Raw genomic sequence first — 57,671 nt, 5'->3', positions numbered from 1 at the left:
CGACCCGGCCGACGCCCGCGGAGTGGTTCGAGGCGCTGGAGACGACCCGCGGCTCCGTGGTGTCCTGCGCCGCCCGTACCCACCACGCCTACGCCGCCGGCCTGAACTCCTGCCCCTGGTGCGAACGCCTCGCACGACAGGAACCCGACCTCTTCGCGTCGGCCACCCTGCCCGCGCCGCGCCCATCCACCACCGCGCCCCCGGTACGCCCCGCGCGCGCCACCGCCACCACCCGCTCCGCGCCCCCTCCCCCGGCCCCCCGTTCCGCCCCGACCCGCGTCACCGTGATCGTCTCCCTGATCGCCCTCCTCGTACTGATCGCCGTACTCCTGCGCGTCACCTGAGAAGCAGGTCCGGGGTCACCAGGGGATGACGCCGTCGTCCTCGAAGAACGAACCGGTCGGGCCGCCGTCGGGCAGCGTGGCGAGCCGGATCGCCGTGGCCGCGCCCTGCTCGGGAGTGCGGGGTCCGTAGAAGCCGTTGAAGTCGGTCGCGACCAGGCCCGGGCAGGCGGCGTTGATCAGGATGTCCGTACCGGCGAACTGCCGGGCGTACTGCACGGTGACGGCGTTGAGGAACGACTTCGACGGCGAGTAGGCCGCCATGACGGGGCCGATCTCGATGCCCGGGTCCGCCTGCCGGGTCAGGGAGGCGACGCTGCTGGAGACGTTGACGATGCGTGGCGACGTCGAGCGCCGCAGCAGCGGCAGCATCGCGTTGGTCACCCGGATGACACCGATGACGTTGGTCTCCACGACCGTGCGGACCAGGTCGAGGTCGAGGGTGGTCGGGTCCTGCAACCACCCCGGGCCCGTCTCTCCTGAGATACCGGCGTTGTTGACCAGGACGTCCAGCCGCCCGGCCTGCCGTTCGACCAGTTCCGCGGCGTCGGCGACGCTCCGGTCGCCGGTCACGTCCAGCGGCACCCCGAACGCGTCCACCCCGGCGGCGCACAGCTTCTCGACAGCGGTCCCGCGCCGGGCCGCGTCGCGGGCTCCGACGCCCACGCGGTACCCGAGGGCGCCGAGACCGGCCGCGATCTCGTACCCGATTCCCTTGTTCGCACCGGTCACCAGTGCGGTCTTCGTTTCGCTCATGCCGTTGATGTTCACTCACGGACGAGCGGCGCATCCAACACCGATACGGTGTCCTGTCATACCCGGTGGGTATCACCGAGCTACGCTGTGGCCGTGGACACCTTGGAGACCCGCGAGTTGAGGTATTTCCTGGCCGTCGCCGAGGAACTGCACTTCGGCCGCGCCGCCGAGCGCCTCGGCATGGCCCAGCCACCGCTGTCCCGGGCGATCCAGCAGCTCGAACGGCGCCTCGGCGTCTCCCTGCTGGAACGCAACCGCCGCGGTGTCTCCCTGACCGGCGCCGGAGAGGTACTGCTGCACGAGGGCCGCGCGGCCCTCGACGCGACCACCGCCGCCGCCCGCCGCACCCGCCGCGCCGGTGGCGCCGACGGTCCGGGCGGCCCCCGCAACCGCCTGGTGCTGGCGGTGAAGGCCGCCGCGTCCCACGAGCTGCTGCAGAAGCTCCTCGACGCCTACGCGGCCGAGCCCGACGCCGCCGAGATCGAGGTACTGCCGTGCGGCTTCTGTGAGCAGGAGGAGCTGCTGCGCGACGGCCGCGCCGATGTGGCGCTCATGCACAAGCCGTTCAACTCCCTCGCCGGGTTCGACAGCGAGGAACTGCTGACCGAGGGGCAGATCGCCATCCTGCCCGCCGGGCACCCCCTCGCCGCGCGCAGGACTCTGTCCCTGGCCGAGGTCAGCGACATCCCCGATCTGCCGCTCGCCCGCTGGCCCCGCAACGGCACGTACCCACCCGGCCCGGGCCCCGAGATCCGCGACCAGACACAGCTGGCCCAGCTGGTCGCCCTCGGACGTACGGTGACCGTCTTCCCGGAGTCGGCCCGCGCCTGGCTGTGGGCCGAGCACACCGCCGTCCCCCTGACCGACGCACCCCCCGTCGTCACCCACATCGCCTGGCCGGCGCACAGCCGCTCCCTCGCCCTCGCCGGGCTGATCCGCACGGCCACACGGCTCTGACCCGCTCCTGGTGAAAACCGGTTGCGGTGGGGGCGGGCGTCACCGGACTCTGACGCCATGCCGTATCTCATACGTTCCGTCGCCCTCGCCGACGCGCCCGCGGTCACCGAGTTGATGAACGAGGTCGACCTGATCGAGATCGGCCGCCCCGAGACCGACCTGCACATCGTCGAGGCGGATCTGAAGCACCCCGAGGCCGACCTGGAGCGCAACTCCTGGCTCGCCTTCGACGGCGGCCGGCTGGTCGCGTACGGGCTGCTGTGGGACGAGTCGGAGGGCGAGCGCATCGACATCGACCAGTACGTCCTGCCGGACCACCAGGAGGCGGCCCGGCTGCTCCTCACCTCGATGGAGGCCAGGGCGCTGGAGAAGGCCCGGGAGAACGGCGCCGAGCGTGCCGTGGTGCATCTCCATCTGAACGTACGGCCCACCCTGGACACCGAACTGCTGCGCGCCCGGGACTGGAACGTCGTACGCCGCTACCACGTGCTGCGCAGGCCCCTGGACGCGGCGCAGGACGTGGCGCCCGAGCCGCCGGCCGGTGTACGGCTGCGGCCCTGCGCCACCGAGGCGGACCGGGTGCGCGTCCACGAGCTGTACCAGGACACGTTCGCCGAGCACTTCGACCACCAGCCGCGGGCGTACCGGCAGTGGCTGAACGACATCGACGCCGAGGGCGTCGACTGGTCGCTGGTGTGGATCGCCGACGTCGAGGGGTTCGGCGACGCCGGGTTCCTGCTCGCCCGGGACGACCGCGAGGCGATGGGCTGGATCCGCAGCCTCGGGGTCCGGCGCGAGGCCCGGGGCCGCGGGGTGGCCGGCCTCATGCTGCGGCACGCCTTCGCGGCGTTCGCCGCGCGGGGCCGGGACAGCGTGGGGCTCGGCGTGGACACCTCCAACGCCACCGGGGCGCCCGCGCTGTACGCCCGCCACGGGATGACCGTCCACTACGCGGTGGACACCTGGGAAGCGGTCCTGCGCCAGGCCTATCCGGACGCCGTCAGCCAGGGCATCGGGTCGGTGTAGTAGCCGTCGTAGATCACCTCGAAGTGCAGATGGGGGCCGGTGGACAGGCCGGTGGAGCCGACCCTGCCGACGGACGTGCCGGTCCGCACGCTCTGGCCCACGGTGACGTCGATGCGGGAGAGGTGGCTGTACGTCGTCTCCAGCCGTTTGCCGCCGATGGTGCCGTGGTCGATCACGACCCGGTTGCCGTAGGCACTGGTGAGGGCCGCGAAGACCACCGTGCCGTCGCGTGCGGCGGAGACCTGGGCGCCCTGGGGCGCGCCGAAGTCCACGCCGGTGTGGAGCTTGGTCACACCGGTCAGCGGGTGCTTGCGGGAGCCGTAGGGGGAGGTGACCGTGAGGGTGGTGGTGGGCGCGGTCAGGATCGCGTTCGCCTGCGCGGTGCCGCCGCCGGGGTCCTCCTTGTCGAAGTCCGCGTACGTCGCGAACCTGGCCTTCACCTCGCCGAGGTAGGTCTGCGCCCCGGCGGGGACCTTGCCCGCCTTCGCCACGGCGTCGGTGCCGACCGCGTAGGCGGCGAGGGTGAGATCGACGAGGTCCCCGTTGACGGTTCCGTCGGTCCTGAGGTCGGTGACCTTTCGGGCGAGTGAGCAGTCCTGACGGCCGAGCGCCATGATGGCGTCGGCCTGGTCGCGCGGCGAGGAGCGCCCGTTGCCGTCGTCGTCCTTGCCCCAGGTCCGCCACCCGGCGTCGGTGAAGGCGGCGATGCCCTGCTCGCCGGAGGGGCCGCCGCTGTCGTTGTCCCAGCCGGTGAGCTGGTCGATCTGGGCGGCGAGCACGGACGGGGTCACGACGGTGCAGGCCTCGGCGGACTTGCGCAGCCAGGGGCCGTAGGTCGCGTTGACGCCGCCCGCGGTGTCCTGCTGGGTGCTCCCGCCCGGGGTCAGGTCCTCGGGGAGTCCGCCGGTCAGGGCGAGGACTCCGGTCACCGCGGCGAGGGTGAGCAGTCCGGGCAGGACGAGGAGGGTGAAAGGGCCGGGGCCGCGTCTGCGCGGGGTCGAGGGTTCCGGCGGAGAAGCGGGGGCCTGCTGCGGAGGTGTCTCGACGGTCTGCTCGTCGCTCACGCGGCGCGGTCCTGACGGTACGTCAACGGCCGCTGCGGAAAAGTGCAGTTGTTCACGAGCGGACGTTAGCGGGCGGCCCGCCGCGCGTCACCGGACGCGAGGGCAGACCTGCTGTCCGCACGGGCAACTCCCGCCCGGCGACTGTCGGTGGGAGTTGGTAGAAAGTACGGCGCACGGGCCGGGACACGGGAGTTCCGGCCATCGTCCCCTCTCGGAGGTTCCTGCCCATGGCGCTGGACCACATCTCGGAACTGCACGGCCTGCCGGTGTACGAATTCCCGCGCCCCGGCGCCGACGCGGCGCCGTTGCCGGCGGCGGAGACGGTCGCCTGGAAACTCTCCCGGGACGAACTCGTCGACGGCGAGGAACCCTTCACCGCGTGCTGGCACCGTTTCCTGGACACCGTCGACCCCGCGCGCGTGCGCGCTCTGGTCCTGGGGGACGGCGCCTACGGCAACGAGAACTCCGCGGGGCCCGACGATCCGGTCCAGCTGCTCGCGGAGGCCGCCGACCGGCTCACCGGGCTCGAGGCCCTCTACCTCGCCGACCTCAACTTCGAGGAGTCCGAGCTCTCCTGGATCATCCAGGACGATGTCTCCCCGGCCCTCGCCGCCTACCCGCGGCTGCTGGAGCTCGGCGTCCGTGGTTCCGGCGGCGGCTTCAGCGGCCAGCCGGGGCTGCAGTTCACGCCGCTGCGCCACGAGCACCTGCGGACGCTCCGCTTCGAGAACGGCGGGCTGCCCGCCGAGGTGGTCCACGGCCTCGCCGCCTCGGACCTGCCCGCCCTGGAGCACCTGGACCTGTGGCTGGGCGTGGAGTGGTACGGCCGCACCACGACCGTCGAGCACCTCGCGCCGATCCTGGACGGCTCCCGGCTGCCCGCGCTGCGCCGGCTGGGCCTGCAGAACGCGGACATCCAGGACGAGGTGGCCGCCGCCGTCGCCTCCGCTCCGGTGGTGGCCCGGCTCACCGCCCTGCACCTCGGCCACGGCACCCTGTCGGACACCGGCGCCGAGGCCCTCCTGAGCGGCCAGCCCCTGGTGCACCTCCAGGAACTGGACCTGCATCACCACTATCTGTCGGACGCGATGATGGAGCGCGTACGGCAGACCCTGGAACCCCACGGCGTCAAGGTCGACCTCTCCGAGCAGGAGAGCGCGGACGACCCCGAGGAGCGGTACGTGTCCGCCGACGAGTGACCGCCGGCGGACGTGCGGCTCGGGGACTCATCCCACCTCGACCAGCAGGTCGCCGCCCTCCACCTGCTGGATCCGGTTGATGGCCAGCCTGCTGACCCGGCCGGCCTTCGGCGCGGTGATCGTCGCCTCCATCTTCATCGCCTCGATGGTGGCCACGGTGGCACCGGCCGCGACCTCGTCGCCCTCGGCGACCGCCAGGGTCACCACGCCCGCGAAGGGGGCGGCGACATGGCCGGGGTTGGCGCGGTCGGCCTTCTCGGTCACCGGGATGTCGGAGGCGGCGGCCTTGTCGCGGACCTGGATGGGCCGGAGCTGGCCGTTGAGCGTGGACATCACCGTGCGCAGACCGCGTTCGTCGGCCTCACCGACGGCCTGGAGCTCGATGAGCAGCCGGACGCCGGGTTCGAGGTCGACGGAGTACTCCTTGCCCGGGCGCAGGCCGTAGAAGAAGTCCTTGCTGTCCAGGACGCTGGTGTCGCCGTAGGCCTGGCGGTGGGTGTCGAAGTCGCGGGTCGGGCCGGGGAAGAGGAGACGGTTGAGGGTGGTGCGGCGGGACTTCTCCAGGCCCTCGCGGTCCTCGGTGCTGAGGTCCTTGACCGGCTTGGCCTCGGCGCGGCCTTCGAGCGCCCTGCTGCGGAAGGGCTCGGGCCAGCCGCCGGGCGGGGTGCCGAGTTCACCGCGGAGGAAGCCGATGACCGAGTCGGGGATGTCGTAGCGGTTGGGGGCCGCCTCGAAGTCCTGCGGGGACACTCCGGCGCCGACCAGGTGCAGGGCGAGGTCGCCGACCACCTTGGAGGACGGGGTGACCTTGACCAGGTGGCCGAGCATGCGGTCGGCGGCGGCGTACATCGCCTCGATGTCCTCGAAGCGGTCGCCGAGGCCGAGCGCGACGGCCTGGGTGCGCAGGTTGGAGAGCTGGCCGCCGGGGATCTCGTGGTGGTAGACGCGTCCGGTCGGGGAGGCGAGGCCCGCCTCGAAGGGGGCGTAGATCCGCCGGACGCTCTCCCAGTACGGCTCCAGGTCGCCGACGGCCTGGAGGTCGAGTCCGGTGGGGCGCTCGGAGTGGTCGGTGGCGGCGACGATCGCCGACAGCGACGGCTGGGACGTCGTACCGGCCATGGAGGCCACGGCGCCGTCCACGGCGTCCGCGCCGGCCTGGATCGCGGCGAGGTAGGTGGCGAGCTGGCCGCCCGCCGTGTCGTGGGTGTGCAGATGGACCGGCAGGTCGAACTCGCGGCGCAGCGCGGAGACCAGCTTGGCGGCCGCGGGGGCGCGCAGCAGGCCCGCCATGTCCTTCACCGCCAGGACGTGGGCGCCGGCCTCGACGATCTGCTCGGCGAGGCGCAGATAGTAGTCGAGGGTGTAGAGGCGCTCGTTCGGGTCGGACAGGTCGGAGGTGTAGCAGAGGGCGACCTCGGCGACCGCCGTGCCGGTCTCGCGTACGGCGTCGATGGCGGGGCGCATCTGGCCGACGTCGTTGAGGGCGTCGAAGATGCGGAAGATGTCGATGCCGGTGGCTGCGGCCTCCTGCACGAAGGCGTCGGTCACCTCGGTCGGGTACGGGGTGTAGCCGACGGTGTTGCGGCCGCGCAGCAGCATCTGGAGGCAGATGTTGGGGACGGCCTCGCGCAGGGCGGCAAGGCGTTCCCAGGGGTCCTCGGCGAGGAAGCGCAGGGCGACGTCGTAGGTCGCGCCGCCCCAGCACTCCAGGGAGAGCAGGTTCGGCAGGGTGCGGGCGACCAGGGGGGCGGAGGCGAGGAGGTCCTTGGTGCGCACACGGGTGGCGAGCAGGGACTGGTGGGCGTCGCGGAAGGTGGTGTCGGTGACGCCGATGGTCGGGGACTCGCGCAGCCAGTGGGCGAAGCCCTCGGGGCCGAGGTGGACCAGGCGCTGCCGGGAGCCGGCGGGCGGCTCGCCTGCCGGGGTCGCGGGCAGCTTGGTGGTCGGCTCGATCAGGTCGGGCCGCTCGCCGTGCGGCTTGTTGACGGTGACGTCGGCGAGATAGGTGAGCAGCTTGGTGCCGCGGTCGGCGGAGGAGCGGGCGGTCAGCAGGTGCGGGCGCTGCTCGATGAAGGAGGTGGTGATGCGGCCGGCCTGGAAGTCCGCGTCGTCCAGGACGGCCTGGAGGAAGGGGATGTTCGTGGCGACGCCGCGGATGCGGAACTCGGCGACGGCACGCCGGGCGCGGCCGATGGCGGAGGGGAAGTCCCGGCCCCGGCAGGTGAGTTTGACCAGCATCGAGTCGAAGTGCGCGCTGATCTCCGTGCCGGCGTGGGTGGTTCCGCCGTCCAGACGGATGCCGGAGCCGCCCGGGGAGCGGTAGGCGCTGATGCGGCCGGTGTCGGGGCGGAAGCCGTTGGCGGGGTCCTCGGTGGTGATCCGGCACTGGAGGGCGGCGCCGCGCAGGGTGACCGTGTCCTGGGACAGGCCGAGGTCGTCGAGGGTCTCGCCGGAGGCGATGCGCAGCTGGGCCTGGACGAGGTCGACGTCGGTGACCTCCTCGGTGACCGTGTGCTCGACCTGGATGCGCGGGTTCATCTCGATGAAGACGTGGTTGCCGGCGGGGTCGAGGAGGAACTCGACGGTGCCCGCGTTGCGGTAGCCGATCTCGCGGGCGAAGCGGACGGCGTCGGCGCAGATCCGGTCGCGCAGCTCGGGGGCGAGGTTGGGCGCGGGGGCCAGCTCGATGACCTTCTGGTGGCGGCGCTGGAGCGAGCAGTCGCGTTCGAAGAGGTGGATGACGTTGCCGGCGCCGTCGGCGAGGATCTGCACCTCGATGTGGCGGGGGTCGACGACGGCCTTCTCCAGGAAGACGGTGGGGTCGCCGAAGGCGGAAGCGGCCTCGCGGGAGGCCGCCTCGATGGACTCGCGCAGGACGGCCGGGTCCGCGACCCGGCGCATACCGCGTCCGCCGCCGCCCGCGACCGCCTTCACGAACACCGGGAAGCCGATCTCCTCGGCGGCCCGGACGAGTTCGTCGATGTCGTTGGAGGGCGCGGAGGAGCCGAGCACGGGGACGCCCGCCGCGCGGGCCGCGGCCACCGCGCTCGCCTTGTTGCCGGTGAGTTCGAGGGTGCGGGCGTCGGGCCCGACGAAGGTGATGCCCGCCTCCTCGCAGGCGCGCGCGAGTTCGGGGTTCTCGGAGAGGAAGCCGTAGCCCGGGTAGACCGCGTCGGCGCCCGCCCGGCGCGCGGCGCCGACGATCTCCTCGACGGAGAGGTAGGCGCGCACGGGGTGTCCCGGTTCGCCGATCTCGTACGCCTCGTCGGCTTTCAGCCGGTGCAGCGAGTTGCGGTCCTCGTGCGGGAAGACGGCGACCGTGCGTGCGCCCAGCTCATAGCCGGCGCGAAACGCACGGATCGCGATCTCACCACGGTTGGCGACGAGTACCTTGCGGAACATCCTGGACCCCTTCGGCCTGCCGGTGTCGGGACCCATGGTGGCGGTGAGTGACCCTCCATGACCATGTGAGCCGGGCCACTCACCGCATGTCTCGCCCGAACGGATGGCGCGGCGGGTCGTCTCAGGTCGCCGTGGCCGCCGCGGCGGCCCGGCCCGCCTGACGTCCGGAGAACAGACAGCCGCCGAGGAAGGTGCCCTCCAGGGAGCGGTAGCCGTGGATTCCGCCGCCGCCGAAGCCGGCGACCTCTCCGGCCGCGTACAGGCCGGGCACCGGGTTCCCGGCGGCGTTCAGGACCCTGCCGGAGAGGTCGGTCTGGAGGCCGCCGAGGGTCTTGCGGGTGAGGACGTTGAGGCGTACGGCGATCAGCGGCCCGGCGCTGGAGTCGAGGATCCGGTGGATGGACGCCGTACGGCTGAGGCTGTCGCCGGTGTAGTTGAGGGCGTTGCGGATGCCCATGACCTGGACGTCCTTGGTGTACGAGTTGGTGATCTCCCGGTCGCGGGCCTCGATCTGGCGCTTGAGGTCGGCGAGGACGATCAGGTTGTCGCCGGTGAGCTTGTTCATGCCGGTGACGAGGTCGGTGAGCGTGGTGGCGACGACGAAGTCCTCGCCCTTGTTCTTGAACTTCTCGATCGGCTCCGGGGTCTGCCAGATACGGGACAGCAGCTGCCAGATGTTCTTGTTGGTGAGGTCGGGGTTCTGTTCGGAGCCGGAGAGCGCGAACTCCTTGGCGATGATCTTCTGGGTGGTGACGAACCAGGAGTAGTCGTAGCCGGACGCGGTGATCGTGCGGAGGGTGTGCAGGGTGTCGTAGCCCGGGATGTCGGGCGTGTCGAACCGCTTGCCGGTGGCGTCGAACCACATGGAGGACGGGCCGGGGAGGATGCGGATGCCGTGGCCCGGCCAGATCGGGTCGTAGTTGCGCAGGCCCTCGGTGTAGTGCCACATACGGTCCGGGTTGACGATCCGGCCGCCCGCCTTCTCGGTGATGGCGAGCATCCGGCCGTCCACGTGCGCGGGGACGCCGGTGACCATGAACTTCGGCGGCGTGCCCATGCGTGCGGGCCAGTTCTGGCGGACGAGGTCGTGGTTGGCGCCGATGCCGCCGGAGGTGACGACGACGACCGGGGCGCGCAGTTCGAAGTCGCCGACGACGGTGCGGGAGCTGGGCTTGCCGCGGGCGACACTGCTGGGCTCCAGGACCGCGCCGCGGACGCCGGTGACGACTCCGCCGGTGGTGACGAGTTCGTCCACGCGGTGGCGGAACTTGAAGACGACCTTGCCGGCGTCGACGCCGGCGCGCACCTTCTTCTCGAACGGCTCGACCACGGCCGGTCCGGTGCCCCAGGTGACGTGGAAGCGGGGCACGGAGTTGCCGTGCCCGGTGGCGAGGCCGCCGCCGCGCTCCGCCCAGCCGACGATCGGGAACCACTGCACACCGAGCCCGGCCAGCCAGGACCGCTTCTCGCCGGACGCGAACTCGACGTACGACTTGGCCCACTGGTAGGCCCAGTAGTCCTGGCCCTTGGGGTCGTCGACGCCCCGGTCGAAGCCGGCCGTGCCCTGCCAGTCCTGCCAGGCCAGGTCGTAGGTGTCCTGGACGCCCATCAGGCGCTGTTCGTCGGAGTTGACGAAGAACAGCCCGCCGAAGGACCAGAAGGCCTGGCCGCCGAGGCTCGCCTCGGGCTCCTGGTCGAGCAGCAGCACCTTGCGGCCGGCGGCGACGAGTTCGGAGGCCGCGACGAGTCCGGCGAGTCCGTGGCCGACGACGATCGCGTCGGCGTCCTGCGACTCGGCGCCGAAGGCCGGGAAGGCGTGGGCGGCGAGCGTCGCGCCCGCGACGACCCCGCCGGCCACGGTCAGGGCGCGTCGGCGGGTGATTTCGGCGGCGGCTGCGGGGTTGTCCATGAGCGGCCCTCCCGGGGGCTTTACTGATGGGCGAGGCTGGGCAGTTGTTACCGATGGGTGCTACTGGGCGGTGTTACCAAGGGGTGTTCCTGCGGCAGCTGCACTGTTACCGTCGGTAGCCCACAGGAAACCAGGTCGTCACAGCGCTGCGATAGTGCGCGGGTGCCAACGCGACCACCGCTTGCTTGTGGCCCGGAGACAGCGTCCGGGCGAGGAGGGGACCATGACCGTCGTGCGCGGCCAGGGGCGAATCACCGGACAGATCACGGTGGTCCTGCACGACATGGCGGACGATCCCGAGGTGCTCGTCGAACTCGTCCGCGCGGCGCGCAGCCAGTCCCCCGAACTGTCGTCGCTCGCCGAGGAGGCGACCCGTTCGCATGTCACGGCGATGATCCGGGCGGCCGGCCCCTGGTTCGCCGCGCTGGAGCGGTCCGGGGCGGTCGAGGAGCAGGACTTCACCGCGGCCCTGCTGCTCGGCGCCGACCGCGCGGTGCAGGGGGTCGCGATGACGGCCGTGCTGCGCGGGGTGCAGGCGGCGCTGGCCCGGGCGGCGGAGCTGGCGGTGGACCGCTGCCGTTCGGCGGGCGTGCCGGACCGCGTGCTGCTGTCGGTGGTGCTGCGGCTGCAGGAGTACGGCAACGCGGTCGAGCGGCATGTGGTGCACGGCTACCGGGCCGCCGAGCACGAGGCGCCGCGCGCCCTGGGCGCGGTACGCACCCGGCTGCTGCGCCGGATCCTGCTCGGCGAAGTCACCCCGCGTCCCGAGGAGTTGGCGCAGGCGGGAATCCGGGCGGACCCCGACGGCCGGTACCACTGTCTCGCCGCCTTCCCCGCCCGCCGCCGTTCGCTGCGCTCGGCACACGTCGTCACGGGCACGCTCGACGGCCGTCTGGCGGGCCTCGGCCCCCGGCCGCCCGGCGCCGACGAGGTTCCCCCGGACGCCCTCGTCGTGGTCGCGCCGCCTGCCGCCCTGTCCGAACTGCCCGCGCTGTACCGGCTGTGCGTGCGCGCGGTGGATCTCGGCCTGGAGCAGGGACTGCACGGCCGGTACGACGTCACGGACTTCGCCGCCCTGGTCGCGCTGGCCGAACAGCCGCTGTTGGGCGCGCTGTTGCGCGACCGGCTGCTCGGCGGGCTCGATCCGGCGAACGACTTCCACCGTCAACTCGCCCTGACCGCACTGGCGTTCCTCGACAGCGGCCGACGTCTGGACCAGACGGCCGCGGCCCTGTTCACGCATCCCAACACGGTCCGCTACCGGCTGGGCCGGCTGCGGCAGATCACCGCCACGCCCCTCGCCGACGGCGACGCCGATCCGCTGGACGCACTGCACTGGTGGTGGGCGCTGACGTCCTGGCTGTCAACTCGGGGCTGAGCAGGGGACCTTAGCTTTGGACAGGTTCCGTTCGGCCAGTCGGACATTGTTCGAGAAGTCTTGACGCGAGCATGTACAGCGTTTGACACTCTCGCAACATCACGTCACACGGCTGAAACGGCGGTCCCCTATGACGCATAGAAAACGCTTCCGCGTCCGCGCAGGACAACTGGCCGCGCTGACCGCCGTGTCACTGCTGGCGGGTCTGCTCGGCGCTGCCGCCCCCGCCCGGGCCGCGGACCTCACCGACGGCCTCGCCCTCTGGTACAAGCTCGACGGCGCCACCGGCACGACGGTGCCCGACGCCTCCGGTCACGGCCTGGACGGCACGGTCAACGGCACCGCCGACTGGCCGGGGTCCGGCCAGGGGCTCGCCTTCAACGGCTCCGACACCTACGTCAAGGTGCCGAACGACGTCATGAAGGGCATGACGTCGATCAGCGTCGCGATGGACGTGAAGATCGACGCCGCGCAGACCACGCCGTACTTCCTCTACGGCTTCGGCAACTCCAGCGGCAGCAACGGCGACGGCTACCTCTTCACCACCGGCAACTCCCTCCGCACCTCGATCGCGACCGGCAACTGGTCGACGGAGCAGACCACCAAGCCCGCCGACTCCCACAATCTGACCCGCTCGGTGTGGAAGAACGTCACCTACACCCAGACGGGCAGCACCGGCGTCCTGTACGAGGACGGCGTCGAGGTCGCCCGCAACACCTCCGTCACCATCACCCCCGGCGCAATCGGCTCCGGCACGACGACGGCCAACTACCTCGGGAAGTCGGTGTACTCGGGCGACAAGCTCTTCAAGGGCGGCATGCGCGACTTCCGGGTGTACGACCGCGCCCTGGAGCCTTCCGAGGTCGAGCAGCTGGCGCTCCCCGTGGCGACGCAGGGCGTGGAGGACGACAGGGCCGCGCTCGACCTGGGCGACACGAGCGCCGTCACGGACGACCTGGACCTGCCGAAGACCGGCCCGGCGGGCGGCTCCACCCTCACCTGGGCCAGCGACAACGCGGACGTGGTGTCCGACTCCGGCAAGGTGACCCGCCCGGCCGCCGGTGAGCCGGACGGCCACGCCACGCTCACCGCGACCCTGAGGAAGGGCACGGTCACCGCCACCCGCGCCTTCGACGTCACGGTCCTCGCGTCCTTCGACGACAAGACCGCGACCGAGCGGGCCGCCGCGGCGCTGACCGTCCACAACATCGACGACGCCCGCGGCAACCTCACCCTCCCGGCGACCGGCGCGTACGGCACCGAGGTCACGTGGTCGACCGCCCGCGAGGACGTCGTCTCCGCCGACGGTGTGGTCCACCGGCCCGCGCACGGCGCCGGGGACGCGAAGGCCGAGCTGACCGCGACCGTCACCAAGGGCGACGCGCAGGCGACCCGTGTGTTCACCGCGAAGGTCCCCGAACTCCCGGTGAAGGAAGCCCTCAAGGGCTATATGTTCAGCTACTTCACCGGCGAGGGCACGGCGAACGGCGAGCAGCTCTACGCCGCGCTCAGCAAGGGGAACGACCCGCTGAACTGGCGGGAGCTGAACGGCGGCGAGCCCGTCCTGACCTCCACGCTCGGCGAGCAGGGCCTGCGCGACCCGTTCATCATCCGCTCCCCCGAGGGCGACAAGTTCTACCAGATAGCCACCGACCTGAGGATCTACGGCAACGGCGACTGGGACGCCGCCCAGCGCACCGGCAGCAAGTCCGTCATGGTCTGGGAGTCTACCGACCTCGTCCACTGGACGGACCAGCGCCTGGTGAAGGTCTCCCCGGACAGCGCGGGCAACACCTGGGCCCCTGAGGCGTACTACGACTCCACGCTCGGCGAGTACGTCGTCTTCTGGGCGTCGAAGCTGTACGACAACGAGGCGCACTCGGGCGACACCTACAACCGGATGATGTACGCCACGACCCGTGACTTCTACACGTTCAGCGAGCCCAAGGTCTGGGTCGACCGCGGCTACTCGGTCATCGACTCCACGGTGATCCAGCACGACGGCGAGTACTACCGCCTCTCCAAGGACGAGCGGAACAACTCCTCCTCCACGCCCAACAGCAAGTTCATCTTCGAGGAGAAGAGCGACTCGCTGCGCGACCTCTCCTGGGACGCGGTCGCCGAGGGCATCGGCAAGGGCGCGATGAGCGCGGCCGAGGGCCCGCTGGTGTTCAAGTCCAACACCGAGGAGAAGTGGTACGCGTTCCTCGACGAGTTCGGCGGGCGCGGCTACCTCCCGTTCGAGACCACCGACCTCGCCTCGGGCAACTGGACCCCGGTCGCCGACTACGACCTGCCGTCGCGGCCCCGCCACGGCACGGTCCTGCCGGTCACCCAGGCCGAGTACGACCGTCTGCTGCGCGCCTACCAGCCGGACCAGCTCGTCGAGAGCGTCGAGGACGTGCCGGTGAAGACCCGGATCGGGGAGGCCCCGGTGCTGCCGGCGACCGTGATCGCGACGTACGCCGACGGCGTCACGCGTCCGGTGGCCGTGAACTGGGACGCGGTCCCCGAGTCGGCGTACGCGCAGGCCGGCACGTTCACCGTGACGGGCGGTCTGCCGGACGGCGCCGCGCTGCCGGTGCGGGCCGAGGTGACGGTCTCCGCCGAGGGCCCGGACGTCCCGGCCGACCTGCTGCTGCACTACGGCTTCGACGAGACGTCCGGCTCCATCGCCCGTGACTCCAGCGGACACGGCTACCACGGCACCTACGTCCGTACGCCCGCCTTCGGCACCGGCGTGCACGGCGGCTCGTTCAGCATGTCCGGCGCGAGCGACTCGCCGTACGTGAAGATCCCGAACGGCGTGCTGAAGAACGCCGGCTCCGTCACCGTCTCGACGTACGCGAAGTGGAAGGGCGGCGCCAACTGGCAGTGGCTGTTCGGTCTCGGCCCGGACAGCGACAAGTACCTGTTCGCCAGCCCCTCCAACGGCTCCTCCAAGCTCTACTCGGCCATCACCAAGGCGAGTTGGTCGGCGGAGTCCAAGCTGACGGCGGGCTCGCAGCTCACGCCGGGCGAGTGGCGCAACGTCACGGTCACCCTGGACGGCTCCACCGGCACGATGGTGCTGTACGTGGACGGCGTCGAGGCGGCCCGGGCCACCGGCGTCACCATCAAGCCGTCCGAGCTGTACGACGCCGGCAAGGACTACAGCGGCTACATCGGCCGCTCCCTGTACTCCGCCGACCCGTACTTCGCCGGCGAGGTCGACGACTTCCGTGTCTACGGGCAGGCCTTGTCGGCGGCGGAGGTGATGGAGCTCAGCGGCAACACGGCGGGCATCGCCCGGGCCACCGACCCCTCGCTGAAGGTCGACGCGCTCATCGACAACGCGGGCAGCCGCATCACGCTCCCCGCGAAGGAGGGCACCGATCTCACCAGGCTGGCACCGGAGTTCACAATCGCCCACGGTGCGGCGATCAGCCCCGCCTCGGGCAGCGTCCAGGACTTCAGCAAGCCGGTGACGTACGAGGTGACCGGCTCCGACGGTAAGAAGCGCACCTGGACCGTCGCCGCGCTGATCATGAAGAGCCCGGTGCTGCCGGGGCTGAACGCCGACCCGAACATCGTGCGGTTCGGCGACACCTTCTACATGTACCCGACCACCGACGGCTTCGAGGGCTGGAGCGGCACGCAGTTCAAGGCGTACTCCTCCACCGACCTCGTGCACTGGACGGACCACGGCGTCATCCTCGACCTGGGCCCGGACGTGAGCTGGGCGGACAGCAGGGCCTGGGATCCGACCATCGCCGAGAAGGACGGCAAGTACTACTTCTACTTCTGCGCCGACGCGAACATCGGGGTCGCGGTCGCCGACTCGCCGACCGGCCCGTTCAAGGACGCGCTCGGTCAACCCCTGCTGAAGGCGGGGCAGTTGAGCGGCCAGATGATCGACCCGGCCGTGTTCACCGACGACGACGGCCAGTCGTACCTCTACTGGGGCAACGGCCACGCCTACGTCGTCCCCCTCGACGACGACATGGTCTCCTTCGACGCCTCGAAGATCACCGACATCACCCCGAGCGGCTACAACGAGGGCACGTTCGTGGTGAAGCGCCAGGGCACCTACTACTTCATGTGGTCGGAGAACGACACCCGCGACGAGAACTACCGGGTCGCCTACGCCACCGGCCCCTCCCCCACCGGCCCCTGGACCAAGCGCGGTGTGATCCTGGAGAAGGACGCCTCGCTGGGCATCCTCGGCACCGGCCACCACTCGGTGGTGCAGGTGCCGGGCACCGACGACTGGTACATCGCCTACCACCGCTTCGCGATCCCCGGCGGTGACGGCACCCACCGCGAAACCACCGTCGACAGGCTGGAGTTCGACGCGGACGGTCTCATCAAGAAGGTCGTGCCGACGCTCACCGGCATCGACCCGGTGACCATCGTCCACGCCGGTCCGGACGCGAAGGGCACCGAGGGCGACGCCATCGCCCTGAACGGCACGCTGTCCGGTGCGGGCAGCCCGAAGTGGACAGCGGAGAAGGGCGCGCCGTGCACGGTCGCCGACCCCTCGGCGGCCCGTACCACCGTCACCTGCGCGGACAACGGCACCTTCACCCTCACCCTGACCGGCGGACGCAGCACCGACACGGCGGTCGTCACGGTGACCAACGCGGTGCCGGTCATCACGTCCGTCTCCGGCCCGTCGTCCCCGGTCCCGGCCGGACACCGTACGACGGTCACGGCCGCGTTCACCGACCCCGGCGCCGGTGACACCCACACCTGCGCGGTCGACTGGAAGGACGGCGGCAAGCCGGCCGCCGCCGCGGTCACCGCGACCGGCTGCCGCGCCGAGCACACCTACCGCTCGGCGGGCATCCACCAGCCGGTGATCACCGTGTCCGACGACGACGGCGGCACGGACAGCCGTACGCTCCCCGAGCTGATCGTGTACGACCGCTCGGCGGGCCCGGTACTGGGCGCGGGCGCCGTCGGCACCAAGGGGGTCTTCTCGATCGCGGCCGGCCATCTGCCGTGGGCCACCGCCCCGGCGGGCCTGGTCACCTTCGACGCCGCCCGTCTCCAGTTCCGCTCCACCGGCCTGGACTGGCTCGTCGTCAGCGGCTCCCGGGCGGTCCTCCAGGGCTCCGGCACCGTGGGCGGCAAGGGCGGTTACGCCTTCCGCGTCACCGCGACGGACGGCCCTGACACCTTCGCCATCAAGGTGTGGAAGAAGTCCGACGGGCAGGTCGTGTACGACAGCGGGGCGGGGGTGAAGGTCACCGGCGCCGTGCAGGTGGGCGTACACCGCCGATAGGACCAGCGGGTTATGGTCATGGGCCCCCTGCGTCGGCAGGGGGCCCATTCGCTGTACCGGGGGGACACGACAGCATGCCCGCACCCGAGCAGATCTGGGAAGAAGCCGATCTGCCCACCCGACGCCTGGCAGGGCTGGCCCTCAACCCGTCCACTCCGCAGGACGTCCTGCTACGGCTCCTGGCCGACGCGCCGCTCGCGGCACGCATGGTGCTGTGCCGGGACCGAGACCTTCCCGTGGCGGTCGTCGACGCCGCGATCGACCACCCGGACACCCGGACACGCAGCTTCCTGGCGCGCAACCCCCACGTCGATCCGGCCCAGCGGGCGCGGCTGGTGGACGATCCGGAGTGGCTCGTGCGCGCCCATCTCGCCGACGGCCCCAGAATGCCCCACTACGGCCGTCCCAGGCCGCTGCCCGACGAGACCGTGATACGCATGCTCACCACGTACAGCAACGACGAACTGGCCGGCACTGTTTACCAGCAGTTCTCCAGGGAGTTGTGGGAGACCCTGCCCACCCATCCGGTCCCCAAGGTCCGTGCCTGGGGTGGCCCAAGCGATGAGCGGTACGAGGATCCGGACTGGGTGGCGAGCCAGTTGCCCGACCGGTCCTGTCACGGCCGCACCGACATCCTCATGAACCGGCCTCTCAACAGGGCCGTCGTGGACGGCGTCCTCACCGCTCCGGTGGGTCCTGATGAGCGGCTGATGATCGCGGGCAACCCTTCGCTGCCTCCGGACATGGTGGTTCTCCTGGCCGCCGATCCGGACCCGGAGGTGCGGGAGCGGATCGCGCACCGCGCGGATCTGGCCCCCGACCAGCGCCGGGCACTCGCCGTGGACCATGAGCCGAGGGTGCGGCTGGCCGTGTCGCTGCACCCCGCGTGGAGCGAGGAGGAGCGGGCCGGGATCGACTACGAGGTCCCGATGGACCGCACTTTCGGTTTCCACCTCGAGTCCCTGCGGCCCCGCGATCCCGGGGCCGTCCGGCAGGACGCGCTCTCCGGCCACCCGTTGCTCCGCCGGAGGGCGGCGGAGGAGCCCACGCTGCCGCCGGACCTGCTGGCCCGGCTGACCGGCGACGACGACCTCGGCGTACGTGTGCTGCTGGCCCAGAACCACCCCGATGCCGCGCCGGCGCTGCTGCTGCGCAGCTTCCTGGAGTACACCGGCCGTGAGCGCGACCACCTCCTCACCCGTCCGAACTTCCCGACCGACGGGCTGGCCGGGTACGCCGACGACGAGGATCCCGCCGTCCGCGCCCTGGCCGTCCGTGACCCCGGGACCCCGCCCGAGACCGTGGAGCGGCTCACCCGGGACCCGGACCCCGCCGTACGGGCCGCGTCCGCCCGGCATCCGAACCTTCCCCCCGCCCGGCTGGCGCGGCTCCTCGACGACGAGGAACTGGCCCATCACGCCGCCGCCAACCCGGCGTTGGGGCTGGACACCCTGCGCGGGCTGGTGGCGGCGCTGCCGGTCAGCCGACGGCCAGCAGGGCCTCCAGCGCCACGGCGGTCCCCGGGTGCTCGGTGAGGAGAGCCACGCCGGACACCGGCTCCGTGGTCGCCCAGGTGCCGTCGCAGCCCAGCAGGTCCGCCAGCGCGTCGCAGGTGGTGGGGTGGGCGGCGAGGAGTGCCACGCCGCCGTCGGTGTGCGCGGTCGGCGGCGCCGGGGGCGTCTGCTGCGGGAGCCGCCACGGCGGGACCCAGCTGTCGAGTGCCGTGAGGCGGGCCGGGAAGAGGCGGCCGGCCTCACGGACGATCAGCGGGGCCAGTTCGGCGCCGCCGGCGCGCAGGGTGCCGATGAGGGTGGGCAGCCAGGGCAGCAGGAGCGGGTCGGGAAGCCGGGCGAAGGCGTTCGACACCGCCTCGACGACGAAGTCGGCGAGGGCCGGCACCGGTTCCAGGGCGTGCAGGAAGCCGCTGAGGTAGCGGGGGTAGGCGGGCAGGGCCAGGGGGTTGCCGAGCAGGTCGTCACAGCGTTCGCGCAGGGTGCTCCGGGTGAGGGTGCCGAGGTGGGTCTGCGCCGCCCAGAGCAGGGCCGTGCGGGCGGGGTCGGCCGGGTGGCACTGGGCGAGGGCGAGTTCGAGCTGGGCGCGGTCGCAGCCAAGGGAGAGGGCCAGCCCCTCCATGCCGAACAGGAAGCCCAGCATGGCCGCGACCTGGCGGACGGTCGCGTCGTCGTCGGTGAACGCGGTCGGCAGCCGGGTGCAGTAGTGGGCGTAGCCGGTCTTGACGAAGGACTCGATCCAGCCGGGCAGGGCGGGTTCGGCGGTGCGGTAGTGAGCCAGCAGGCGGCGGACGCGGCGCAGTACCTCCGGCGCGCCGTCGACGCTGCGTTCGGTGGCCAGGACCTCGAGGGCGCGGGTGCCGAGTTCGTCGGCGAGGCGGCTGCTGCGCAGGTACAGGATCGCGTCCTCGACGGCTTCGAGGACGCCGGCCGCGGTGGCCTGCGGGTCGTACGCGGCGCGCCGTAGCCGCTGTTCCAGGACCTGCTCGATGCTGACGCCCTCGTAGCCGAGTTCGATGAGCGATCGCTGGTGGGTGCCCAGGGCGAGGTCCCAGGACTCCTGGATGGCGCGTTCGCCGAGGCTGCGGTCGCCCATGACGGGGCGGGCGGCGCCGTGCGGCAGCAGTCGGCGCAGCATCCACAGGACGTCGGAGCAGCGCTCCAGTTCGGGCTGGGCCGCGATGTCGAGCAGGGCCCGCTGGACGCCGCGCTGCTGGAGCCGGAGGTTCAGCGGGGCGAGCCGGTCGTGGACGTCGCGGGCGAGGGGCGGCAGCGCGTCGTAGCCGACCTGGCCGACGCGGTCGCCGCCCATCATGATCTCGACCAGTCTGCCCACGTCCCGCCGGCCGGGCACGGTGTCCTTCTCGATGCAGGTGACGGCCGCGTCCTGGAAGTCGTACGGCGTCGGCTTGGCGCGGTCGCGCATCCCCGCCAGCAGGATGGAGGTCTCGAAGACGGCGATGGCGTCGGCGGTGGAGGCGAGGTAGCCGCTGCGGCGGGCCGCGCGCACGATGTCGACCGACCAGCCGAGCAGTTCGGCCTCGTCGAGGGGGTCGAGGGCGGGTGGCCGCCGGAGGAAGCCGGTGAGCCGGTCGGCAGGCACCGCGGTGGGGGCGGGGACCGGGGCGGGGAGTGCCTTCTTCTTCGGCTTCGTGCCTGCCTGGCCTTCGAGGCGGTACGGACGTACGCCGGTCCTTCTGACGTTCTTGGCCCACTCCGTCGCGGCGATGGACACCGATCCCGGGGCCAGGCCGAACTGGGCCTCGATCGCCCCGTGGCTGGACGGGATGAGGCCGTGCCGCCACTTGGTGCCGCTGGGCGGGCCGATGGTGAAGGAGTCGCTGCCGTGCACGCCGAACTCGGCGACCCGGCTGGCCGCGTGGAACGCGCCGCAGACATAGAGGCAGTCGGCGGGGTCGGTGCCGGTGGCGGCGAGGTGTTCGCGCATCCGGGTCCACATGTACCGTTCGCGGTCCTCGTCGACCCGGACCTTGTGGGGGTCGCCGGGCGCGAGCCGCCGGAAGAGGCTGCCGATGAGCAGCATCACCTGGCGGTAGGTGTCGTGGTCGCCGTCGCCGAGGGGCACTTCGACGTACTGGTGCCACCACTCCGACCAGTGGCGGACCCGGCCGTGGCGCAGCAGGTGTTCCTCCAGTTCGGCGAAGCGGGGGCGCAGGTCGCCGATGTCGACGCCGACGGCGTCGCCGTGCAGGGCGGTGTCCTCGTCGGCCGGCGGCTCCCCCGGTGTGCCGGAGTCGCGGGGTGTCTCCCACTGGAAGACATGGTCGGAGGACCGGTCGACGAGGACGAGTTCGACGCCGGGGGTGTCCAGGGCGTAGGCGATGGCCTGGTACTCGGCGGAGGCCTCCGTGACGGGGGCGACGACGGACAGCGGGGACCAGTCGGCGGGAAAGCCCTCGACCTCGCTGGCGAACGACTGGACGGCCACCGGGAGGCGGCAGTTGCGCAGCTCGGTGAGGAGCGGGGCCATGTCCTCGCACAGCTCCAGGTAGACCGCCTTCGGCTGCTTCTCGCGCAGCCGGCGGGCCATGGCGATGGCCGAGGCCGGTGAGTGGTGGCAGACGGGGAAGATCTCCAGCGGTTCGGACACCGCGCGTTCGACGTCGTCGACGATGCCCCGCAGGAGGCCTTCGAGGGCGCCGGGTCCGTCGGCGAACGCCGTGGCCGCCTCGTGGAGTTGACCGCGCAGGGCGTCGAAGGTGCCGCCGCTGCTCATGACAGGGTCGCGATCGCGTCGCGTCCGCCTTCGAGGAACTCCGGCCAGGAGCCCCCTTCTTCCTTGCCGCGCGGTTCGACGACGCCGTGCAGGTACTTGTTGAGGATGGCGAGGTCCTCGGGGTCGCGGCGGGCCAGGGAGCCGACGAGGGAGGAGGCGAGGGTGCGGGCGGTCAGGGCGCGCTCCCCGAAGAAGTTGCTGTGCAGGATGGCGTCCTCCAGGACGCCGATCTGCTCGGCCGTGGAGAGCGCGGACTCCAGCTTCTCGTCGTCACCGCCGGCGGTCGCCGCCGCGGCCCGCAGGTCGGCGAAGCTCTGCAGCAGTACGTCCAGCAGGGTGGGCGGGACGTCCAGTTCGATGCGGTGGCGGCGCAGCAGTTCCTCGGTGCGGAAGCGGACGATCTCCGCCTCGCTCTTCTTGTTCGTGACGACGGGGATGCGGACGAAGTTGAAGCGGCGCTTGAGTGCGGAGGACAGGTCGTTGACGCCCCGGTCGCGGCTGTTGGCGGTGGCGATGACCGAGAAGCCGGGCTTGGCGAACACGATGTTGTCGCCACCTGCGCCGTCGAGCTCGGGCACCGAGATGTACTTCTCGGAGAGGATGGAGATCAGGGCGTCCTGGACATCGCTGGTGGAGCGGGTCAGTTCCTCGAAACGGCCGATGGTGCCGGTCTCCATCGCGGTCATGATCGGTGAGGGGATCATCGACTCCCTGGACTGGCCCTTGGCGATCACCATGGACACGTTCCACGAGTACTTGATGTGGTCCTCGGTGGTGCCGGCGGTGCCCTGGACGACCTGGGTGGAGTTGCGGCAGATCGCCGCGGAGAGCAGTTCGGCGAGCCAGCTCTTTCCGGTGCCGGGGTCGCCGATGAGCAGCAGGCCGCGGTCGGAGGCGAGGGTGACGATGGCCCGCTCGACGATACTGCGGTCGCCGAACCACTTCTGGGCGATGTCGCGGTCGAGGCCGTCGGAGCGCTCGGAACCGAGGACGAACAGCCGGAGCATCTTCGGCGACAGCCGCCAGGAGAACGGCTTGGGGTTGTCGTCGGCCGACTCCAGCCAGTCGAGTTCCTCGGCGTACTTGATCTCGGCGGGGGCGCGCAACAGGTCGGACATATGAGGGCCTTTCTGCGGGTCAGGAGGGTGTGTCAGGGCGCTTCAGGTGAGGAACGACTTGAGTTCGTGGACGAGCTTGTCGATGTGACCGGTGATCACCGGGGTGCCCAGGGCCTTGAAACGCTCCCGGAACCAGGGGTTGACCTCCTGCCGCCCGGAGCTGGTCACGGAGCCGACCGGGATGAACTTCACGCCGGAGCGGTGCACCGCCTCGATCCCCTCGAACAGCGGCTGGGAGCGGCTGAACTCGTAGAAGTCCGAGATCCACACCATCACGGTGTTGCGGGGCTCGGTGATCTTCGGGCGGGCCATGGCCATCGCGACGGGACCGTCGTTGCCGCCGCCGAGCTGGGTGCGCAGCAGTACCTCGAAGGGTTCGTGGACCCAGGGCGTGAGGTCGATGGCCCGGGTGTCGTACGCGATGAGGTGGACGTCGACCTTGGGGAGTCCGGCGAAGATCGAGGCCAGGATGGTGCAGTTGACCATGGAGTCGACCATCGAGCCGGACTGGTCCACGACGACGACGAGGCGCTGCGGTGTCGTCCGCCGGGCGGTGTGCCGGTAGTAGAGGCGGTCGACGTAGAGGCGTTCCTCTTCGGGGCTGTAGTTGGTGAGGTTCTTCCAGATGGTGCGGTCGAGGTCGAGGTTGCGGAAGACCCGCTTGGGCGGGATCGAGCGGTCGATCGCGCCGACGGTGGCCTTCTCGACCTGGGTGCGCAGCACGTCGGCGACCTCGTCGACGAAGCGGCGGATCAGCGACTTCGCGTTGGCCAGGGCCACGCCGGAGAGGTTGTTCTTGTCGCGGAGCAGCTGCTCGATGAGCGACATGCTCGGGGTGAGTCGCGCGGCGAGCTTCGGGTCGGCGAGGACCTCGCGCAGATGCATCCGGCGGACGAGGTCGGCCTCCAGCTCGCCGAGTTCCGCGCCGATGCCGGGGCTCCGGCCGCCGCGCAGCTCCCCGGGCGCGTGCCCGAGGGCGCGCTCCAGCCAGCCCGCGTCGGACTGCCAGCGGGCCAGCTGCCCGGCGCTGACGGCTCCGCCGCCCGTGGCGTGGACGTTGAGCAGCACCTTGGAGACGAGCGCGGCCCGTCGCACCTCGGCGGCGCCGTCCCGTTCCTCGTCGGCCCCGGGCACCATCAGGCCGTCCAGTTCCGCCGCCAGTTCCGGATGGCGCTGCACGAGGGAGTCGACGGAGGCCCCCGGGTCCAGGAGCGCGGGCGGCAGGCCGATGTCCTCGACGACGGCGAGGCTCGCCGACTCCAGCGCGGCCTGCTCCTCGGGGTCGAAGAGACGGGCCAGGAGCCGCCAGTAGAGGACCTGCCGGCGGTTGTCGTCCGGGTGGGCTTCCACCTGACGGTCGGTCACTTGATGGTCGTTCACCTGGTGGTCGGTCATTTGCGCAGCAGCCTTCCCGCTCGTTCCCGCAGGACGGTCACGGCGTCGGTGGCGGCCTTCTCCGCCTTGACGCCGTTCTTGTCGGTGGTGCCGCCGGCCCACGCGCCCGCGTGCAGGGCGACGGTCCTCTTGCGGACGGTGGTCTCGACGGCGAGCGGCTGGAGCCGGAACTCCCCGGCGTCCCAGCGGAGCAGGCCGACACACGCGCCGGAGGCGGCGACGGCCTCGGGGGTGAGGGGGCTCGCGACCGGGATGCGGTCGGTGTCCACCGGGAGGGCGCGCCCGGCGAGGAGAAGGGTGAGGGTGTCGCCGTCCTTACGGGTCTCGTAGCCCTCCAGGAACACCGGTTCGGCGAGGCGCGCCGGGTGGCGGTCCAGGGGTGCGGTGGGCGCCGCGGTGGCGGTGGGCAGGGCGACGCGGGCGGTGGCGAAGGGGTCCGCGGGTTCGCCGGTGCGGGCCCGCTCGTCGTCCCAGATCAGGTCGCCCGCGTCGGTGAGGGGCATGGCGTCGAGTTCCATGGCGCGGCCTTCGCCGAGGGCCGCGAGGAGCGACAGGCGGGGGCGCAACAGCTGCCAGACGCCGGCCGCGACGACGGTGTCCGGCTTGGGCACGGAGACGCTCGCGCGGACCAGCCGGGACGGGGTGCCGTCGGCGGGTTCGAACACCGCGTGGACCTGGGCCTGGGCGGCGGTGGCGTGTTCGTGGAGGTCGGCGCCGAGCGGCAGCAGGCGGCCGGTGGCGGTGCCCGTGACCGCGCCTGCGGTGGCGCCGGGTTCGGTCAGCAGCAGGGCGCGGGACCACAGGTCGCCCCAGCGGCGCGCCGGGATCCGCTCCAGGGCGGAGCCGGGGCAGGACGCGGCGAGTTCGGCGGCGAGGCCGTCGAGCAGGGTGGCCTGGCGGCGCAGTTCGGGCTGGGGCAGCATCGCGGAGACGATCGGCGCGGCCCCGCCGACGAGGTCGTGGTCGATGCCCTGCCAGCCGGCGCGGGCGAGGTCGGCGAGCCAGGTGCGGGCCGCCGCGAGCAGGTTGACGGGCGGACGGTCGCCGGCGGCCGGGGGCGGCGGTTCGGCGCGGGTGCGGCCGGTCACCTCGTCGGCACGCGCGGCGAGCGCGTCGTGCGCGGCGCCGAGGAGCGCGGTGCGGGCGGCGGCGAGGGCGACGAAGTGGTCCTCGGCCGCGGTTCCGGCCGCGGCCTTCTCGGCGGCCTCGGCGACCCGGGCGGCGAGCGGGCTGCGGGCCACGGCGCGGGCGAGCTCGGTGAGGTCGGCGGCCCGGTCGGGGCGGGGGCGCAGCAGACCGGTGACGAGGGTCCGGTCCAGGGCGTCGGCGGCGGCGAGGGCCTCGTCGAGCCCGGCGACGGGGGCGATGAACAGGTCGCCGGGCGTGCACGGAGGCGGTTCCGTGGCATCCGCCGCCCGGGTCGGCGGGAACCAGTGCAGCTCCGGCAACGGATCGGTGACCGGCGTCAGTTCGAGATAGGCGAGGTGGCGCAGGAAGCGGCTGAACACGGGCGCGGCGAGCGTCTTGCCGTCGGCCTGCGGCGGGCGCGCGCCGGTCATCGCGGCGGTGAGGGCGGGGGCGTCCGTCTCCCCGCCCGGGGGCTCGGCGCGCAGATAGCGGGCGACGCGGTCGGCGCCGTACTGCAGGACGGCCTCGGTGACCAGGGCGCGGATGTGGTTGCAGAACCCGCCGCGCGCGCCGCCGCAGGGGCGGTTGTTGTTGGTGCTGCACGCGAAGGCGTACGTCCCGGCCGCGACCGACGAGACATACACCCGCTCGATGTCCGAGCCGCTGGAGACCACGCCCTGCAGACGTCCGTCGGCCAGTTCGACGAAGGGGACCTTGGCGAGTTTGCGGGGCCGGGCGGGCGCCACCACCCGCGCCGTACTCGCCTGTTCCCAGGCTGGGTTCTCCCGTTGCGACAACGCGCCATCTCCTTTGCGGCATACGGCTGCACACGCCGAATCGGCGCAGCTCAGGTGGGTTGTCACAGCCGATCGGCGCGACAAGGACAAACTTAGCGGCGACCACTGACAACGCCCCGGTCTCCTAGAATTCGAGTGATCGACCCCGGGGGCACGGACAGGGGCACCGACAGGGCACGGCAGGCGGAAAGGGCGGAGTTGAGCGCGGAGCGGGCGACGTTCGGAGCGCTGCTGCGGGAGTTACGGCTCGCCGCCTCGCAGACCATCGAGGGCCTGGCGGAGGCGTCGGGCGTGAGTGTGCGGGGCATCGGGGACCTGGAGCGGGGGCGGCGGGCCGCTCCGCAGCGGCGTACGGTCGCGGCGCTCGCCGACGGCCTGGGGCTGGACGAGGCCCTGCGGGAGCGGCTGCTGGCGGCGGCCCGGACGGGGCGCACCGCGGGCTACAGCCCGGTGGGCGTACGGGCGTTCCCGCGGGGCGTCGACGACTTCGTGGGCCGAGAGCCGGAGTTGACCCGCCTCTCGACACTGGCCGAACAGAGCCACGGAGACATCCCGCAGGGGCGGACAGACGCGCAGGTCCTCGCCGAGGAGGGCCACGGGGACGCCCCGGCCCTCGGCAGGCAGCCGCACCGGGGTGCCGTCCAGCCGGTGGTGGTGGCGGTGTCCGGGCCGCCGGGGGCGGGCAAGACCACGCTCGCTCTGCACGCCGCGCGGGATCTCTCCGAGCGGTTTCCCGACGGCCAGTTGGTTGTCGACCTGTGCGGCACGGACGACACGCCGCCCGGACCGGCCGAACTCGTCCTCGGCGTCCTCAAGGCGCTCCAGGTGGCCGACCGCGACCTCGTCAGGGCGGGGCCGCAGGGGCATGTGGCGCTGTACCGGCGGCTGCTCGCCGAGCGGCGCTGTCTGCTGGTGCTGGACAACGCGCGCGACGAGGCCCAGGTGCGCCCGCTGCTCCCGGCCGCGGGCAGGAGCATGGTGGTGGTGACGAGCCGGCGCATGCTGACCGGTCTCGACAGCGTGCACCGGCTGCCGCTCGGGGAGCTGAGCCCGGCCGACGCCGCCGCGTTCCTCACCGCTCTCGTCGGGCCGGAGCGTGCCGCGGCGGACCCCGCTGCCGTCGCCGAGGTCGCCGAACGCTGCGGACATCTGCCGCTGGCGCTGCGGGTGGCGGGCAACTGGCTGGCCACCCGCACCGGTTGGACCGTACGCCGGCTGGCCGACCGGCTCGCGGCCGAGGACCGGCGACTGGACGCGCTGGCCGCCGGGGACGTACGCGTCGCCGCCGCCTTCGACCTGTCGTACCGTCAGCTCACCCCCGCCGCGGCACGGTTGTTCCGGCGGCTCGCCCTGGTCCCGGGCCCGGACACGGGGGCCGCCGGGGCCGCCCGGCTGACCGGGCAGCCGCTGTTCGACGCCGAGGACGCGCTGGAGGAGCTGGTCGAGACCGGGCTGCTGGGAACGGACGGGGACCGCTACCGGCTGCACGACCTGTTGCGGCTGTACGCCCGTACCCGGCTGACGGCCGAGGAGGCCGAGGAAGCGCGCGAGTCGCTGTACGCGTGGCTGCTGGAGACCACGGTCCTGGCCGGCCGCTGGTTCGAGCCGGACCACGGCGCGCCGCCGCCCGGCCGGGTGCGGACGGTCGATCTGTCGACGGCGGACCGGGCACGCGTGTGGCTGCGGGCCGAGGGGGCCAACTGGCTGGCCGCCCTGCGCGCGGCGGCGGTCGCCGGGGAGCACACGACCGTGGTGGAGGTCGCGGAGGCGCTGCACTGGTTCTCCGACCAGTGGATCTTCTGGGGGCACTGGCCCGAGGTCTTCGGCACCGCGGCCCGCAGCGCGCGGGAACTGGGCGATCCGGTGCTGGAGGCGACGCATCTCAACTACCACGCGTGGGCGCTGCTCACGTGCGAGGACCGCCCCGAGGACAGCCTCGCGCGCTCCGCCGAGGCCCTGGCCATCGCACGCGGCGCCGGCGACCTCCGTCAGGAGGCCTGGTCGCACATCTATCGCGCGATGGCCCTGCGCCGGCTGGGCGACTACGCGCCGGCGGCCGAGCACATGCGCCGCGCGGCCCCGTTGTTCGAGGCGGTCGGCGACCTGCCCGGCACCCTGCAGGCCCTGCACGGACGCGGCGTGGTCCTGCTGGACGCGGGCAACGCGGAGCGGGCCCTCGTCGTCTACCGCGACACGCTGGCGTTCCTGGAGCGGTGCGGCGACCGGATGGAGCCGCACATCGCCCGCTTCTCGCGGGGTGGCCTGTTCTCGGACATGGGCAGGTGCCACGCCCTGCTGGAGCGGTGGCCGGAGGCGGTGGACCACCTGGGCACCTCGGTGGCGATCTACCGGGAGAGCGGCAACACGGCCATGGAGAGCCGTCAGCTCGTCGGCCTGGGCAACGCCCTGCTGTCCGCCGGCAGGCCGGCCGAGGCCCGGGAGGTCTTCGCCCGCTGTGTCTCGCTCGGGCCGGCCGCCGACCCGCAGCGGGTCGCCGAGGCACGCGACGCCCTCGCCCGCCTCGACGCGCGCTGACCCTCCGTCCGTACGCCTCGCGCCCCACAGCACGAGGACGGGCTCCGGGGGCGCGTCGGCGGCGGGCGAGGTTCCCCTCGCCGCGCCTCCCATCCTGGTCCTCCTGGCTCTGCCGCGTCTTGTCCCGCAGTGCACAGGGCTACTCCCTCAGCGCACGGCGGACGACCGGCCGTGCCGCCGCGCTCCGGGTCTTCTGCGGTCTCTGCGGTTTCTGCGGTCTCTGCGGTTTCTGCCTGCTTCCTGCCTGGAGGCCGGGCCGGTCCGCTGCTTGGCTGAAGGCGGTGGGGAGACCGGACCGCCGCCGTTCCGTGCTCTCCGCCGGTGGCGTACAGGTGGAGAGGAGAACCAGGTGAGCCTGGTGTTGACGACGGCTTCGGTTCCCGAGGGGGAGAAACTCTCGTACTGGCGCGACGCGCTGGGCCGGGCGCTGGTGCCGATGGCCGTCACGGCCCGCGCGGACGCCCCGTTCCGCGGCCGGGTGGCCACCGGACGGCTGGGCGGGCTGCGCGTCTCCACCGTCGAGGCCGACGCCCAGCGCGCCAGCCGTACCGCCGCGCACATCGCACACGCGCGTGCCGACTACGTGGCGGTCGGTGTCCAGACGTCGGGCACGGCGACCCTGGTCCAGGACGGCCGGCGCGCCCTCGTCGAGGAGGGCGACCTCGTCGTCTACGACACGACACGGCCGTACTCCCTGGACTACCCGGGGCGCTTCAGCACCCGGGTGGTGCACATGCCCCGCCGGGCCGTCGGACTGCCGGAGGAGGAGCTGCGGCGGGTCGCCGGCACCACGATTCCGGGCAGGGACGGGTTCGGGGCGCTGCTGGTGTCGTTCCTGACAACGTTGCCCGTGTCGGTGCCGCCGGGTTCGCCCGTCGTCGCGACACGGCTGGCCGCGAGTGTCGTGGACCTGTTCGCGACGCTGGTGCACGAGCGCGGCGCGCCCGCGGCGGCGCCGGAGCCGAGTCCGCAGCACCACCTCGTCCAGCGCGTCCGGGGGCACATCGACGAACACCTCACGGACCCCGCGCTGTCCCCGCAGAGCGTCGCGGCGGCCCACCACATCTCGGTGCGCTATCTGCACCGTCTGTTCGAGGAGGAAGGGGTCACCGTGGGCCGGCTGATCCAGCGGCGCCGGCTGGAGGAGTGCGCCCGCGAGCTGGGCCGCCAGAACGCGCCGGTTCCCACGGTGTCCGCGGTGGCGCAGCGCTGGGGCTTCACCAACCCGGCCCACTTCAGCCGGGTCTTCCGCGCCGCCTACGGCCTCTCCCCGCGCGAGTGGCGCGGCAGCCGGGACGCCCTGCTACTGGCGGGCTGAGCCGGTCACCGCGCCGAGCGGCCCCGGGACCGGGTGTACAGCACGGCCAGTCCCGCCACCGCGGCGCCGGCCGCGAGGACGCCGCCCCGGCTGCGCCAGGACAGGATCGCGCCGGTCGAGCGGGCGGACAGGACGGAGCCGCTGCTGAGCCAGGAGCCCGCGGAGACGAAGGACGCGGCGGAGCCGACGGAACCCGCGGAGAGGAAACTGCCGACGGAGGCGACGGACAGGGCGCTGCCCACGGAGCCGATGGAGAGGAACGAGTCGACCGAGCCGATCGACAGCGCCGAGTTCTTCGACCACAGCGACCGCCAGGAGGCGTCGGCGGCATCGGCGGCGTCCTTGCGCGTTGTCATGCCACCGAGGATACGGCCGGGCACGTCGGGACGGCGTGTTCGGCCGACGGGCCGGATCGTCGAGGAGCACGAGAAGGTGGACGGTATTCCGTTCGGACGACCCGTTGTGCGTCCTTGTGCACGCCGCGCGAGATGCTCGCCGGTCCCGTAGGGTCGCGGTGCGGCTACGGCAGGACCGGCGGTTACGCGGGCGCGGGCGGCTCAATCAACCAGGGAGTGCCTATGTCAGGAGAATTCGAAGCGACGGTCGAGGTCGACCGGCCCGTCGAGGAGGTGTTCGCCTACCTCGCCGACGGACGCAACGATCCGCAGTTCAGCCCCCGGGTGCTCAGGATCGAGCGGATCCCGGACGGCCCGACAACGGTGGGTACCGTCTTCCGGAGCACGGTCAAGGACGCCGGGATGAAGACCGCCAGGGAGTTCCGCATCACCTCTCTCGAAGCCCCGGTGAAGCTCCGGTGGGCCGAGGTGTCGAAGAACACCGTGACGGCACGCGAAGGCGGCTACGACCTGCAATCACTGCCCGACGGCAGGACCCGGGTCCGGATCTTCAACATTCTTGAAGGCCACGGACTGGGCAAGCTCCTCGTCGGTCTGGCGCTCGCCGCCGCCCGCAAGGACGCCGACGGCTTCGGCCGCCGGATCAAGACGGCGGCCGAGGCGGCGATCGTTCCGCGCTGACGCCTCTTGCGCGGACCGGCCGGCGCCGGGCTCACCCCACGTCCCACAGGAACCGGTGGGTGTGGATGCCGAAGTAGGGGAAGGACTGGACCCCGCGCACGCCCTCGACGGGCCGCACGGTGTCGTTGACGAAGTCCAGGAGGTCCTTGGGGGTGGGGCTGACCACCTCGGCGAAGAGGTCGAAGCCGCCGGAGGTGAGCACGGAGTACACCACCTCGGGGTGAGTGGCCAGCGCGTCGGCGACGGGGCGCGGGTCGCCGTCGACGGTGATGCCGAGGAGGGCCATGGCCTGGCCCCCCATCGCCATCGGGTCGGTGACGCCGACGACCTGGACGGCCCGGGCGTCCAGCAGCCGTTGCAGCCGCTGGCGGGCGGCCGAGGCGGACAGGCCGACCCGGGGACCGAGGTCGGCGTACGCGATGCGGCCGTCGGTCTGCAGTTCGCGCAGGATGGCCCGGTCGATGTCGTCCACGCGTGCGTTCCTCACTCTCTTCCTTGAAACTCTCTTCCTTGGAACGGACGGCTCAGGCGGTCAGTTCGGCGAGCGCGGCGGCGAACAGTTCGGTGTGGGTGTCGACGTCGTCCTCGGTGGTGTCGGGACACATCAGGGCCATGTTGTGGAACGGGGTGAGCAGGATGCCCCGGTTGGCGAGGTAGAGGTGGAGGAAGTCCTCCAGCTCGGTGTCGCCGGCGGCCGCCGCCTCGGTGCCGGTGCGGGGTGCGGGGTCGGTGAAGCGGTACTCGGTGCGGGCACCGAGGCGGCTGACCGACCAGGGCAGGGCATGCGCCTCGACGCCGGCCCGGACGCCCGCCTCGAACCGCTCGGACAGCCGGTGCATCCGGGCGAACGCGTCGTCGGTCAGGACGTGTTCGAGGGTGGCCCTGGTCGCGGCGACGGAGAGCGCGTTGCCCGCGAGGGTGCCGCCGACTCCGCCCATGTCGACGAGGTCCAGGTCGGCGCGGCCCAGCAGCCGGTCGGCGAGGTCGGCGGAGAGGCCGTAGGCGCCGGCCGGGATGCCGCCGCCGATGGCCTTGCCGATGGTCAGCACGTCCGGCTCCAGGCCCCAGGCGGCGGTGCAGCCGCCCGGCCCGGCGGAGAAGGTGTGCGTCTCGTCGTTGATCAGCAGCGTGCCGTGGCGACGGGTCAGCTCGCGCACACCCGCCAGATAGCCGGGTTCGGGCAGGACGATGCCGATGTTGGTGAGGGCGGGTTCCATCAGGACGGCGGCCACGTCGCCGTGGGCGAGTTCGCGCTCCAGATGGCCGAGGTCGTTGAACTCGGCTACCCGGCTGGTGAGGGTGACGTCGCAGGGGGCGCCGACGTTTCCGGGGCGGTCGGCGCCGTGGCCGTCGGGGCCGGTGACGATCAGGGACTCGTCGACGCTGCCGTGGTAGCAGTAGCTGTTGACCAGGATCTTCGGGCGGGCGGTGACGGCCCGGGCGAGCCGGATCGCCCAGCGGTTGGCATCGGTCGCGGTGAGCGAGAAGCTCCAGCGGGGCAGGCCGAAGCGGCGGGTGAGCTCGGCGCCGACCCATTCGGCGTCCTCGGTGGGCAGCATCGCGGTGGCGCCGCCGAGCACGGTGAACCGGTGCCGCACGGCGTCGGTGACGGCGGCCGGCGAGTGTCCCGCCATGGCGCCGGTGTCGCCGAGGCAGAAGTCGACGTACTCGTGCCCGTCGAGGTCGCGGACCCGGGCACCGCGCGCGGACTCCAGATACCGGGGGAAGGCGCCGGCCGTCTTGTTCATCCAGGTCATCGGCACCCGGCCGAAGAGGTGCCCGGCGCGCGCGTACGCCTCCCGGGAGCGGGGGTTGCGGCGCTCGGCGTCCGCGCGCTCGCGGGCCAGCAAGTGACGCAGTCGGGCACGGTCCATGGCACACCTCGGTCCGCAGGGCGAGTGAACAACGTGTAGTTTCGCTCATTGAAGCGGAGATCTCATGGCTTCACGCTCGTATCGGTCGCCAGGACGCTCGATTCGAGCGCATGATCCATTGAGACGAAGGTCACGAAAACGTATCGGACATTTAACGCTTCAATCTTCACGCCGACCACACATGTTGGCTAAGTTGACGCCCAGAAACATTGGGGCGCCACGGACACTGGGGTCGCCCGGGAAGGAGTACGTCTTCCATGGCGACGGAGGTCGGGGAGCCGAGCCGGGCCGAGATCCAGCAGCGGGTCAACTCGCTGTACGACCGGGCCGAGAGCGACACCGGTAACTACAACGCCACGCGCGCCATGTCGAACGCGAACCGCAGGTCCGGTGTCTCCCTCGCGCGGGGACGCGGGGAGGGCGGGCCGTCGGTGGAGTCCGTTGCCCGCAGATGGTTCGAGGGTGCGCGCAACAGCATCGGCCCCACGGTGCCCGCGGTGTTGCCGGCCGACCGGATGCCCGCGCCTCAGACTCCCCGACCCGTGCGCATCCCCAAGGAGTTGGAGCGCCTGGTCGAGGGCGGCGGAGGTCCGCCCGCGCTGGAGTCCGGGCGCCGGCTCGAGCTGGAGGCCCCCGCGCGGCGCACGCCGGAGCTGCCCGGGCGGGCCGTCGCGGCACTGCCCGCGGCGCCCGAGCGGATGCCCGCGGCTCTGGAGCCGCCCCGTGCGGAGCCGTTGGCCCTGCCGGCCGCGCCCGCCGCCCCCGGGGGGTCGGCCGCCGCCGCTCCGGCGAACCGCCAGGCCTCCCTCAAGAACAACAAGGAGAAGGCCGGGCGCAAGCTGGCGACCGCCCGCGACCTGCTGGCCCGCGCCCTGTCCCAGCCGACGCCGGCACCGGCTCCACAGCCGTCCCAGCTGACGACGTCGATGCCGGTGGTACAGACGGCGCCGCAGCAGATGATGGCGCAGGCCGGGCACGTTCAGCCCCAAGCACCGCAGCAGATGATGGCGCAGCCCGCGCACGTTCAGCCCCAGGCGCCCCAGCAGATGATGGCGCAGCCCGCACCCACTCAGGCCATGCCGGCTCAGCCCATGGCGGCGCCGGTCACCGCGCCCATGCGTGCCGTTCCGTCGCAGCCCGGGGACACCGCCGAGCAGCAGGCGTACCGCGCCGAGGCGGCTGCCGCGTGGGCGGGCCAGGCGACGGCCGCCGTCCCGACGGTCGCCCCGCCGGCCCCCGCCAACGACAACCCGCCGATGCCCGAGGCCAAGATCATGACCCCGGGCGCCGGCTCCGCGTCCGGGGCCGGGGCCGCCTTCCCGACCTCCGAATTCGGCGTGGCGCAGCCCGCGTTCCGCTTCCCGATGCCGGGCGAGGCCGAGAACACCCCGCCGTCGGGCACTCCCATGCTCCAGAACGGCCCCGGGACGGGTTCGTTCGCCTTCCCGATGCCCGATGCCGCGCCGGCCCCCCAGGCGGGCCCCGGCACCGGTTCGTTCGCCTTCCCCATGCCGGACGCCGCCGTAGCGGCGCCCCAAGCGGGCCCCGGCACAGGCTCGTTCACGTACCCCGTGCCCGACGCGGGTCCGCCCACACCCGCGGCCGGGATCCCGGCGCCCCGGCAGCCCGGTCCCGCGTCAGGCTCCTTCGCGCTGCCCATGCCGGAAGCCGCGCCCTGGCCCACGCCCCAAGCCGCGCCCTGGCCCACGCCCCAAGCCGGGCCCGACACGGGCATGTTCACCTACCCCGTGCCCGACGCGGGTCCGGCCACGCCCCCGGCCGGGATCCCGGTCGCCCAGGCCGGTCCGGTGACGGGCTCCTACGCCTTCCCGATGCCCGACGCCGGGTACGGCGGCGCGACCGCCGTGGCCGCCCCCATGGCCCCCGCGGCCCCCATGGCGCAGGTACCGCAGCCCGCCCCGGCCCCCGCGCCGGTGTTCGCCCAGGCCATCCCGGCCCCGGCGCCGGTACCCGCCGTGGAAACCGTCCCCGTCCCCGCCCCCGTCGGTGTCACCACCACGGCGACCGGCACGGCCTACCTCGGGAAGGCCGACAAGGCCCTCGCCTTCGCGCGGGCGCAGGTCGGACGGCCCTGTCTGCCGGGGGCCACGGGCCCGGAGTCGTACGACTGCTCCAGCCTCACGCAGGCCGCCTGGCGGGCCGCCGGGGTCACCCTGCCGCGGTCCGCGATCGACCAGGCGAAGGCGTTCACCCGGGTCGGGCTCAATGAGCTCCGCGCCGGTGACCTCGTCTTCTTCCACGACGACCTCAGCCATGTGGGCCTGTGCACGGACGGCGGCAACATGATCCACGCCCCCGGTCCGGGCGCCTACATCCGCGAGGAGTCGGTCCTCGCCGTCGGAGAGGGCACGGTGCGGGGCGCGGTGCGCCCCGCCTGACACTCACCCCGCCGCACGCTGCCGTTGTGTTCTGCGCACGTTGTTGTACGTGCGCAGAAGGTGCTTGGAGACCGCGCACGGTGACTGGTCGTAGTGGCACTGGCGGCAGGTCCGCACATGGTCCTCGTACGCGGCGCGGGCCTGGCTCAGGGCATCGTTCTCAGTGGACATGAGCCAGAGTTGATCATGTTACTTACGGTACTGGAAAGTAAGGTTCACGCCGAGCGACTACGCCATTCGGGCGCATCGCCTTGACCACCCCCACGGCCCCTCCTATGGTCGCGCTGATCAAGCAGACAAAAGGGGACATCTGCCGCCGCTGGAGGGAACCGTGGTCCACGACGTGCCGGCGCCGGACCGCCGATCGTTCCTGACCGGCACCGTGGGAGCCCTTTGCGGCCTGTCCCCGGTGCTGGCGGGCTGCGGCCCGGAGTCCACCAACGACATCGGCGGCAGCGGCCCCGACCGCACCCTGACCGCCGTGATCGGCTACGGCAACGACGGCAGCTGGGACCCCACGCAGACGGCGTCCGCGTTCGCGATGGCCGCCAACAACCACGTCTACGAGGGGCTGGTCGACACCGACCCGATCTCTCGCGTGCCGTATCCCGCGCTGGCGACCCGGCTGCCGGCCGACCCGAGGGCGACCGTCTGGCGGTTCACGCTGCGGCCGGGTGCCGTCTTCCACGACGGCAGGCCCGTCACCGCCGACGACGTGCTGTTCGTGTACGACCGGATCCTCGACCCCGGCACCCAGACCCTCGCCAAGGGCTTCTTCGCGAGCTGGCTGAAAGGGGTCCGCAAGGTCGACACCCGCACGGTCGAGCTCGTCCTGCGCTTCCCCTTTCCGGAGGGCATCGCCCGGCTCACCCTCGCCAAGGTCATGCCCCGGCACGTGTTCTCCCGGCCCGGCGGATGGGACGCCGCGATCCGCGGGCTCGCGGTGGGTTCGGGACCGTACCGGCAGACCGCGCACCACCCGAAGTCGAACACCACCTTCGAGGCGTTCGACGCCTACGACGGACCGCGCAGGCCGGCCTTCACGAGGATGAACTGGCTGACGATCGTCGACGCCGCCTCGCGCGTCGCAAGGATCTCCGGACGCGGCGCGGGCGCGCAGATCGCCGACAACATCCCCTACGCCAACATCCCCTGGCTTGAGCGCGGCGGTCTGAGGGTCGCGGGCGCGGCCGGGATGAACAACCTGTTCCTGATGTTCAACACCCGCCACAAGCCCTTCGACGACGTACGGGTACGGCAGGCGCTGCGCTACGCCATCGACAGCGAGCGGATGGTCGAGGTCGCCCTCAAGGGGCATGGAAAGCCCGCCCGTTCGTTCCTCGACGAGACCAACCCCGCCTACCGGCCCGCGAAGACCGTGTACGACCACGATCCGGCGAGGGCGAAGTCGCTGCTGAAGGCGGCCGGGGTGCGGAGACTCGAGGTGGAGATCCTCTCCGTCAACGTGAGCTGGATCGTGGACTGTCTGCCGACCGTCAAGGCGTCCTGGGACGCCATCGGGGTCCGTACGACCCTCGCTCCGCAGGAGACGACGGCCGTGTTCACCAAGCTGGACCAGAAGCGCGACTACCAGGTCGTCGCCGCCGCCTCGAACCCCAACCAGTTCGGCCTCGACCCCGATCTGATCCTCCGTTACAACTACGGCCCCCAGAACCTGTGGACCGGCTACGCCCGTTGGGGCGGCGACGCGGTCGCCCGCCGGCTCTTCGGGGACATGGACCGGGCCACCCGGGAACCCGACCCCGTGAGGAAGAGGGCGATGATCCAGGACTGCGTCGACGTCGTCGCCGAACAGGCCGTCCTCTACCCGGTCGTGCACAACGAGCTGATGACCGCGTGGGACCCGCACAGACTCACCGGGACCAGGGCCCAGCCCTACCCCGGCGTCAACCTCCTGCAAGCGAAGTGGGTCTGACGACATGCCGGCCGTCGTACGGATCGTGCTGCGCCGCGTGGCCCTGCTGGTGCCGCTGCTGCTGGGCATCGTGCTGTTCGCGTTCCTGGTGATGCGGTTCTCCGACGCCGACCCGGCGTCCGCGTTCTTCCAGGGCGCCAACCCGACCCCGCGGCAGCTGCACGACTTCCGCGAGCGCAACGGGCTTCTCGACCCCCTACCGGTGCGTTACGTCCATTTCGTCGGCGATCTGCTCCACGGCGACCTCGGCACCAGCACCCTGACCCGCGCCGCGGTCGCCGACCAGATCGTCACGGCGCTGCCGCTCACCCTCCAGCTGACCTTCCTGGGGCTCACCGTCGCGCTGGTGCTGTCGCTGGTGGGCGGGGTCACGGCGGCGGTGTACCGGGACCGGTGGCCGGACCAGGCCGTACGGGCCGTCTCGCTGGTCGGGGTGGCCGCGCCGGGGTTCTGGCTGGCGCTGCTGATGATCCAGTACCTGGCCGTGGCGAAGGGCTGGTTCCCGGCGGGCGGTTATGTCAACCCGGCCGACTCCGTCAGCGGCTGGCTGCGCACGATGGCGCTGCCCGCACTCGCCCTCTCCCTGCCCGTCGCGGCCTCGCTGACCCGGGTCGTGCGGACGTCGGTGGTGGAGGAGCTGGACAAGGACTATGTGCGCACCGCGTACGGCAGCGGGCTGCCGCCCCGGGTGGTGGTCGGCCGGAACGTGCTGCGCAACGCGCTGGTGAACCCGCTGACCGTGCTCGGTCTGCGCATCGGCTATCTGCTCGGCGGCGCCGTCGTCATCGAGACGGTCTTCGCCCTGCCCGGCATGGGCAAGCTGATGATCGACGCCGTGCAGAACGGCGACCCGGCCGTGGTCCAGGGCGTCGTCCTCACCACGGCCACCGGGTTCGTCGTCATCAACCTCGTCATCGACCTCCTCCATCTGCTCGTCAACCCACGTCTGAGGACGGCCTGATGCTCACGCGCGCGAGCCTCACCGAGCGGCTCTCCCGGCCCGGCGTACGGCTGCGCGGGTGGCGGCGCATGTCGCCCCTGTCGAAGGCGGCCGTCTGTGTCCTGGCGGTCGTCGTCCTGGCCGCCCTGTTCGCTCCGCTGCTCGCCCCGCACGACCCGCTCGACCAGCAGGACCCGGTCGGCGGCACCGGGCATCCCTCCGCCGCGCACTGGATGGGCCAGGACAGCCTCGGCCGGGACATCCTCAGCAGACTGATGTACGGCGCCCGCTGGTCGCTCGCGATCGGGCTCGGCGCCACCGCGCTCGCCCTGGCCGCCGGGGCGCTGCTCGGGGCGCTCGCGGCCACCTCCCGCAAGGGGGTCGACGAGGGCCTGATGCGCAGCCTCGACGTGGTGATGGCGTTCCCGGGCATCGCGCTGGCCGCCGTCCTGGTCGCGGTGTTCGGCGGCGGGATCACCGTCCTGATCTGCGCGATCGCCTTCCTGTTCACCCCGCCGGTGGCACGGGTCGTACGCGCCAACGTCCTGGACCAGTACGGCGAGGACTATGTGACGGCGGAACGGGTGATCGGCGCCCGAACGCATCACATCGTGCTGCGGCACGTCGCCGTCAACTGCGCGGCGCCGGTTCTGGTGTTCTGCACCGTCGAGGTCGCCGAGGCGATCGTCTTCGAGGCGTCGCTGTCCTTCGTCGGCGCGGGTGTGCGGCCCCCGGACCCGTCCTGGGGCAGTGTCATCGCGGACGGCAAGAACATGGTGCTGACCGGGGGCTGGTGGGCGACCGTGTTCCCCGGGCTGCTGATGCTGGTCACCGTGCTGTCCCTGAACGTCCTCTCCGAGGGTGTCTCGGACGCGTGGGCGGCCCCGGCGGCGCGGGAGACGGACACACCCGGGGAACACGACGATCACTCGGGGGCACCCGAGCACACCGGTGAGGTGCTGGCACTGCCCGGTCTCGCCGAGGCGGCCCGGCGGCTGCGCTCCCGGGCGCGGCCCCCGCTCGACCGGAGCGGTCAGCCGGTGCTCACGGTGGAGAACCTCGCCATCGGTTTCCCGGGCCGGCACCGGGGCGTCGACATCGTCGACGGGGTCGGCTTCGAGCTGTACCCCGGCGAGGTGCTGGGCCTGGTCGGCGAGTCGGGCTGCGGGAAGTCGCTGACCGCGCTCACCGTCATGGGCCTCCAGCCGCAGGGCGCCCGGGTCCGGGGCCAGGTCCGGTTCCATCAGCGGGACCTGCTCGCCGAACCGGCGCGGGTCAGGCGCCGGCTGCTCGGCCACGAGATGGCGATGGTCCATCAGGACGCCCTGTCCGCCCTCAACCCGGCGATGACCGTCCGCGCCCAGCTCAGGCAGCTCCTGCGGCGTGGAGGCCGCCGCAGCCCGCAGGAACTGCTGACGATGGTCGGCCTCGACCCTGAGCGCACCCTGCGCAGCTATCCGCACGAACTCTCCGGTGGGCAGCGGCAGCGCGTGCTGATCGCCATGGCGCTGTCCCGGGACCCGGGGCTGATCGTCGCCGACGAGCCGACCACCGCCCTGGACGTCACCGTGCAGGCCCGGGTCATGGAACTGCTGCTGCGGCTGCGCGAGGAACTGGGCTTCGCGCTGATCCTCGTCTCGCACGACCTGGCGCTCGTCGCCGACGTCACCGACCGGGTGGTGGTGATGTACGGCGGGCAGATCGTGGAGACGGGCGTGACCGCCGAGCTGGTCGAAGCACCGGCCCATCACTACACGCGCGGGCTGCTCGGCAGCGTGCTGTCGCTGGAGTCCGCCGAGGAGCGCATGACGCAGATCCCGGGGGTCGTGCCGTCGCCGGCCGACTTCCCGGCGGGATGCCGGTTCGCCGACCGCTGCCCGGTGGCGACGGACGTCTGCCACACGACCGCGCCGGTCCTCACCGGTACGCGCACGCACACGGCCGCCTGCCACCACCCGGCGGTGGAACTGACGTCGACGGAGAGCGAGCCCGTGGCATGAACGCCGTGGTGGAGGTACGGGACGCCCATGTGGTCCACCGGGGCCGGGTGTACGCCCTCACCGGCGCCGATCTCGCCGTCGCGCCCGGTGAGACGGTCGGTGTGGTCGGCGAGTCGGGGTGCGGCAAGTCGACGCTGGCGAAGGTGCTGGTCGGCATCCAGCGGCCGACTTCCGGCACGGTCTCCTTCCACGGCCGCGACCTGTGGGCGATGTCCCCGGAGGAGCGCCGGGCCACGGTCGGCGCGCACACCGGCATGATCTTCCAGGACCCGTCCACGGCCCTGAACCGCCGGCTGCCCGTACGGCGGATCCTGCGCGACCCGCTCGACGTCCACCGGCGCGGCACCAAGGCCGAACGGGAGGACCGGGTAAGGGAGTTGATGGCTCTTGTCGGCCTCCCCCGGGCGCTCGCCGACGCCCTGCCCGGGCAGCTCTCCGGCGGTCAGCGCCAGCGGGTGGCGATCGCCCGCGCGCTCGCCCTCGACCCCGGTCTGGTGGTCGCCGACGAGCCGACCAGCGCCCTGGACGTCTCGGTCCGCGCCCAGATCCTCAACCTGCTCCTGGACCTGAGGGAGCGCCTCGGACTGAGCCTGGTGTTCGTCTCGCACGACATCCAGACCGTACGGCGGATGAGCGACCGGGTGATCACCATGTACCTGGGCCGGATCGTCGAGGAGGCCCCGGCCGACCGGGTCTCCGACCGGGCCCGGCACCCCTACACCCGTGCCCTGTTCTCGGCGACGCCCAGTCTGCTGCGCCCGGTCGACCCGATCCGGCTGACCGGTCCGGTGCCGTCGGCGGCCAGGCCGCCCAGCGGCTGCCCGTTCCGCACCCGCTGCTGGCGGGCGGACGACATCTGTGCGGTCCGGCTGCCTGATCTGTCGGCCGCGTCACAGCCCGAACACCGGTACCGCTGCCACCATCCTGTGCAGGAGGACGAATCGACCGACGATCTCGTACGCGAGAGCCTGCCCAGGGAGCACCGATGACCCTTCCCGCCCCGCTGACCGGAGTGGTCCCGCCCGTCTGCACCCCGCTGACCCCCGACCGCGAGGTGGACGTCCCCTCGCTGCGCCGCCTGGTCGACCATCTCGTGGCCGGCGGTGTGGACGCGCTGTTCGTGCTCGGTTCCACCTCTGAGGTCGCCTTCCTCACCGACCGTCAGCGCCGGCTGGTCGTCGAGACCGTGGTGGAGCAGGTGTCGGGGAAGCTGCCGGTGCTGGCCGGGGTGATCGACATGACCACGCCCCGGATGCTCGACCATGTCGGGGCGGTCACGGCGGCGGGCGCGGACGCGGTCGTCGCCACGGCGCCGTTCTACGCCCGCACCCACCCGGCCGAGATCTCCCGCCACTACCGGCTGATCGCCGAGCGCGCCACCATCCCGGTGATCGCCTACGACATCCCGGTCGCCGTGCACACCAAGCTGCCCGCCGGGCTGGTCCTGGAGCTCGCGGCCGACGGGGTGCTGGCCGGGCTCAAGGACTCCAGCGGTGATCTGGGGGGCTTCCGCGAGGTCGTCACCGGTGCCCGTGTCCTGCCGGGCTTCACCACCCTCACCGGCTCCGAGCTGATCGTGGACGCGGCCCTGGCGCTGGGCGCGCACGGGGCGGTGCCCGGGCTGGCCAACGTCGACCCGCACGGCTATGTCCGGCTCGACCGCCTGTGCCGGTCGGGCGACGTGGAACGGGCGCGGACCGAACAGGAGCGGCTGTGCGCCCTGTTCGGCATGGTGACCGTCGGCGACCCGGCCCGGATGGGCGGCGGTTCGGCCGCGCTGGGCGCCTTCAAGGCGGCGCTGCACCTGCGGGGCGTCATCGCCTGCCCGGCGACGGCCGAGCCGCAGATCCCGCTGTCCCCGGAGGAGGTCGAGCGGGTGGGCAAGTACCTGGCGGGGGCAGGGCTCCTCTAGACGCGACAGGTCAGATCATGGACGCTTTCGGGGTGACGAATCCGGTGGATGACGACGGGCGGCGTGCGGCGCGGGTGTTCGACGCGCTGGGGGCCGCGTACGAGAAGGCGTTCGCGCATTCGGAGGCGCATCGACGGTCGCTCGACTGGCTGCTCGGGCGGCTGGCGCCGGGCAGCCGGGTGCTGGACGTCGGCAGCGGCACGGGCCGGCCCACGGCCGCGACCCTCGTGGGGGCGGGCCATGACGTGCTGGGCGTCGATGTCTCCCCCGTCATGGTCGAGTTGGCCGCCCGCCAGGTGCCCGGGGCCCGGTTCCAGTGCGCGGACGTACGCGAACTCCCGCTGGACGAGGGCTCGTTCGACGCGGTCTGTGTGTACTTCTCGCTGCTCCAGATGGACCGCGCGGAGCAGACCGAGCTGATCGGCCGGCTGGCGCGGGCGCTGGTGCCGGGCGGGAGTCTGGTGCTGGCGACCGTGCCGCTGGACGTGGCGGGCGTGGACGCGGTGTTCATGGGGCAGCCCGTCCGGGTCACCAGCTTCGGCGGCGCGGCGTTCACCGAGGTGGTGCGGGGCACGGGTCTGACCGTGCTGGCCGAGGAGGACACGCTGTTCGCCCCCGACCATCCCGAGGCCGTGCCCGAGCCCCAGCTGTTCCTGTACTGCGCCCGGTAGTTCAGACGCCGGCCCGGGCCGCGGCGCCGAGGACCAGGGCCGCCGCTCCGGTGCCCAGGAGCGCGCCGGCGATGACGTCGCCCGGGTAGTGCACGCCGGTGTGGACGCGCGAGTAGCCCACCGCGCAGGCGAGCAGGCCCAGCGGAACGGCGGCCACCGGCAGCGCGGGGCCGACGGCGGCGGCGAAGGCGACGGCCGAGGCGGTGTGCCCGGACGGGAAGGACGCGGACTCCGGCATGGGTACGTGGCGGCCGGGGAACGGCGAGTCCTCGGCGCGGTGCGGCCGGGGCCGTCGTACGAGCCTTTTGCCGAGCAGGTTGGCGGTCGCCGAGGCGACGCCGATGGCGGCCACGCCCAGGACGGCGGCGCGGCGCGGGCTGCCGCCGCGCAGGGCCAGCCCGGCGGCGACCGCGAAGGAGATCTTGGAGTGGTCGGCGGTGGCGGACAGCCGGCGCAGCGCGGTGTCCAGAGTGGGTGTCTTCGTCACCGTGACCGCCTCGTACAGGGCCTGGTCCAGGGTGGCGAGGTCACGGACCAGGCGCGGGGCGGAGAGCTTGGGGCGGCGGTCAGACATCATAGGCGTCCTTGATCGTACGGGGGTCGGGGCGGCCGAGCGCGAGGCGGACGATGCGCCGCCAGTCGACCGTCGGCGGCGCGTAGGCGGCTCCGGGGCGGTGCCGCGGCACACGGACGCGGAGCACGCTGGGCCGTACGGTGCACACGACCGGGGTGGGCAGTTCGAGCGCCTCGCCGTCGACCGCGACCGCGATGCGGTCCTGGTCGGCCTCGACGACCACTCGGTGGGCGGTGAGCGTGGTGATGCCACTGGCGCGTTCGCCGAGCAGGGCCAGTTCTGCGGCCCTGGCGGGGCCCTCCACGCGGACGCCGATCACACCGAGCAGGCCGGTGTCCAGGCGGGGGCGGCGGCCACCGCCGAGCGGATCGGCGCGGGCGTAGGCGTTGTTGCTGAGCAGGACGGCCTGCGGGGAGTGCACGAGGGTGGCGTCCACCCGCACGTCCAGGGTGGGTCCGGCGGCGCCCTGGAGCAGGTCGGGGAGGTGTTCCAGGAAGGTGGCGGCCTTGGCGTCACGGTAGGCGGGCTGCTGGACCACCTGCGCGTACGCCCCGAAGGAGACGGTGTTGACGAAGGCCCGCCCCGCGACCTCGCCCAGGTCGACGCGGAGTTCCACGCCTTGGGTGAGGGCGTCGAGGCTGCGCACGGGGTCGGCGCGGTCGAGACCGAGGTCCATCGCGAAGTGGTTGCGGGTGCCGGCGGCCACGACCACGAACGGCACGTCGTACTCGGCCGCCACGGCCGCGACGAGCGCCTGGGTGCCGTCGCCGCCGGCGACACCGAGCAGGTCCGCGCCGTCGGCGACGGCCTTGCGGGCGATCGCCTCCGGGTCGGTGTAGGTGTCGTCGGTGCCGAGCAGGACCACCTGCGCGCCGAGCGCCTCGGCACGCTCGGCGAGACCGTGCTTGACGACCTTTCCGCCGCCGGAGCGGACGTTCATGATGAAGACGGGCCGTCGGGGCGGCGGGGTGCGGCGGCCGTGCGGGCCCTTGGGGTGGCGCAGGCTGCGCAGGGAGGCGCGGGCCGAGGCGAGGCCGGCGGCCCACAGCGAGAGGGCGCCGATCGCCACGATCCACAGCCCGGAGGTGGCGTACAGCACGACCACGCCGCTGGGCGCGCTGACCGCGACCACTCCCCCGAGCAGCCGGGCGCCGCCCCGGTGGGCCAGCATCCACCACACGCCGGCCCCGGCCAGCGCGAGCCCGGCGATGCCGGTGAACAGGACCAGCCAGCCGCCGGATCCGGCGGCCCCGGCCACGACCGCGACGCAGCCGAGAACCAGGGCCACGGCGACCCGGGCCCACAGCCGGGCCCGGGCGAGGGCGGCCTCGACCGTCGGGCCCTTGGTCGCCGACGCCCAGGTCGACCAGGTCGACCGGATCTTCCACGAACTGTTCACCGTGCACCCGCCATGCTCCGGGGTCCCCCCGTCGACTGCGCTGTCGATCAATTGTCCATGGCGCAGCACCCCGGTGTGACACCCGATGGGACAACGGTGGTGTCCGTACGGCAGAAACAGGAGGCCAGCACGGGTACGTCGGCCAGCGCGGCGGCGAGTTTCAGCTGCTGGGCGACGATCCGCGCTTCCGCGTCCCGGCCCTGGCGGACGAGGCACTCGTGGAAGCCGTGCAGGGACCAGACGTTGCCCGGGTGCTGGAAAGCACGCGGCAGCGAGTCGTCGAGGCCCAGGTCGGCCCGGTACACGGCCTCGGCCTCCGCGACCCGGCCCTGTTCGAGGAGCAGGGCGCCGTAGGCGTGCCGGGTGGGCTGCATCCAGCCCCACGGCTCGTCGTAGGGGAGGCCGTCGTCGAGCTCGATCGACCGTTCGAGGGCGGCGAAGGCCAGGTCGTACTCGCCCCTGCGGTACTCCAGCTCGCCGTCCAGCATCGCGGAGGCGATGGCGAGGATGTCCTGGCAGGTGTTGTTGAACAGCATGCGGGACTCCGGCACCCGGTCCGCGGCCGTCCGGAACAGGGCGCGTTCGGCCTCGGCCTCGGTGACCCGGCCGGTGGCGGAGAGGGCGACACCGCGCGCGTAGTGGTGCAGCGCGGTCGTGACGGCGTACAGCCCGGGGTCGGCGGGGAGCGGCAGGGCGAGGATGTCGTCCCAGCGGCCGAAGCGGATCAGGACGTGGAACCGCATGCCGAAGAAGCCCTCCAGCCAGTCCGCCATGGGCGGGCTCGGCACCCGCAGCAGTTCCTCCGGTACGGCGGCCTCCAGGCGGTCGGCGGTCTCCAGGGCGGTGCGGTACCGGCCGAGGAACATCGCGCCGTAGATCTTGAAGTGGAGGTTGTGGCACCGGTACAGCGTGTAGAAGTTCATGGCGCCGGAGCGGGCCAGGTACTTCTCGTCCGCGCGGGTGGCGGCGGTGTTGTCGGTGACGACCCGGCGGTAGTCGCCGCAGAGCACGTCCAGGTGCGAGGGCATGTGCTGGAGGTGCCCGGCGTCGGGCACCAGATCGCGCAGCCGGTCGGCGACCCGGAGGGCGGCCTCGGGGGTGGGCGACATCTCCATCAGGTGGACGTACAGGTGCAGGAGGCCGGGGTGGCGGTCCGCGGTCTCGAGGGCTCGGTCGAGGACCGCCTTGGCCTCCTCGGTGCGGGCGCCCTCCGCGGGGCGGCCGGTGCGCAGGTCCCACAGCTGCCAGGGGGTGAGGTTCATCAGGGCGTCGGCGTAGAGGGCGGCCACGTCGAGGTCGTCGGGGGCGAGCTGGTGGACGGCGCGCATGGCGTCGGCGTAGGGCTCGTTCCACACCGCGCAGTCCCGCGCGGGCCGGTCCTGCGGGTAGCGGGCGCGCAGTGCGCCGATCAGGGCCCGTTCGACGGGGGTTGCTCCGGCCGCCGCCTTCTCGTGGGCGAGTTCCACGGCGGTGTGGGTGCGGGACACGGTCCGGGCGAGATCCTCCTCGTCGAAGAACTCCCACGGTTTGTTGTAGTTCGGGCCGAGGGCGTAGGCGATGCCCCAGTGGGCCATGGCGCAGTCGGGGTCGGCGCGGGTGGCCTTCTCGAAGCAGTCGACGGCCTCCTCGTGGTGGAAGCCGTACGACCACACCAGGCCGCGGTCGAACCACAGCTGGGCCTCGGGGGACGAGGTCGTCACCCGTCGGCCGTGGCTGCCGAGGTCGTAGGGGTACTCCGTGGACTCCATGGCTCTCCCAATCCCATCGTCGCTCGCGGATCGAGCGACGTATACCGCGCGGGCGGGTGCCGGGAGGGCTTTCTCGGGGACGGAGTACCCCTACGGGGTGAGGGTGGTGTCAGGTGCGGCGGACGTTGCGGTACAGGACCACGAACCCGGCGATCACCAGGAGGCCACCGGCGAGCGCGGGCCACAGCTGGATGCCACCCGTCTCGGCGAGGCTGCCCTGCACGCCCTGGGGCACGGTGCTGCCGGGGGTGTCGGCCTCGTCCGCGGGCGGGACGGCGGCGGGGGCGGAGCTGCCGGGGCTCACGGGGGACGGGGTCCCCTCGGGGGCGGTGGCGGCGGTGCCGATCTCGCTGTCCGCGGTGTCGTCGGCCTTGTCGTCCGCGGTGTTGTCCGCGGCGGGGGTGGCCGCCTTGGGGGCGTCGGGGGTGGGCTTGGTGTCCTCGCGGGGTTCCGTGGTCACGGGGATGTCACCGGAGCCGGTGTCGCCCTTGTCGGGGGCGGTGTCCACGGGGTCCACGGGGTCCGTGTCGGCCGGGGGCTCGGGGGTCTGGGACTGGGCGGGGGGCTGCTGCGGGGTGTCGCCGGAGCCGTTGTCGTCCCCGTTGTCGTTGCCGCCGTTGTCTCCGTTGTTGCCGTCGTCCCCGTTGTTGCCGTTGTCTCCGTTGTTGCCGCCGCCGTTGCCGTTGTCCGAGCCGTCGTCGCCGCCCTGCTGGGCGCCCGCGCCGCAGGTCCGGCCCTCGTTGATGCAGTCGACCAGCTGCCTCATCAGGTCCTCGTCGAAGACGTTGATGAAGTCGCCGTGGTCGGTCACCGGCTTGTGCAGCTGCTCGGGGAAGGAGTCCACCGCGAACAGCGGGGTGGTCCGGCCGCCGTCGTCGAGGCTCGGCGCGTCCACGTCGTACACGATGCGCTGGACGAGCTGCGGAATGGCCTGGAAGCCGGCCGGGCAGCTGCCGTCGGCGCCCTCGAAGGCCACGTGGGTGCGGTGGTTGGCGCTGTCGATGTTGCTGCCGTCCCAGCAGCTCTGGAAGCGGAAGGTGCGCACCACGTCGCTGCCGGACGGGCAGAGCGGGTACTTGTCCTTGAGCTGGCGGTCCTCGAAGCCGGTGCAGCTCCAGGACGCGTTGGCGTTGGCCGGGCCGTTGACGAAGGCCTTGGCGTCACCGGTGATGATGCGCAGCAGCCGGGGCATCTCGGTGACCTTGGAACGCGCGTTGCCCACGAAGGTCAGCGTGACGTCCTTGGGGGTGACGATCTCGCCCGCGTTGCCCTCGATGCCGCCGCCCGGGCTGTTGGCATCCTTCTCCTGCGTGCCGTTCTGCAGACGCAGGACGGGCCAGTAGTAGGTGGACTTGTCGCCCTGGTCCACGCAGGTCGTGTCGGCGTTCGCCAGGTCCTCGTCGGAGGCGAAGGCGGTGTTCGACTGGTTGCCGATGTAGTCGTGGAAGTGGTGGGCGCCGTTGGAGACACCCGGGGCCACGATCACGTTGTCCGAGTTGAACAGACCGTTGGCGTTGACTCCGCAACTGCTGGCGAAGGTGCCGCTGGAGGGGCCGGAGGCGGGGTCCGCGGACTGCTGCGCGGGCTGGACGGTGGTGATGTCGACGTAGTCCGCGGCGACCGGACCGTTTCCGGCCTGACCGCCGTTGCCCTGCTGGCCGTCGTCGCCCTGTTGTCCGTCGTCGCCCTGCTGGCCGTTGCCGTCCTGACCGTCCTGCTGGCCGTCTCCCTGATTTCCCTGCTCGCCCTGGTCGCCCTGGTCGTCTTGCCCGCCCTGCTCGCCCGCGTTGTCGTCGGCGGTGCGCAGGGTGCAGGCGGCGAGGTCGTCCAGGCCGTCGGGGCGGTCGCCGGCGCGGTCCATGGCGTCCGCGATACGCGCGATGGTTGCGGCGCGCTTGTCCTTGAGCGGGTTCATCACCGCGTTGTCGGCGAAGCCGGCGTCATCGCGCACGGCCTGCGCCGAGCCCTGGAGCCGGCCGTAGGCCTCGGCCACCTGCGCGTCCAGCGCGGCGAGTTCACGGTCGACGTCCTCTCGCGCGCCGTCCGGCACATCGGTCAGCCGGTTCCCCACGTCGGGACAGTCGATGGTGACGGAGCCCGATGTCCAGGGCCCGTCGTCCTCGGAGGCCGAGGCGTAGACGTTCGCCGCCATCAGTCCGCCGCCGCCGATGATGAGCGCGACCGCTGCGAAGGTCGCGCGCCGTCCTCCTGTCGGGCGTCTGCGCCTGTTGTGTACCAAGGAGTGCTCCTACGCGTCGTCGTCGGCGGACCGGGCATGGAAATCCCCCGGTCCCATACGGGCCCGGACGCAGGAGTGTTCAAGCGACTCACAAATTCATATGAAGATCTCAGGCAGACCGTCCTTCCTGCGGCTTTCCGCCCTGCTGGAAGCGGGTTTGGCACAGACCAAGGACGATCGCCGCGCCGACGGCGATGAGGTGCTCGCGTCCGGCGAGATTGGGCCTGGCGATGGACTCGAGGACCATCGAGCCGCCGGTGAGGACGAAGACGACGGGCGCTCGGCGGACGACCGAGATGTACGTGAACAGCCCCACGACCGCCGCGGAGGGGCCGGTGTCGAGCACCTGGCCCGCCTCGGGCGGCAGCCCGAGTCCCCACCAGCCGGGCCCCATCGCGATCATCACCCGCACGGTGAGGGTGCCGGCCAGGGTGGCGGCGTAGGCGACCGCCAGGGTTCTGCGCCGGCCGAGGACGAGTTCGGCGAGGGCGAAGGCGAGGAAGAGCTGGGTGATGCCGGCCCACACGGGCAGGTCGAGCGCGGGGACGTACAGGGAGACCGGGGTGCGCAGCAGGGCCAGCCACAGGGGCAGGTCGCCCTGGACGCCGCCCACGATCCGGACGGCCGTCTCACCGGCCGGGTGCTGTGCGATGGCGTGGAAGAAGATCACACCGCCGCAGGCCACGAAGGCCAGCAGCAGCGCGCCGGGACCGCGCCGCCGCAGCTGCCGCAGGGGGTCGACGACGATGCCGTGCCACTCGCCCCGCAGGGTGCGCAGGGCGAATCCCGCCGTGCGCGCCAGGGCGGACTTCGGCCGCCGTCCGTCCTCGGCTCGGCCCTCGCGGGGCCGTTTCACCTCCGGACCCAGGATCACCACGGTTTCCCCCAAGAGACACTCGTCGCCGCTACTCCGGCAGGAGCGCCGGTGTCGCCCTTGTGAAGACGCTGAGAAGGCTTCCGAGGATCATTCGGCCGTCGATCGAAGCTCTTGGCGATCTGAGCTTTCGTCGACCGGAGCTTTCGTCGACCGGAGCTTTCGTCGACCGGAGCTCTTCGTCACATGCGAGCGAGGGCCCCGGGCGGTGGCGTGCTCGCGCACGGCCGGCCCGGGGCCCTTGTGGGACGGTTCGCTCATACCTGGGGTCGGTGGCCCGGCTCCTGGTGCGGGAAGGTCTGGTGCGCGCCCGGCAGGGTGGGGCTGGGCAGGGTCGCCACCTCTTCCTTCGCCTTCTCCAGCTGCTCCGCCGTGTCGTCGGGAAGGCGGGGCGAGCGGGGACGGGCGTCACGGAAGCGGAAGGCGGTGGTGAAGTCGCCGAAGGTCTCCCGCCGCCAGTCGCTGACGTTCGGCTCCTCCACTCCGGTGAACCGCTCCAGGAACTGCAGCGCGGAGGTGTGGTCGAAGGTCTCGGAGGCGACCCAACCGCCCACCGTCCAGGGCGAGATGATGATGGCGGGGACGCGGAAGCCGCCGCCGATCGGCAGGCCCTGGATGAACTCGTCCGCCGTGCCGGCGCGCGGGGTCGGCGGGGCCACGTGGTCGAACAGGCCGTCGTTCTCGTCGTAGTTGAGGATGAAGGCGGTCTTGCGCCACACCTTGGGGTTCGAGGCGATGGCCTCGATCTTGGAGGCGACGAAGTCGGCTCCGGCGGCGGGCAGATAGTCCGGGTGCTCCGACTGGTAGCTCGTCGGCATGATCCAGCTCACCGCCGGAAGACGGTCGTTGCGGGCGTCGTCCTCGAAGGTGCCCTCGGGCTGCGGGCGTACGCCCCGCTCGTACAGGTCCGAGCCCGGCTGCGCGTTCTTGAACGTCGCGAACTGCTCCAGCATGTTGCAGCCGTAGTCGTCGTCCTGCTGGTACACCTTCCAGCTGACGCCCGCCGCCTGGAGCCGTTCGGCGTACGTCGTCCAGCGGTACGGCGTGGGCGCGACGTTGCTGGTGATCGGGCCGCCCTGGGTGCCGCCCGGGTCGATGGTCCCGGTCATCCACATCAGGCGGTTGGGCCATGTCGGGCCGAACACCGAGCAGAAGTAGTGGTCGCAGATGGTGAAGGTCTCGGCGAGCGCGAACTGGAACGGAATGTCCTTGCGCGTGTAATAGCCCATCACATACGGGCCGTTGACGCCGTCGGCCTTGCGGTGGGCCGGCAGCCACTGGTCCATCCTGCCGCCGTTCCACGCCTCGTGCTGCACGGACCAGGCGTGGGAGGTGGACGGGATGGCCTGCGCGCTGGAGGCGTGGGTGTCGAGGTGGAAGGGCAGGAGGTAGCCCTTCGGGTTCTGCGCGTCCGGCTGGTAGAAGACGCTGCGGCCGTTGTCGAGTTTCAGGGCGTGGTGGTCGGCGAAGCCGCGGACGCCCGACAGGGTGCCGAAGTAGTGGTCGAACGACCGGTTCTCCTGCATCAGCATGACGACATGCTCGATGTCGTGCAGCGAGCTGTGCTTCGGCGGTTCGGCGGCGACGGCCTTCTGGACGCTCGGCGGGAGGAGGGAGAAGGCCGCGGCGCCGCCCAGTGCGCCGGCGGCCGAGCCCAGGAGTCTACGACGGGTCAACTCGGACATGAATGCCCCTTGTTGAGCAGTTGATTGGTGGGGGGACCAGCGGCCCGTGCCCGTGCGGGACGGACCGCCGACCACTCTCCGCCCGGCTCGGTGGGGGTCATCAGGGGCGGGCGATGAACAAGTGGCCAACGTGCTGCCAGGAGTTGGCCAAGTCATGACCTGCGCCATCGCGGCGTCGCCCGGGGGACGCCTGAGCTTGGCTTTCAGTGGCATGTACACGAAGTACCGCGGGCAATCCGGACGACTGTGGGGGCGGCCCCGGGTTACAGTGCTCCGCCGGAATCGAGAGGGGACACAGCGGTGCGCATCGGGGTGGGGAACGCGGGACGGGGGCTGACATTGGCAGCCCTGCTGACCGGGCTGGTGACGGGGTGCTCGACCGGGGACGGGGAGTCCGACGGCGTTGCGGCCAAGGGGTCCAATGGGTCCAAGGGGTCCAAGGGGTCCACGGAGGCGACCGCGACGGCGCAGGTCGCGGAGCGGGGGGCGACCGTCGGTGCCGCCGGGTCCGCCTGCGAGCTGCCGGTCACCTTCGACACGGCCAAGTCGTGGAAGGCCAAGGCCGTCGACGCCGGGGAGGCGAGCGAGGCGGGCGGCGACCTGGCGGATCTCGCCGACGCGCTGCTGCACCAGGGCCCGGTCACCATGGCCTGCGAGATCGACGCCAAGCCCGCCGGCAACATCGGCTTCCTGCGCGTCTGGACCGGCAAGCCCGGCGACGCCGACGCGCGTGGCGTGCTGAAGGCCTTCGTGGCGGCCGGGGAAGGCGTGGGGAAGACGTCGTACCGCACGTTCGAGGCGGGCGGTGTCACCGGCACCGAGGTCGAGTACGAAACCACCAGCGAGGTCCTCGAGGACACGAAGACGGAACACGCCCTCGCCGTCACGACGCCCGACGGTCCCGTCGTCCTGCACCTCGGCGGGCTGGACGACCAGGAGCACGAGAGGATGCTCCCGGCGTACGAGCTGGCCAAGAGCACCCTGCGCGTCGGCGCCTGAGAGCGGGCCGTACCCGCCCGTTCCGGTCGTGCCCGGATGCACATCCCGTCCCGGGTGGCGCATTCTTGCTGTGTCGCCCACGCGGCGGCGCACGGACGAGGTAGGGCCGATGACTGGGAGCGCCGGGGACGAGCGGAGGCCGGCCGGGCCGCCGCCCGCGCTGCTGACCGCAGCCGCGGCGGACGCGCTGCGGGTGACGGGAGGCCGCGCCGGGGGTCTCTACCTGTGCTCGCCCACACCCGGGGTGCTGCGGCTCGCGGTACTGGCGGGGCTGCCGGGGCCGCTGTTCCGGCCCTGGTGGCGGGTGCACGTGGACCGGCCGTTCCCGGTGGCGGAGGTGCAGCGCACGGGCGTACCGGTGGTGCTGGCGAACGCCACGGAGGCGATGCGGCGCTATCCGCAGTTCGCGGCGGGCCTGCCCTTCCAGTTCGGCACCCTGGGCATGCCGGTGGTGGCCGAGGGGCGGGCCTTCGGGGTGCTGACGGCGCTGCGCCCGGCGGTGGCCGACGCGACGGAGGTGCTCGCGGAGCGGGATGCGCTGGCGCGGGTCGCGCACGGGCTGGCGACGGAGCTGCTGCGGCTGGAGGCCTACGGGCAGCCCGTCACCTGGGACGACGAGCCGGTGTGCGTACGGCCGCCCGCGGCGGGTCCGGCACCGGGCCGGGTCGGCCGGGTCGGCAGGTTCTCCTGGGACCCGGCGACCGGCACCGTCGCCGCCGACGAACGGGCGTGCGCCCTGCTCGGCCTGCCGCCGGGGGAGTTCCCCGGCACCCTGGACGCCCTGGCCCGGGCCGTCGACCCGGCCGACGCCCCGCGACTGCCCGCCGCACTCCACGAGACCGCCCACGGCACTCCCCCGCCGCTCCCGATCAAGCTCCGCACCACAGAGGGCACCCTGCGCCTCCTGGACCTGTGGGCAACACCCGGGACAGGGTCCGACGCGGGACAGCCCCACACCGCGCCCGACACGGCACCCCACGCGGAACCCGGCACGGCACCCACCGAGGCGCCCAGCACGGCATCCCCCGCAGGGACCCACACGGCGTCCCCGCCCGGCACGGCACCCGACGCGAAGCCCGACGCGGCACCCACCGAGGCGCCCAGCACGGCATCCCCCGCAGGGACCCACACGGCGTCCCACACGACCCCCGCCACAGCACCGCGCCCGGCGCCGGGCGCGGCGTCCGACACACCGACCCGCGACGCGCCCCACACACCGCCAGGCACACCGCCCCGCGACGCGCCCCACACACCGCCAGGCACACCGCCCCGCGACGCGCCCCGCACACCGCCAGGCACACCGCCCCGCGACGTGCCCCGCACACCGCCCCGCGACGTGCCCCGCACACCGCCCCGCGCGCCGCCAGGCACCGCACCCGACACGACCCCCCGCAACGCCCCTCACACACCACCCGCCACACCCCCCGACCCCACACCCCACCAGCCCCCCGCCGCCCCCGTCACCGGTGTCGTGCTCGATCCCGGTCCTGCCGCCCTCGCCGAGGGGGCCGCCGATCTTCTGCCCGAGGGGGTGTTCTGTATCGACCGGCTGGGGATGGTCGTCTACGCCAACCGGCGGGCCGCGCACTTCCTCGGGGTGCCGCACGCCGAGTTGGTCGGCCGGTCGTTGTGGGATGCCGTGCCGTGGCTGAACGAGCCCGCGTGCGAGGAGCATCTGCGCGGGGCGCTGCTGTCCCCGGAGCCGGTGCACTTCCATGTGCGGCGGCCCGCCGACGGCCCGGAAGTGTTCGAGGGGGACTGGCTGAGCCTGGCCGTGCATCCCGGCCAGGACCTGCTCACCTGCACCGCCATGCCGGCCAACCGGGTCCCGGCCGACCCGGCGGCGCCCCCGGTGGCCGACACCGAGGTACCCGGGCCGGAGACGGCCGCCTCGACCGCGCCGCTGTACCGGCCGATCGTCCTGGCGATCGCGCTGACGGAGGCGGTGACCGCCCGCCAGGTGTCGGCGGTGGTCATGCAGGAGCTGCTGCCCGCGTTCGGCGGCCGTCGCCTCGCGATCTACCTGTTGCAGGAGCGGCACCTGTACCTGGCCTGGGAGAACGGCTTTCCGGAGGGCTTCCTGGCGCCCTTCGAGGGGGTGGGCCTGGACGCGAGGCTGCCCGGTGTGGAGACGCTCACCACGGGCCGTCCGCTGTTCTTCGACTCGATGCGGCAGCTGGCCGCCGCCTACCCGGGCGTCCCGCTCGACGCCGAGGAGGGGGCCCGCGCCTTCCTCCCTCTGATCGCCTCCGGCCGCCCGGTCGGCTCGTGCATCCTCGGCTTCGACGGCCCGCGCAGCTTCACCCAGGAGGAGCGCACGGTGCTGACCGCGCTGGCCGGGCTGATCGCCCACGCGATGGAGAAGGCCCAGCGCTACGACACCGAGGCCGCGCTCGCCCGAGGGCTCCAGCAGGCGCTGCTCCCGAGGCGGCTGTCGCAGCACGCGCGCGTGGAGACCGCCGGACGCTATCTGCCGGGCACCGAGGGCATGGACGTGGGCGGCGACTGGTACGACGTCGTGGAGGCGGGCGACGGACTTGCGCTGGTCATCGGCGACGTACAGGGCCACGGGGTGCAGGCGGCGGCCACCATGGGGCAGCTGCGCAGCGCGGTCCGGGCGTTCGCGCTCGGCGACCGGCCGCCCGAGGAGGTCATGTCGGGCACGAACCACCTGCTCATCGACCTCGACCCCGGCCAGTTCGCCAGTTGCTGCTACATCCGGCTCGACCCGGCCACCGGACGGGCCCGGGCGGCCCGCGCCGGTCATCTGCCCCCGCTGCTGCGCCGCCCCGACGGCGGGACGACGGTGGTGGACCTGCGGGGCGGGGTCGTGCTCGGGGTCGACCCGGGCGCCCGGTACCCGGTGACGGAGCTGCGCCTGGAGCCGGGCGCGATCCTGGCGCTGTACACGGACGGCCTGGTGGAGCATCCCGGGCACGACATCGACGACGGCATCAGCGCCCTGCGCGCGGCCCTCGCCGACGTCGGCAGCGGCCCCGGGCGTTCCCTCGGGGGGATCGCCGACCGGCTCACCGCGACGGCCCGGCAGACCAGGGACCGGGCGGACGACATCGCCCTGCTGCTCGCGACCCGACCGAGCTCCCCCAAGATCACTCAGGGAGATCGTCCCGGGCCGCGTCCGTGACCCTGTGTGACGCCTCTCGCCTCCTGCGGCCGGGCAGTGTAGACATGGCACATGGCACGTCTCCTGGGGCGCTCGGGTGCCCGGCCGGCCCGTCGTCCCCGGGGCCCGGGGGTACGGCGCACGCCGGAGTCGGCGCTGGGCGGGCGCAGTCTCGCCGCGCAGGTGTTCGTCCTGCAGGTGGTGATCGTTCTGGTGCTGGTCGTCGCGGCCGTGGTGGCGCTGCTGCTCCAGGTCCGGCACGACAGCACCCAGGAGGCCCGCAACCGCTCCCTCGCGGTCGCCGAGTCCTTCGCGAACTCGCCGGGGATCGTCGACGCGCTGGCCAGTTCGGACCCGACCGCCGTGCTCCAGCCGTCGGCCGAGGCCGTCCGCAAGACGGCCGACATGGACTTCGTCGTCGTGATGAACACCGACGGCATCCGCTACACGCATCCGAAGCCGGACCGCATCGGCAAGAAGTTCATCGGCAACATCCAGCCCGCGCTGGACGGCGGCACGGTCGTCGAGGAGGTCGACGGGACCATCGGGCGGCTGGTGCAGGCCGTCGTACCGGTGAAGGCGCCGGACGGGAAGGTCGTGGGCCTGGTCTCCTCCGGCATCACCACCGACCACGTCGGCGGCAACGCCGACCGCCAGCTGCCGCTGGTCCTCGCCAGCGCGGCCCTCGCCCTCGCCCTGGCCACCGCGAGCACCGCGCTGGTCAGCCGCCGGCTGCTGCGCCAGACCCACGGCCTGGGGCCGCGCGAGATGACCCGGATGTACGAGCACCACGACGCGGTGCTGCACGCCGTGCGCGAAGGGGTGATCATCGTCGGCGGCGACGGCGACCTGCTGCTCGCCAACGACGAGGCGCACCGGCTCCTGGACCTGCCCCCGGACGCGGAGCGCCGGCAGGTCCTCGACCTGGGTCTGGACCAGGACACGGCGGAGCTGCTGGCCTCCGGACGGATGGCCACCGACGAGGTGCACCTGGTCGGGGACCGGCTGCTGGCGATCAACCAGCGGCCCACCGACCTGGCGGGCGGCCCGGCCGGCAGCGTCGCCACGCTGCGCGACTCCACGGAGCTGCGCGCCCTGTCCGGGCGGGCGGAGGCGGCCCGGGAGCGCCTCGACCTGCTGTACGCGGCCGGGGTGGGCATCGGGACCAGTCTGGACGTGACCCGGACGGCGGAGGAACTGACGGAGCTGGCGGTGCCCCGGTTCGCGGACTTCGCGACCGTGGACCTGTTCGACGCCGTCCTGGACGGGGAGGAGCCGGAGGCACGGGCCGCGCTGCGGCGCACGGCGATGGCCGGGGTCCGCAAGGGCGCGCCGCTGTACGCGGTGGGCGAGCGGATCCGGTTCGTGGACACCGTGCCGCAGGCGCGTGCCCTCGCCGACGGGCGGCCGGTCCTGGAGGCCCGGCTCGCCCAGTCCCTGGGCTGGCGGGCGCAGGACGTCGAACGGACCGAGCAGGTCGTGGAGTTCGGCATCCACTCGCTGATCGCCGTGCCCGTGCGGGCCGGCGCGCTGATCCTGGGCGTGGTCGGCTTCTACCGGTCCGAGCGGCCCGATCCCTTCGAGACGGACGAGGTGGCGCTGGCGGAGGAGCTGGTGGCGCGGGCCGCGGTCTCCATCGACAACGCGCGCCGTTTCACCCGCGAGCACGGTATGGCCGTCACCCTGCAGCGCAGTCTGCTGCCGCGCAGTGTGCCCGAGCAGAACGCGCTGGACATCGCCTACCGCTATCTGCCGGCGCAGGCCGGGGTCGGCGGCGACTGGTTCGACGTACTGCCGCTGTCCGGGGCGCGGGTGGCGCTCGTCGTCGGCGACGTGGTGGGCCACGGGCTGCACGCGGCGGCCACGATGGGGCGGCTGCGCACGGCCGTGCACAACTTCTCCGCCCTCGACCTGGCGCCGGAGGAGCTTCTGAACCTGCTGGACGACATGGTGGCGCGGATCGACCAGGACGAGTCGGCCGACGGCGAGGGCGCACCGATCACCGGGGCGACGTGTCTGTACGCCATCTACGATCCGGTCTCCCGGCGGTGCACCGTCGCCCGGGCCGGCCATCCGCCGCCCGCGCTGGTGCATCCGGACGGGCGGGTGGAGTACCCGGACGTGCCGGCCGGGCCGCCGCTGGGAGTGGGCGGGCTGCCGTTCGAGACGGCGGAGCTGGAGCTGGCCGAGGGCAGCCGCCTCGTGCTGTACACGGACGGGCTGGTGGAGGACCGGCAGCGGGACATCGACACCGGTCTGGAGATGCTGCGCTCCGCGCTGGAGCGGGAGGCGAACGGCGCGGACGGTGCGGGGGGCTCGCCGGAGCGGACCTGCCAGGCCGTCCTGGACGAGATGCTGCCGGCCCGGCAGAACGACGACATCGCGCTGATCGTCGCCCGTACCCGCGCGCTCGGTGCGGACCG

The 57,671-nt window shown here is 72.6% G+C and carries 38 protein-coding genes and 1 pseudogene (2 of these 39 only partly in view); 20 read left to right on the top strand and 19 right to left on the bottom strand.

Annotation, left to right across the window (positions count from 1 at the left end; genetic code table 11):
• A protein-coding gene (locus tag ACFPIH_RS19385) for a protein kinase (RefSeq protein ID WP_381163294.1) crosses the window boundary here: on the top strand, window positions 1-344 show its 3' portion. The gene continues 865 nt to the left of window position 1, outside the view; 344 of the gene's 1,209 nt are visible here — the last part of the coding sequence; the start codon falls outside the window, past its left edge; the stop codon is at window positions 342-344.
• 15 nt (window positions 345-359) lie between these two features.
• On the opposite strand, the gene ACFPIH_RS19380 is transcribed toward ACFPIH_RS19385, so the two are convergent.
• A complete protein-coding gene (locus tag ACFPIH_RS19380; RefSeq protein WP_381163297.1) occupies window positions 360-1,097 on the bottom strand; it encodes an SDR family oxidoreductase in 738 nt (245 codons plus the stop codon).
• Window positions 1,098-1,190: 93 nt separating this feature from the next.
• Between ACFPIH_RS19380 and ACFPIH_RS19375 the strand changes: the two genes are divergently transcribed.
• Window positions 1,191-2,054 carry a LysR family transcriptional regulator gene (locus ACFPIH_RS19375; protein ID WP_381163300.1) on the top strand — a complete coding sequence of 288 codons (864 nt, stop codon included), beginning with the start codon at window positions 1,191-1,193 and terminating at the stop codon, window positions 2,052-2,054.
• A gap of 57 nt (window positions 2,055-2,111) precedes the next feature.
• Window positions 2,112-3,080 (top strand): GNAT family N-acetyltransferase, encoded by a 969-nt coding sequence (locus ACFPIH_RS19370; protein WP_381163303.1) that lies wholly within the window; start codon window positions 2,112-2,114, stop codon window positions 3,078-3,080.
• Here ACFPIH_RS19370 and ACFPIH_RS19365 read toward each other — a convergent pair.
• Window positions 3,041-4,144, bottom strand: coding sequence for a peptidoglycan DD-metalloendopeptidase family protein (locus tag ACFPIH_RS19365; protein WP_381163306.1), 1,104 nt, complete (start codon window positions 4,142-4,144; stop codon window positions 3,041-3,043). The genes ACFPIH_RS19370 and ACFPIH_RS19365 overlap by 40 nt on opposite strands.
• A gap of 227 nt (window positions 4,145-4,371) precedes the next feature.
• On the opposite strand from ACFPIH_RS19365, the gene ACFPIH_RS19360 reads away from it, so the two are divergent.
• Window positions 4,372-5,343: an STM4015 family protein gene (locus ACFPIH_RS19360; protein WP_381163309.1), complete on the top strand. Its 972-nt coding sequence runs from the start codon at window positions 4,372-4,374 to the stop codon at window positions 5,341-5,343.
• A gap of 27 nt (window positions 5,344-5,370) precedes the next feature.
• Here ACFPIH_RS19360 and ACFPIH_RS19355 read toward each other — a convergent pair whose 3' ends face one another.
• Complete coding sequence (locus ACFPIH_RS19355; protein ID WP_381163312.1) at window positions 5,371-8,745, bottom strand: pyruvate carboxylase; 3,375 nt, start codon at window positions 8,743-8,745, stop codon at window positions 5,371-5,373.
• 121 nt (window positions 8,746-8,866) lie between these two features.
• Entirely contained in the window at window positions 8,867-10,654 is a 1,788-nt protein-coding gene (locus tag ACFPIH_RS19350) for an FAD-binding dehydrogenase (protein WP_381163315.1), read from the bottom strand.
• 223 nt (window positions 10,655-10,877) lie between these two features.
• On the opposite strand from ACFPIH_RS19350, the gene ACFPIH_RS19345 reads away from it, so the two are divergent.
• The 3 genes from ACFPIH_RS19345 to ACFPIH_RS19335 all read left to right on the top strand — a co-directional run bounded on the left by ACFPIH_RS19345 (window position 10,878) and on the right by ACFPIH_RS19335 (window position 18,833).
• Window positions 10,878-12,032, top strand: coding sequence for a helix-turn-helix domain-containing protein (locus ACFPIH_RS19345; RefSeq protein ID WP_381163318.1), 1,155 nt, complete (start codon window positions 10,878-10,880; stop codon window positions 12,030-12,032).
• A gap of 130 nt (window positions 12,033-12,162) precedes the next feature.
• Window positions 12,163-17,298 carry a family 43 glycosylhydrolase gene (locus ACFPIH_RS19340; RefSeq protein WP_381163321.1) on the top strand — a complete coding sequence of 1,712 codons (5,136 nt, stop codon included), beginning with the start codon at window positions 12,163-12,165 and terminating at the stop codon, window positions 17,296-17,298.
• Between the two features lie 74 nt (window positions 17,299-17,372).
• On the top strand, window positions 17,373-18,833 hold the full coding sequence (locus ACFPIH_RS19335) for a hypothetical protein (RefSeq protein ID WP_381163323.1): 1,461 nt from the start codon (window positions 17,373-17,375) through the stop codon (window positions 18,831-18,833).
• On the opposite strand, the gene ACFPIH_RS19330 is transcribed toward ACFPIH_RS19335, so the two are convergent.
• The 5 genes and pseudogenes from ACFPIH_RS19330 to ACFPIH_RS19310 all read right to left on the bottom strand — a co-directional run.
• Entirely contained in the window at window positions 18,778-21,546 is a 2,769-nt protein-coding gene (locus ACFPIH_RS19330; RefSeq protein ID WP_381163326.1) for a hypothetical protein, read from the bottom strand. The genes ACFPIH_RS19335 and ACFPIH_RS19330 overlap by 56 nt on opposite strands.
• On the bottom strand, window positions 21,543-22,664 hold the full coding sequence (locus ACFPIH_RS19325) for an ATP-binding protein (RefSeq protein WP_381163329.1): 1,122 nt from the start codon (window positions 22,662-22,664) through the stop codon (window positions 21,543-21,545). Before ACFPIH_RS19325 ends, ACFPIH_RS19330 begins: the two co-directional genes overlap by 4 nt.
• 42 nt (window positions 22,665-22,706) lie before the next feature.
• Window positions 22,707-24,059, bottom strand: coding sequence for a VWA domain-containing protein (locus ACFPIH_RS19320; protein WP_381163332.1), 1,353 nt, complete (start codon window positions 24,057-24,059; stop codon window positions 22,707-22,709).
• Window positions 24,056-25,432, bottom strand: a complete 1,377-nt coding sequence (locus ACFPIH_RS19315) for a hypothetical protein (RefSeq protein WP_381164565.1) — start codon at window positions 25,430-25,432, stop codon at window positions 24,056-24,058. Before ACFPIH_RS19315 ends, ACFPIH_RS19320 begins: the two co-directional genes overlap by 4 nt.
• 39 nt (window positions 25,433-25,471) lie before the next feature.
• Window positions 25,472-25,984, bottom strand: a pseudogene (locus ACFPIH_RS19310) (hypothetical protein); the annotation flags it as partial.
• A 135-nt stretch (window positions 25,985-26,119) separates the two neighbouring features.
• On the opposite strand from ACFPIH_RS19310, the gene ACFPIH_RS19305 reads away from it, so the two are divergent.
• Both ACFPIH_RS19305 and ACFPIH_RS19300 read left to right on the top strand, forming a co-directional pair.
• Window positions 26,120-28,519, top strand: coding sequence for an ATP-binding protein (locus ACFPIH_RS19305; RefSeq protein ID WP_381163335.1), 2,400 nt, complete (start codon window positions 26,120-26,122; stop codon window positions 28,517-28,519).
• Window positions 28,520-28,868: 349 nt separating this feature from the next.
• Window positions 28,869-29,837: an AraC-like ligand-binding domain-containing protein gene (locus ACFPIH_RS19300; RefSeq protein ID WP_381163338.1), complete on the top strand. Its 969-nt coding sequence runs from the start codon at window positions 28,869-28,871 to the stop codon at window positions 29,835-29,837.
• Between the two features lie 5 nt (window positions 29,838-29,842).
• Here the strand turns inward: ACFPIH_RS19300 and ACFPIH_RS19295 are convergent, their stop codons facing one another.
• A complete protein-coding gene (locus ACFPIH_RS19295; protein WP_381163341.1) occupies window positions 29,843-30,193 on the bottom strand; it encodes a hypothetical protein in 351 nt (116 codons plus the stop codon).
• Between the two features lie 222 nt (window positions 30,194-30,415).
• Between ACFPIH_RS19295 and ACFPIH_RS19290 the strand changes: the two genes are divergently transcribed.
• The gene (locus ACFPIH_RS19290) at window positions 30,416-30,874 is read left to right on the top strand and encodes an SRPBCC family protein (protein WP_381163344.1); all 459 of its coding nucleotides are present in this window, start codon (window positions 30,416-30,418) and stop codon (window positions 30,872-30,874) included.
• A gap of 31 nt (window positions 30,875-30,905) precedes the next feature.
• On the opposite strand, the gene ACFPIH_RS19285 is transcribed toward ACFPIH_RS19290, so the two are convergent.
• Together ACFPIH_RS19285 and ACFPIH_RS19280 are read right to left on the bottom strand one after the other, a co-directional pair.
• Window positions 30,906-31,346, bottom strand: coding sequence for an Lrp/AsnC family transcriptional regulator (locus ACFPIH_RS19285; RefSeq protein WP_381163348.1), 441 nt, complete (start codon window positions 31,344-31,346; stop codon window positions 30,906-30,908).
• 52 nt (window positions 31,347-31,398) lie between these two features.
• Window positions 31,399-32,748, bottom strand: a complete 1,350-nt coding sequence (locus ACFPIH_RS19280; RefSeq protein WP_381163351.1) for a transaminase — start codon at window positions 32,746-32,748, stop codon at window positions 31,399-31,401.
• A gap of 257 nt (window positions 32,749-33,005) precedes the next feature.
• Here ACFPIH_RS19280 and ACFPIH_RS19275 point away from each other — a divergent pair, with 257 nt between their 5' ends.
• Window positions 33,006-35,147, top strand: a complete 2,142-nt coding sequence (locus ACFPIH_RS19275; protein ID WP_381163354.1) for a C40 family peptidase — start codon at window positions 33,006-33,008, stop codon at window positions 35,145-35,147.
• 3 nt (window positions 35,148-35,150) lie between these two features.
• Here the strand turns inward: ACFPIH_RS19275 and ACFPIH_RS19270 are convergent, their stop codons facing one another.
• Window positions 35,151-35,318: a hypothetical protein gene (locus ACFPIH_RS19270; protein WP_381163357.1), complete on the bottom strand. Its 168-nt coding sequence runs from the start codon at window positions 35,316-35,318 to the stop codon at window positions 35,151-35,153.
• A 160-nt stretch (window positions 35,319-35,478) separates the two neighbouring features.
• Between ACFPIH_RS19270 and ACFPIH_RS19265 the strand changes: the two genes are divergently transcribed.
• The 6 genes from ACFPIH_RS19265 to ACFPIH_RS19240 are packed head-to-tail and all read left to right on the top strand — an operon-like array spanning window position 35,479 to window position 42,606.
• On the top strand, window positions 35,479-37,083 hold the full coding sequence (locus tag ACFPIH_RS19265) for an ABC transporter substrate-binding protein (protein WP_381163360.1): 1,605 nt from the start codon (window positions 35,479-35,481) through the stop codon (window positions 37,081-37,083).
• A 4-nt stretch (window positions 37,084-37,087) separates the two neighbouring features.
• Window positions 37,088-38,044 carry an ABC transporter permease gene (locus ACFPIH_RS19260; protein ID WP_381163363.1) on the top strand — a complete coding sequence of 319 codons (957 nt, stop codon included), beginning with the start codon at window positions 37,088-37,090 and terminating at the stop codon, window positions 38,042-38,044.
• Entirely contained in the window at window positions 38,044-40,023 is a 1,980-nt protein-coding gene (locus ACFPIH_RS19255; RefSeq protein WP_381163366.1) for a dipeptide/oligopeptide/nickel ABC transporter permease/ATP-binding protein, read from the top strand. Before ACFPIH_RS19260 ends, ACFPIH_RS19255 begins: the two co-directional genes overlap by 1 nt.
• Window positions 40,020-41,012, top strand: a complete 993-nt coding sequence (locus tag ACFPIH_RS19250; RefSeq protein WP_381163369.1) for an ABC transporter ATP-binding protein — start codon at window positions 40,020-40,022, stop codon at window positions 41,010-41,012. Before ACFPIH_RS19255 ends, ACFPIH_RS19250 begins: the two co-directional genes overlap by 4 nt.
• Window positions 41,009-41,935 carry a dihydrodipicolinate synthase family protein gene (locus tag ACFPIH_RS19245; protein WP_381163372.1) on the top strand — a complete coding sequence of 309 codons (927 nt, stop codon included), beginning with the start codon at window positions 41,009-41,011 and terminating at the stop codon, window positions 41,933-41,935. The genes ACFPIH_RS19250 and ACFPIH_RS19245 overlap by 4 nt, the downstream gene beginning before the upstream one ends.
• A 17-nt stretch (window positions 41,936-41,952) precedes the next feature.
• A complete protein-coding gene (locus ACFPIH_RS19240) occupies window positions 41,953-42,606 on the top strand; it encodes a class I SAM-dependent methyltransferase (protein ID WP_381163375.1) in 654 nt (217 codons plus the stop codon).
• 1 nt (window position 42,607) lies between these two features.
• Here the strand turns inward: ACFPIH_RS19240 and ACFPIH_RS19235 are convergent, their stop codons facing one another.
• From ACFPIH_RS19235 to ACFPIH_RS19210, 6 genes are all read right to left on the bottom strand, one after another.
• The gene (locus tag ACFPIH_RS19235) at window positions 42,608-43,180 is read right to left on the bottom strand and encodes a phosphatase PAP2 family protein (RefSeq protein ID WP_381163378.1); all 573 of its coding nucleotides are present in this window, start codon (window positions 43,178-43,180) and stop codon (window positions 42,608-42,610) included.
• Window positions 43,173-44,486: a diacylglycerol/lipid kinase family protein gene (locus ACFPIH_RS19230; RefSeq protein ID WP_381164568.1), complete on the bottom strand. Its 1,314-nt coding sequence runs from the start codon at window positions 44,484-44,486 to the stop codon at window positions 43,173-43,175. Before ACFPIH_RS19230 ends, ACFPIH_RS19235 begins: the two co-directional genes overlap by 8 nt.
• Window positions 44,487-44,626: 140 nt before the next feature.
• The gene (locus ACFPIH_RS19225; RefSeq protein ID WP_381163381.1) at window positions 44,627-46,327 is read right to left on the bottom strand and encodes a tetratricopeptide repeat protein; all 1,701 of its coding nucleotides are present in this window, start codon (window positions 46,325-46,327) and stop codon (window positions 44,627-44,629) included.
• A gap of 109 nt (window positions 46,328-46,436) precedes the next feature.
• Entirely contained in the window at window positions 46,437-48,479 is a 2,043-nt protein-coding gene (locus tag ACFPIH_RS19220) for a DUF1996 domain-containing protein (RefSeq protein WP_381164570.1), read from the bottom strand.
• 196 nt (window positions 48,480-48,675) lie between these two features.
• Complete coding sequence (locus tag ACFPIH_RS19215) at window positions 48,676-49,368, bottom strand: hypothetical protein (RefSeq protein WP_381164573.1); 693 nt, start codon at window positions 49,366-49,368, stop codon at window positions 48,676-48,678.
• Window positions 49,369-49,697: 329 nt separating this feature from the next.
• Window positions 49,698-51,125, bottom strand: coding sequence for an alkaline phosphatase family protein (locus tag ACFPIH_RS19210; protein WP_381163384.1), 1,428 nt, complete (start codon window positions 51,123-51,125; stop codon window positions 49,698-49,700).
• Window positions 51,126-51,425: 300 nt separating this feature from the next.
• On the opposite strand from ACFPIH_RS19210, the gene ACFPIH_RS19205 reads away from it, so the two are divergent.
• The 3 genes from ACFPIH_RS19205 to ACFPIH_RS19195 all read left to right on the top strand — a co-directional run.
• Window positions 51,426-52,124, top strand: coding sequence for a lipoprotein (locus ACFPIH_RS19205; RefSeq protein ID WP_381163387.1), 699 nt, complete (start codon window positions 51,426-51,428; stop codon window positions 52,122-52,124).
• Between the two features lie 109 nt (window positions 52,125-52,233).
• The gene (locus tag ACFPIH_RS19200) at window positions 52,234-55,269 is read left to right on the top strand and encodes a SpoIIE family protein phosphatase (RefSeq protein WP_385877171.1); all 3,036 of its coding nucleotides are present in this window, start codon (window positions 52,234-52,236) and stop codon (window positions 55,267-55,269) included.
• A 51-nt stretch (window positions 55,270-55,320) separates the two neighbouring features.
• Window positions 55,321-57,671, top strand: partial view of a SpoIIE family protein phosphatase gene (locus tag ACFPIH_RS19195; RefSeq protein ID WP_381163393.1) — the 5' portion only. Its footprint extends 364 nt past the window's final position; the window shows 2,351 of its 2,715 coding nt (coding positions 1-2,351); it begins with the start codon at window positions 55,321-55,323; the stop codon falls past the right edge of the window.

This window comes from Streptomyces vulcanius, assembly GCF_042653945.1.
In the GTDB taxonomy this organism is placed as follows: Bacteria; Actinomycetota; Actinomycetes; order Streptomycetales; family Streptomycetaceae; genus Streptomyces; species Streptomyces mangrovi.
Note: the sequence above shows the minus strand (reverse complement) of the source record. Positions and strands in the feature narration are given on the sequence as shown.

Excerpts from the sequence above, each read along its gene's own strand:
- ACFPIH_RS19380 (WP_381163297.1), bottom strand. The coding sequence starts at position 1,097 with ATGAGCGAAACGAAGACCGCACTGGTGACCGGTGCGAACAAGGGAATC.
- ACFPIH_RS19370 (WP_381163303.1), top strand. The coding sequence starts at position 2,112 with ATGCCGTATCTCATACGTTCCGTCGCCCTCGCCGACGCGCCCGCGGTC.
- ACFPIH_RS19360 (WP_381163309.1), top strand. The coding sequence starts at position 4,372 with ATGGCGCTGGACCACATCTCGGAACTGCACGGCCTGCCGGTGTACGAA.
- ACFPIH_RS19355 (WP_381163312.1), bottom strand. The coding sequence starts at position 8,745 with ATGTTCCGCAAGGTACTCGTCGCCAACCGTGGTGAGATCGCGATCCGT.
- ACFPIH_RS19350 (WP_381163315.1), bottom strand. The coding sequence starts at position 10,654 with ATGGACAACCCCGCAGCCGCCGCCGAAATCACCCGCCGACGCGCCCTG.
- ACFPIH_RS19345 (WP_381163318.1), top strand. The coding sequence starts at position 10,878 with ATGACCGTCGTGCGCGGCCAGGGGCGAATCACCGGACAGATCACGGTG.
- ACFPIH_RS19340 (WP_381163321.1), top strand. The coding sequence starts at position 12,163 with ATGACGCATAGAAAACGCTTCCGCGTCCGCGCAGGACAACTGGCCGCG.
- ACFPIH_RS19335 (WP_381163323.1), top strand. The coding sequence starts at position 17,373 with ATGCCCGCACCCGAGCAGATCTGGGAAGAAGCCGATCTGCCCACCCGA.
- ACFPIH_RS19330 (WP_381163326.1), bottom strand. The coding sequence starts at position 21,546 with ATGAGCAGCGGCGGCACCTTCGACGCCCTGCGCGGTCAACTCCACGAG.
- ACFPIH_RS19325 (WP_381163329.1), bottom strand. The coding sequence starts at position 22,664 with ATGTCCGACCTGTTGCGCGCCCCCGCCGAGATCAAGTACGCCGAGGAA.
- ACFPIH_RS19320 (WP_381163332.1), bottom strand. The coding sequence starts at position 24,059 with ATGACCGACCACCAGGTGAACGACCATCAAGTGACCGACCGTCAGGTG.
- ACFPIH_RS19295 (WP_381163341.1), bottom strand. The coding sequence starts at position 30,193 with ATGACAACGCGCAAGGACGCCGCCGATGCCGCCGACGCCTCCTGGCGG.
- ACFPIH_RS19290 (WP_381163344.1), top strand. The coding sequence starts at position 30,416 with ATGTCAGGAGAATTCGAAGCGACGGTCGAGGTCGACCGGCCCGTCGAG.
- ACFPIH_RS19280 (WP_381163351.1), bottom strand. The coding sequence starts at position 32,748 with ATGGACCGTGCCCGACTGCGTCACTTGCTGGCCCGCGAGCGCGCGGAC.
- ACFPIH_RS19275 (WP_381163354.1), top strand. The coding sequence starts at position 33,006 with ATGGCGACGGAGGTCGGGGAGCCGAGCCGGGCCGAGATCCAGCAGCGG.
- ACFPIH_RS19270 (WP_381163357.1), bottom strand. The coding sequence starts at position 35,318 with ATGTCCACTGAGAACGATGCCCTGAGCCAGGCCCGCGCCGCGTACGAG.
- ACFPIH_RS19260 (WP_381163363.1), top strand. The coding sequence starts at position 37,088 with ATGCCGGCCGTCGTACGGATCGTGCTGCGCCGCGTGGCCCTGCTGGTG.
- ACFPIH_RS19255 (WP_381163366.1), top strand. The coding sequence starts at position 38,044 with ATGCTCACGCGCGCGAGCCTCACCGAGCGGCTCTCCCGGCCCGGCGTA.
- ACFPIH_RS19250 (WP_381163369.1), top strand. The coding sequence starts at position 40,020 with ATGAACGCCGTGGTGGAGGTACGGGACGCCCATGTGGTCCACCGGGGC.
- ACFPIH_RS19245 (WP_381163372.1), top strand. The coding sequence starts at position 41,009 with ATGACCCTTCCCGCCCCGCTGACCGGAGTGGTCCCGCCCGTCTGCACC.
- ACFPIH_RS19240 (WP_381163375.1), top strand. The coding sequence starts at position 41,953 with ATGGACGCTTTCGGGGTGACGAATCCGGTGGATGACGACGGGCGGCGT.
- ACFPIH_RS19235 (WP_381163378.1), bottom strand. The coding sequence starts at position 43,180 with ATGTCTGACCGCCGCCCCAAGCTCTCCGCCCCGCGCCTGGTCCGTGAC.
- ACFPIH_RS19225 (WP_381163381.1), bottom strand. The coding sequence starts at position 46,327 with ATGGAGTCCACGGAGTACCCCTACGACCTCGGCAGCCACGGCCGACGG.
- ACFPIH_RS19220 (WP_381164570.1), bottom strand. The coding sequence starts at position 48,479 with ATGGCGGCGAACGTCTACGCCTCGGCCTCCGAGGACGACGGGCCCTGG.
- ACFPIH_RS19210 (WP_381163384.1), bottom strand. The coding sequence starts at position 51,125 with ATGTCCGAGTTGACCCGTCGTAGACTCCTGGGCTCGGCCGCCGGCGCA.
- ACFPIH_RS19200 (WP_385877171.1), top strand. The coding sequence starts at position 52,234 with ATGACTGGGAGCGCCGGGGACGAGCGGAGGCCGGCCGGGCCGCCGCCC.